The sequence below is a fragment of the Tyzzerella sp. An114 genome, assembly GCF_002161055.1.
Classification (GTDB): Bacteria; Bacillota; Clostridia; order Lachnospirales; family Anaerotignaceae; genus Fimicola; species Fimicola cottocaccae.
On record NZ_NFLT01000012.1, the window covers coordinates 1 to 57,326 of the forward strand.

The window sequence follows — 57,326 nt, forward strand, 5'->3', positions numbered from 1 at the left end:
AGATAAAATTTTCAAAACAAATTCAGCAAAAAGTCTATGTAATATTATATATTTAAATAATTAATTTAAATATTTTTATTATACATTAATTATATTATCTAAAAAATCAAAAACTTCATTTAAGTTTTCTTTAAAATCAAATTCAGATGTTCCATTACTATCACCATTAATAATTTCCAATGTGGTCCTGTTAGTATTATATTTTCAGAAAGTAGTATTTCAACAACTGTATTTAAAGGACATAAAGATAATATAATTAATGTATAATAAAAATATTTAAATTAATTATTTAAATATATAATATTACATAGACTTTTTGCTGAATTTGTTTTGAAAATTTTATCTAAAACAGTTTTTATACTGTTTTGGGAAATTTGTTCTTCATAGAAATTTACTAAAAAATCAGCTTCAACTAAAATTTGATAATCTAATCCGTCAATATTTTTATATGTATGGTGATGACCTACAATATAACATATTCTTTCTATATCATTTTTTTCAAACTCTAAATTTTCCAAAATATATTTTGCAATTTCAGGACCTTCCTGTTCTTGCAATTTACCATCACACTTACCATATTTTTTTTCTGCTGGTTTTATGCCTATATCATGGACTATTGATGAACACTCTGTTATATATTTGGTGTGTTCGTCAATATTTTCCATGTTACATATTAGTTTTGAAAAGTAATGTACTTTCATTAAATGTTGAATTCTTTTAGGGTCACCTTTAAAAAATTCAATAGTTTTTTCTAATAACATATTAATTTTATATTCATACATAATCATATTTCCTCCAATTTAAAAGAATTAAAAATATTTTTGCCTGTTTCTGTTTTAAAAATATTTTTTATTAATTTTAAAGTTTTTTCTTTATTTTCAGTTTCAAAATAATTTATTATCAAATCAGCTTCTATTAGAATTTGTAAAAGTGTTGAATTAATATTATCATAATCATGATGTTTTTTTACAAGTTCTATTATTTTAGGGATATATGAAGGAGTGTAATTTGTTTCTTTAAGAAATTTTTCTACAATATAAGGAGCTTCCATTTTTTGATTTTCTAAAGAAGCATCACCACTGTATTTTTCTTTGCAATATTTAATACAAATATCATGTAATATAGCACTAGCATTTAAAATTATCATATCTTCATTTGATATATTTTCTTGTTCTCCTATTAATTTTGTTAAAGAATATACTTTTAAAATATGCTGAGTTCTTCTTTCGTGACCTTCTTCATATTTTAAAGCATTATATAAAAGTGTAGATTCATCATTTATCATATTTTATATATCCTTTCTTAAATTAATATTTTTATATACAAATAAATATATAATAATATATTATAGTTATTATCAAATAAGAGTGCAAATAGAAAATAATTTGAATGAAATATATTCACTTACAATATTTTATTTTATAAAAAACAAGACTTAGTGTTATTTATGCAACATTAAGCCTTGTTTTTTTATGTTATCTTTAAATTAAATAAAAATATATTTTTAAAAGTAAAATACACATTTCACAATTATTTAATATTATTTTACAAAAACAGACTACTAGATTTAACAATCGAAAAATATAATAAATCCTGTCAAAATATAAATGATAAAAAGAGAGGGAAATAAAATATGAAAAAATTATTTAAAACAGCAATGGTTATTGGACTTTGCATGTCAACACTTGCAGGATGTGGAAGTTCTGATGCAAAAACAGCTGCTATTGATTTAAATTCTTTATCAGTTGAAGAAATAATTGAAAAAGCTAAAGAGGATGGAAAAATAGAGTCAGTTGGTATGCCTGATACTTGGGCAAACTGGGTAGAGACTTGGACAGAAATAGAAGATACATATGGTATAGAACATCAGGATACTGATATGTCAAGTGCTGAAGAAATATCATTATTCAAAACAGAAGGAGAAGATGCAACAAAAGACATTGGTGATGTTGGACAAGCTTTTGGACCTGTTGCTGAGGAAGAAGGCGTTACATTAAAATATAAAACAAGCAATTGGGATTCAATACCAGATTGGGCAAAAGATGATGATGGTGATTGGATTATTGGATATTATGGAACAATGACAGTTCTTGTAAACAATAAAATAGTTAAAGATGCACCAAAGAGTTTTGATGATATATTAAAAGGTGATTATATGGTAGCAGTTGGCGATGTTCAGGCTGCCACACAGGCACAGTTTGCAGTATTAGCTGCCGCTATTGCATATGGTGGAGATGAGTCAAATATAGACCCAGGTTTAGAGTATTTCCGTAAACTTGCAGAACAGGGTCGTTTGGATTTAGGTGAATTTACACAGGCTCGTATTGAAAAAGGTGAAGTTGGTGTAGCTTTCTTATGGGATTATAACGCTTTAGGCTATCGTGACCAGTTTGTTAAAAATAATGCAGATGCTGATTTTTCAGTATTTGTACCAGAGGAAGCTTCTATTCAGAGTGGTTACTGTACAATTATAAATAGTTATACAAAACGTCCATATGCTGCTGCTCTTGCTCGTGAATATATATTAAGTGATGAAGGTCAGATTAACTTAGCAAAAGGATATGCAAAACCTGTTCGTGATGTTGAACTTCCAGAAGAAGTTGAAGCAAAATTAATTCCAGATGAACAGTATAAAAATGCAAGAATGGTTGAAGACCAAGAAGCTTGGGATGAGACAGCTAAAACATTAGGTGCTCGTTGGCAGGAAGAAGTTATAGCTTATGCTAAATAATTAATAAACATTAAATTTGAGGCTGTCGAGTGATTTGACAGCCTTAATCGTATGAGAGGTTAAAATATGAATAATAAAAAAACATATTTATTTGCATTAATACCTTTTTTGGTATTATGTATTTTATTTGAACTTATTCCTATAATTTATACATCAGTAAGAAGTTTTGTTCCAGAGGGTAAGGATATAGGTTTTACATTTGAAAACTATATTAATATTTTTTCAAAAACATTGTATCAAAAAGCTATTGTAAATAGTTTGCTTATATCTATTTTATCATCAATAATAGGTTTGATTGTAGCCTTTATAGGAGCTAAGGCAGTACATGAATCAAAAGGAAAACTTAATAATATATTTATGAGTATATTAAATATGGTTTCAAATTTTTCAGGTGTACCATTAGCTTTTGCATATATTATTATGTTTGGTAATGTTGGTGTTATGACAATGATAGGAAGTAATTATGGAATAGAATTTTTAGCAAACTTTCCATTATATTCTGTTTGGGGATTATTACTTATTTATGTGTATTTTCAAATACCATTATCAACATTGTTGCTTATACCAGCCTTTGATGCAATTCGTAAAGAGTGGAAAGAATCAAATGCATTACTTGGTGGAACAAATTTTACATTTTGGACTAAAATTGGAATTCCAATTTTAATGCCAAGTATATTAAGCACATTTTCTGTATTATTTGCAAATGCTCTTGCAGCATATGCTTCAGCTTATGCTCTTTTGATGAATAATGTTTCATTATTGCCAATACGTCTTTCAGAACAGTTTGTAGGAGACCTTGTTCAGAGACCGGAATTTGGTAGTGCAATAGCTGTTGTATTAATAGTATTTATGATAATTGCTATTATGATACAGAATAAGTTAACTGTAAAGAAAGGAATATAATTGTATGGATACAAATAAAAAAAGCTCTAAGCTTGCTATAGTTGTTATTATAGCTTATCTTTTAATACCCCTTGTTATGACATTGATATATTCTTTGTTTGAAGAATGGATTGATATTTTACCAAGAAATTTTACATTAAATGCGTATATAGAAATTTTTTCTGACGCTGTATTTTGGATTTCTGTTGGAAGGACTATATTAATATCTGTTGTACCTATAATATTATGTACAATTATAGTGCTTCTTGCTATGTATGTTACATATATTTATAAACCTGAATGGGATAAATATATACAAATATTATGTACTATTCCATATGCTGTTCAGGGCGTAATATTACCAATTTGTGTATTAGCATTATATACTTCAGTACCTAAGCCTTTTAATAATCGTATATTTTTACTTATTTCTACTTATATGATAGTTATATTGCCATATATTTATCAAGGTATAAGAAATAATTTACAAGGAATTGGTGCAAAAAAAATAATAGAAGCAGCACAGATGCTTGGTGCAAGTAAATTTTATGCATTTTTTAGAGTTGTAGTACCAAATATAATGAATGGTGTAACAGTATCTATAATGCTTTCAATGGCAATTATATTTGGTGATTTCGTAATAGTAAATACTCTTGCAGGTGGTCATTTTCAAACAGCACAGATGTATTTATATGATGTAATGAAAAAATCTGGTCAACGTACATGTGCAGTAATTATTGTATTATTCTTAATAACATTACTTATTTCTGCTTGTGCATTTTTTATTCAAAGAAAAAAGAAAGAGGAAGCTTAAATGTCATATATTGAATTTAAAAATATTAATAAATTTTATGGTAGTAATCATGTTTTAAAGGGTATAAACTTAAAAATAGAAAAGGGACAGTTTGTAACATTATTAGGACCTTCTGGATGTGGTAAAAGTACACTTCTTCGTTCTCTTGCAGGACTTGAAGAAGTAACAGATGGTCAAATAATATTAGATGGAGAAGATATAACAAAAAAAGAACCTAAGGATAGAAATATAGGTATGGTTTTTCAACAGTATAGTTTGTTTCCAAATATGACTGTTGAGGAAAATCTTGCCTTTGGTTTGAAACTTAAAAAATTACCACAGGAAGAAATTAATGAACGTATTAAAAAAGCTATAAAAATTGTAGCTTTAGAGGGAAAAGAAAAATCATATCCAAATAATCTTTCAGGTGGTCAACAGCAGAGAGTAGCTTTAGCAAGGGGCATTGTAATGCAACCAAAAGTTTTATTGCTTGATGAGCCTTTAAGTGCTATTGATGCAAAACTTAGAAAGTCATTACAGTTGAGTATTCGTGAAATACATGATAAATTAGGTTTAACAACAATATTTGTAACCCATGACCAAGATGAAGCTATGGTTATGAGTGATGTGATACATTTATTCCATGATGGTATAATAGAACAGTCTGGAACACCAGTTGAGGTTTATACACGACCTGTAACATCCTTTGCTGCAAGTTTTATAGGAAATTATAATATATTTGAAGCTGATAAAATTTCAAAAATAACTGGAGTTCAATGGGAAAAACAGGTTGCTATAAGACCTGAAACTATTATGATGTCAAGAACTCCTATTGAAAATGATGACCGTTTTAAAATGGAAGGAATAATAAAAGAACATATTGCAAGAGGTAATGTATTGAGATACACAATAGATGTAAATGGTATTGAAATATATGCCGATGCTTTATTTAGAAGTGCATCAATATTCAATGACAATGAAAAAGTATATTTATCAATAGCTGAGCGTAATTGTGTTTGCATTTAAGAGGTGAAGTGTTATGAATAATATATCAATAGATGGATTTAGCAAAACAGGAAATTGGTATAAAGGAAATTTACATTGTCATTCAACAAATTCAGATGGAAAACTTTCACCACAAGAAGTAGTTGATCTTTTTAAAAACAATGGATATTCATTTTTATGTTTTTCTGACCATGATATATATACAGATTATAGAAATGAGTTTGATTGTGAAGATTTTATTATACTTCCAGGTTTGGAGGCTTCTGTAAATCTCTTTGATGAAAGTGGAAAATACAGATTAAAAGTACATCATATACATGGTATACTTGGAACTTCTGATATGGAAGCTAATGCAAAGAATAAATTTGAGCATTTACAGAGAAGAAATGTAAAAATTTATTATGGAGATTGGAACGGAAAAAAAGCGGCACAGGAATTATGCGATGAAATGAGAAGTTACGGAATGATTACAACATATAATCATCCAATATGGTCAAGAGTTTCATACAATGAATTTTGTGATATTGAAGGAATTTGGGCATTAGAAATATTTAATTATAATACTGTAAATGAGAGTAATACAGGATATGATGAAGTATATTGGGACGAAATGTTAAGACATAATAAAAAAATGTTAGCTTTTGCAAGCGATGACAATCATAATGAAGGTATATTTGATGATGCCTGCGGAGGATATATTGTTGTAAAGTCAGATAGTCTTAATAGAGAAGAAATTATAAAAAATATGCTCAAAGGTAATTACTATTCTTCAAGTGGTGTTAGTATTGAAGATTGGGGAATAAAAGATGGTGTCGCTTACGTTAAATGTGATAAAGTTTACAGAATAGATTTTATTGTAGGAAATTGTGTAAATGATGGTGTAAGTATTATGTCAAAAACATTAAACAATGAACTTACATATGGCGAATATAAACTCAAAGGACATGAAAAATATATACGTGTAAAATGTAGTGATATTTATGGAAAAACTGCATGGTCAAATCCAATATATTTAGGTGAAAACAATGATTAAACAAAATTTACATACCCATTCATTATATTGTGACGGAAAAAATAAAATAGAAGATATTGTTATTGAAGCTATTGAAAGAGGATTTAATATTTTAGGTTTTTCAGGTCATGGATATAATAGACCTATTGATGATTATTCTATGACATTAGAAAATACTGAATTGTATTATTCTGATTTAAAATATGTGAAACAAAAATATAAGGACAAAATAAAAATATATGTCGGAATAGAAGAGGACTCTTGTGGAAGATATTTTAAAGATAAGGAATGTCTTGATTATGTAATAGGAAGCGTACATTTTATAAATGTTAATGGTAAATTTGAAGAAGTTGACTTAAGTAAGGAAGTAACTGATAATATAATAAAAAATGGTTTTAATGGTAGTTTTATAGAATATGCAAAAGCCTATTATAATGAAGTCAAAAAAGTGTCTAAATGGTCTGAGGTTGATATAGTAGGTCATATTGATTTATTAATGAAATTCAATGATAATGAAGAATATATTTCTTTCAGTGATAAAGAATATCTTGATATAGCATATAATTGTATTGATGAAATAATTTTAAATGATAAAATAATAGAAGTTAATACAGGGGCAATTTCAAGAGGTTACAGAACAAAGCCATATCCATATGTAAATTTATTAAAATATATTAATGAAAAAGGCGGTAAAATATGTCTTAATAGTGATTGTCATGAAAAATCAAATATTGATTGTTATTATAATGAGTCAATGAAAATAATAAAGAATTGTGGCTTTAAAAATATGATGATGCTATCAGATAACGGCTTTTTAAAAAAGAGTATTGATGAGTTTTAATTAGTACATTTAAAAAATATTGATATATACATAGATACAAATTAAAATATAATTATAATTAATTTTAATTTGGGAGATGGTTTTATGATATATATTACAGGTGATACACATGGTCCAAAAAGTATTGGATTTAATAGTGTAGATGGGGTTTTACATAGATTTAATTCAAACAATTTCCCAGAACAAAAGAATATGACAAAAAATGATTATGTTATTATTCTTGGTGATTTTGGTTGTATTTGGAATGTTGATAATGAAAGCAGTTCGGAAAAAAATGTTTTAGACTGGCTTGATGATAAATCTTTTACAACACTATTTATTGATGGCAACCATGAAAACTTTGACCGTTTATATAATTATCCTGAAAAACAATGGCATAATGGAAAAGTTCATGAGATAAGAAATTCTGTTTTACATTTGATGAGAGGATATGTTTTCAATATTGACAATAAAAATATATTCGCTTTTGGGGGAGCCTCATCTCATGATATTAAAGATGGAATTCTTCATCCTAAAAATGATTTGAAACTGATAAAAAGGTGGAAGCATGATTACACAAAGCAATTCAGAATATTAAACTATACATATTGGGAGTTAGAATTGCCAACAAAATATGAAATGGATAGGGGAATAAATTCTTTAAAGTGTAATGATTTTGATGTAGATTTCATATTAAGTCATAGTCCTTCATCAAGTACTATTGATATTTTAGGAAATAATAATTATAAACATGATATATTGACAGACTATCTTGAGAATATAAAAAATACTACAAAATATAAATATTGGTTTTGTGGACATATGCATATAAATAAAAAAATTAGTGATAAAGAAATAATTTTATATGAACAAATAATAAGAATTAATTGAAATAAAAAATCAGGTTTTAATATAAAAACCTGATTTTTTTTATTAAAATTAAATACTATTAAAGTTTTTTAATCTATATTCAGAAGGTGTACAATCTTTTTTATTTTTAAAAAGTCTTGAAAAATAAAGAGCGTCTTCATATCCAACAGAACGAGCGATTGCAGATATAGGATAATCTGTATGAGCTAATAAGTCACAAGCTTTTTTAATACGATAATTTAAAAGATAATTTTTAAGAGATAAACCTGTTGTATTTTTAAATAATCTGTGCAAATAGGAGCGGTCTATACTTAAAAAATCTGCTATGCTGTGAACATTTATGTTGTATGAATAGTTTGACTCTATATATTTTAAGGCTTCTTCCACATATGCAACCTTTCTTTCTTTTACAGAAATATTTTTTTTAGGGAATTTATTGGCTAACATAAATAAATATTCATATAAAATACTATTCATAATCAAATCTTTATTTTCAAAACTTTGATTTGCCTCATACATTTTTTCATGACAGAGACGTATTCTGTCATCTCGTCCATAATGAAAAACAGGACAATCAAGTAGAGACGTTCTGTTTAAATACTGTTTAATCTTAATACCTTGAAATCCTATCCATGTATAAGTCCAAGGATTTTTTAAATCAGCTTCATAATATATCAATGTTCCCGGAACAATCAAAAAAGCATCTCCCGAGCTTAATCGATATATTTTATTTTTTGTTTTAAAAATTCCTTTCCCATCTATAACATAATGAATAAGATATCCACTTCTTACGGCAGGTCCATAACTATGACCAGGCACACAAGACTCATATCCACAAGTATAAACTGTTGCATCAATATTTTGAAAATATTCATTTGAAAAAATATAATCTTGCATATTAAATCCATACTCCTTTCAATGTGTCACAAAAGTCAATAAAAAAACAACATATGTCCATATATTATTTATTATATACTGATATAATAAACTTAACAAGAACAGAGAGAAACAAAAGGAGGATAAATATATGGCTATAATTTATGATGACAAAACTAAAACTTTTCATTTACAAACGAATAACACAAGTTATGTTGTGCAAATAGTAAAAGATAAATATTTGTCTCATATATATTGGGGTAGGAGACTTAATAAATATCATAAAAGTAGAGAAATCATATGGAAAGATAGAGGTTTCGCACCTAATCCATATTTAGATGATAGAACATTTTCATTAGACACACTTCCTCAAGAATATCCTCAAAATGGTAATGGGGATTATAGAAGTTGTGCTTATGGAATTAGAGACTATAAAGGAAAAAGAATAAGTAATATCACATTTAAAAATTATGAAATTATAAAGGGTAAGCCTGAAATACCAAATTTGCCTTCATCTTTTGGAGATGAAAATGATGTTATGACACTAAAAATCCATATGGAAGATGAGATTTTAAATTTTCATGTATATTTGGTATACAGTGTTTTTGATAAAAGAAATGTTATTACAAGAAGTGTAATTTTTGAAAACAAGTCAGAAAATAATATAACATTGACAAAAATGCTTAGTATGTCTGTTGATATAAGAGAAGATGACTTTGATGTTCTTACATTGTATGGTGCTCATAATAATGAACGCAACATGGATAGAAGACCTTTAACAAGTGGTACTGTACAGATTGAGAGTATAAGAGGAACAAGTTCACCACATCAAGCACCTTTTATGGCCTTAATGAGAAAAGGTGCAAATGAGGATTATGGAGATATATTTGCTTGTAATTTTGTTTATAGTGGAAATTTTGTGGCAACAGCTCAAGTTGACCCATACAGAAATATTAGATTTCAAATGGGTATGAACCCATTAAATGGAGAATGGCTTCTTGAATGTGGACAAAAATTTTATACTCCAGAAGTTGTTATGGTTTATTCAGGTGACGGACTTAATGGAATGTCTCAAACTTTCCATAATTTCTATCAAAATAATTTAATAAGAAGTAAATTTGCATTTAAACCACGTCCTATATTAATAAATAACTGGGAAGCAACATTTTTTGATTTTAATGAAGAAAAATTATTAAAACTTGCAGATAAAGCTAAAGAAGCAGGAATTGAGCTTTTTGTACTTGATGATGGTTGGTTTGGTCACAGAGATAATGACGATAGTTCTCTTGGTGATTGGTTTGAGGATAAAAGAAAGTTGCCAAAAGGTTTAAAAGATTTATCAGAAAAAATACATGAAAAGGGTATGGAGTTTGGTTTGTGGTTTGAGCCTGAAATGATTTCAGAGGATAGTGAGCTTTATAAAAATCACCCTGAATATGTTTTACATACAGAAGGTAGACCTTACACTTATGGCAGAGGACAGCTTGTTCTTGATTTATCAAAGGAAGAAGTTTGTGATTATGTTATAGAAAGCATATCTAATGTATTGAATAATGCCAAAATAGATTATCTAAAGTGGGATATGAACCGTCATTTGACAGATGTTAGTAATTTAGAATTAGGAGAAGAAAGACAGGGAGAAGTTTTCCATAGATATGTTTTAGGATTATATAGAATAATGGATACTTTAACAAAAAAATTCCCTGATATACTGTTTGAGAGTTGTTCAAGCGGTGGTGGAAGATTTGACCCGGGAATTCTTTATTATATGCCACAGACTTGGACAAGTGATAATACTGATGCTGTATGTAGAATGAAAATACAGTATGCAACATCTCTCACATATCCACCTATATGTATGGGAGCCCATGTAAGTGTTGTTCCTAATCAACAGACAGGAAGAATTACTCCTTTAAATACAAGAGGCTATGTTGCTATGAGTGCAAACTTAGGATATGAGCTTAATTTAACTGAGTGTACAGATGAGGAATTTGAAGAAATTAAAGAACAGATAAAATTATATAAAGAGATAAGAAATATTATACAGTTTGGTAAATTTTATCGTATAAAAAATCCTTTTGAGGGAAATTTAGCACAATGGAATTTTGTGTCTAATGATGGAAATGATGTTATTGCTTTTTATTTTGAAATACTCAGTCAGCCGGCTTCACCTGTAAAAATTATGAAACTGAAAGGGCTTGAAAAAGATGCTCTTTATCAGGATATAAAAAGCGGAGAAATCTATGGAGGGGACGAACTTATGTATAGCGGTATTAGTATTCCATTGAAAAAACAAGATTTCAGAAGCGAGTATTACCACTTCAAAAAAATTTAAGGAGGAGAAAGGAAATGGATGCAAAGAAAAGAGAAAGATATGAAAAAATATCAGACAGACTAACAGAACTTGTAGGCGGAAAAGATAATATTCAAGGAGTTGCTCACTGTGCAACAAGATTAAGAATTGTTTTAAAAGACAATGACATAGCAGATTTAAAACAGATTGAAGGTGTAGACCTTGTAAAAGGTGTGTTTGTTGCAGGAGACCAGCTTCAGATTATATTTGGAGCAGGTTTGGTAAATGATGTATATGAAGTATTTGCCGAGAGAAGTAATATGAAAAATATGAGCCTTAGTGATTTAAAAACAGAGGCAAACAGAAAAATGAACCCTATACAGAGAATTATAAAAGCTCTCTCTGATGTATTTATTGATATCATGCCGGGAATACTTGCTGCTGCTTTACTTACAGGATTATCAGGAGTTTTAGGTAATTTTCAGTTTATAGAAAATAGTGATACTCTTTTCGGTATTACAAAATTAATAAATATTGCTTCAGGAGCAATATTTGGATTTCTTCCTCTTGCAGTTGCTTATAGTGCTTGTAAAAGATTTGGAGGAAGACCTATATTAGGAATTGTAATGGGTTGTATAATGCTTTCTCCAAGTCTTGCTGATGCTTATGCTGCGGCACAAGGAACAGTTGATGTTGAAACATTACATATTTTTGGATTAGGTATTGACCTTGTAGGATTTCAAGGTGGAATTATAGTAGCATTGCTTATGGGTGTTTTAACTGCAAAACTTGATATATTCTTTGAAAAGAAAGTACCAGAAGTAATAAGACTTCTTGTTTCACCACTTTTAACAACACTTGTAGGAGCAATTCTTCTTTTTGTAATCGTAGGACCTATTGGTAGAGGACTTGCTTCAGGAATAACAAATGGACTTGTATTTATGACACAAAATTTTGGTGCTATTGGTTATGCAATATTCTCAGGAGTACAGCAGTTAATAGTAATTACAGGACTTCATCATATATTTGGTGCTATTGAAGCACAGTTACTCGTTGATACAGGAAGAAACTTTTTAAATCCTTTAATGTCTGTTGCAATAATTGCTCAGGGTGGAGCTGTTTTAGGTTATCTTGTATTAAACAGAAAAGACAACAAAGTAAAAGAACTTTGTATACCTAGTTTTATTTCAGTATTATTTGGTATTACAGAGCCAGCTTTATTTGGTATAAATGTAAGATTTAAGTTTCCTTTAATAGGTGGTTGTATTGGAGGAGCTATTGGTGGACTTGTTGTTTATTTTACAAACCTTGCTGCTTTAGGATTTGGAACAACAGTTGTTCCGGGAATTGCTCTTGCGGACCCTAGCAATAACGGTTATATTTGGTATATAGTTGCTCATTTAATAGCTTTAGCTTGTGGATTTATAATAACAATTCTTTTAGGTTTAAAAAATAAAGTTAATAATTAATTAATGTAGAAATCCGGATAATTTGTTATCCGGATTTCTAATTATAAAAATTATATTTTTGTCTAAAACGTATAAAAATCAATGTGTATTATATGAATATGTTACAATTGACAAAATAATATATATTATTTATAATAATTACAGCATACAGGATAGTTATTGTTTCAGAACAAGCTCGACCTGTTATATTTTAAATCAGCGATAGTCCACTTTTATTTTGGTATCGTTTTTTTAGAATATAACAGGTCTTTTTATTTTTAACGGGGGGAGAAAGTATTATGTTTTTTAAAAAACGACTTAACAATAATGCTGTAATAGCCCATGACGGAAATGGAAATGAAAAAATACTTATGGGTTGTGGTCTTGGTTTTAAAATGCAGGAAGGTGATATTGTTGATGAAAGTAAAGTTGAGAAAGTATTTTCATTAACAGACCCTAAAATGAATAGACTCCTTCAGGAACTTGCTATTAATACACCAATAGAGTTTATTGATTTTGCAGAGTAAATAATATCTTATGCAAAGAAACAAATTGATAATGATATAAATGAAAATATAATAGTATCTCTCTGTGACCATGTTTATATGGCTGTTGAAAGATTTAAACAAGGTATAGAAGTTAAAAATGTTATGCTTTGGGATATTAAAAAGTTTTATAGAGATGAATTTGAAGTTGGACTTTACGCCATTGATATTATAAAAAAGAGATTTGGTGTTCAACTAGCAGAAGATGAAGCTGGTTTTATTGCACTTCATATAGTAAATGCTCAGCTTGATTTACATAAAAAATCTGTAAAAGAAATTACAGAGGTTATGCAAGAGATAGAGACAATAGTAAGAATTACATTTGCAACAAAATTAGATACAAATTCAGTTTACTATTATAGATTTATAACACATCTAAAGTTTTTTGCTGAAAGACTTTTTAATGAAAGTATATATGAAAATCAAGATGTTGAAGGCCTTTTGGATATGATAAAAATTAAATATGTAAAGGCATATAATTGTGTATTGAAAATTTCTGATTTTATATATAATAAGTACAATTATACATTAAGCGATGAGGAGATACTTTATTTAAGTATTCATATAACACAAGTAATAAATGCATCAAAGTGAGTTTATTTAAAGTTTTATAAAACTTTAAATTTATTATAAAAATAAATAAAAGGAGGATAGTATTTAGGTATATTTCATTTTATAAAGGATAGTTACATTAAGTTGGCTTGACCTTCAGTTTTATATTAAAAAATATAAATGGAGGGAATAAAATGGGAAAATATGAAAATCTCGCAAAAGAAATAGTAAAGAATATAGGTGGAAAAGACAATGTATCAAGTCTTACCCACTGTATCACAAGACTCAGATTTAAACTTAAAGATGAGTCGAAAGCAAATGATGATGTTATAAAAAATATGGATGGCGTTGTCACTGTTATGAAAAGTGGTGGACAGTATCAGGTTGTAATTGGAAACCATGTTCCAGATGTATATGCTGATGTTATGCCTCTTTTAAATCTTGGAGATACAGATTCTCAAGAAAAAGATGATAAAAAAGGAAACTTACTTGATAGATTTGTAGATACAATATCAGGTATATTCCAGCCAATACTTGGAATTATGGCAGCTTGTGGTATGGTAAAAGGTCTTAACACACTTTTTGTTGCATTAGGACTTTATACAGCTGACTGTGGCGGATATATGGTAATAAATGCAGTTGGAGATGCAATGTTTACATTTCTTCCACTTTTCTTAGGATTTACAGCAGCAAAGAAATTTGGTTTAAAACCTATGGTTGGTTTGGCAATAGGTGCTATAATGTGTTATCCTGCAATACAGGCAAGCACAATATCAGCAGGAACAGAACCTTTATATACAATGTTTGAAGGAACAATGTTTGCTTCACCTGTATATATCGAATTTTTTGGTATTCCTGTAATATCAATGGATTATACATCAACTGTTATTCCTGTAATATTTGTAACATATTTTGCATCTATATGTGAAAGATTTTTCAGCAAATTTATACCTGACCTTGTAAAATTCTTCTTTGTGCCAATGCTTACACTCATTGTTGCACTTCCAGTAGGTTTCCTTTTAATAGGACCTGTTGCAACATTTGGTTCAACAATTATTTCTGAGACTGTACTTTCAATAAGAGATTTCTCACCTATGATTGCTGGTGCTGTTGTTGGTTTAACATGGCAGATACTTGTTATATTTGGACTTCATTGGGGATTTATTCCTGTTTATATAAACAATATAGTAACATTAGGCTATGACAATGTAATTATGCCTTTCTTTGCTTGTACTTTTGCAACATCAGCTGTTGTAGCAGCAATATTCTTTAAAACAAAAGACAAAAATTTAAAAGAAATGTGTATTCCTAACTTTATTTCAGGTATATTTGGTGTAACTGAGCCTGCTATATATGGTATACTTTTACCACTTAAAAAACCTTTCATAATAAGCTGTATCGCTGGAGGAATAGGTGGAGGATTTTATGGTCTTTTCAACTTCAGAAAATTTATGATGGGTGGAATTGGTATATTTGAATTCCCTGCTATGATTGAACCAGATGGTTCTATGGGAAACCTTATTGTTGCTGTTACAGGTGTTATTATAACAATGATAATTGCATTTGTTATGACAATGGTTATATATAAAGATGACAAAAAAGAAGAAAAAACAGAAAATGTTGAAGAACCAAAAACAGAGAATAAAAAACTTATTTCAAACACAAATCTTTATAGTCCTTTAAAAGGAAAAGTTATGGAATTAAGTCAGATAAAAGATGCAGCTTTTGCTTCTGGAGTTCTTGGAAAAGGTGTTGCAATAGTTCCATCAGAGGGTAAAGTTGTTTCATCTGTTGATGGTACAGTTACAACTATATTCCCAACACTTCATGCAATAGGTATAACATCTGATGAGGGTGTTGAAATACTTATACATATAGGTCTTGACACCGTTCAGCTTGAAGGAAAAGGATTTAAAGGTATGGTAAAAGACGGAGATAAAATAACAAAAGGACAAACTCTTATTGAATTTGACATTGATTATATAACAAAAGAAGGATATTGTCTTGAAACACCTGTACTTGTTACAAATGCCGATAATTATCTTGATGTAATAAGTGAAAATAAAGATAATGTAAATTATGGTGAAAGTATTATAAGTATTATAAAATAATATATTAAAAGGAGGTTTTATGATGGGCTTTAAAGAAGGTTTTCTTTGGGGAGGAGCAACTGCTGCAAATCAATGTGAAGGTGGATTTGATGAGGACGGACGTGGTCTTGCAAATGTTGACGTATGTCCAACAGGAGCTGACAGAAATGCTGTTATAACAGGAAAAATGAAAATGTATGAATGTGACGAAAATCATTTCTATCCTTCCCACAAAGCAATAGATATGTATCATCATTATAAAGAAGATATTAAACTTTTTGCTGAGATGGGATTTAAAGTTTATAGAATGAGCCTTGCATGGTCAAGAATATTCCCAAAGGGTGATGAAAAAGAGCCTAATGAAAAAGGTCTTGCTTTTTATGAAGATGTTTTCAAAACTTGTAAAATGTATAATATAGAGCCTCTTGTTACAATAACACATTTTGATTGTCCAATGCACCTTATAAAAGAGTATGGTGGTTGGCGAAACAGAAAAATGATAGATTTTTATTTAAATTATTGTAGAACAATATTTAAAAGATATAAGGGGCTTGTTAAATATTGGCTTACATTTAACGAAATAAATATGCTTCTTGAAGCTCCTTTTATGGGTGCTGGTATATGTTTTGAAGAGGGAGAAAACGAAAAACAGATAAAATATCAGGCCGCACATCATGAACTTATAGCAAGTGCTATGGCAACAAGAATTGCCCATGATATAAATAGTGAAAATAAAGTAGGGTGTATGTTTGCTGCCGGAAGTGTTTATCCATATACTTGTAAACCTGAAGATGTTTGGGAAGCTACAAAAAAGGACAGAGAAAGCTATTTCTTTATAGATGTTCAATCAAGAGGATATTATCCTTCTTATGCTTTAAAAGAGTTTGAGAGAATGGGAATAAATATTGAAAAAGAAGAATTTGATGATGAAATATTAAAAAATAATACAGTAGATTTCATATCTTTTTCATATTACAACAGTAGATGTGCTGCAAAAACTGTAAGCAAAGATAATATTGCAGAGGGTAATATTTTTGAGTCTGTTAAAAATCCTTATTTAAAATATAGTGAATGGGGTTGGCCTATTGACCCTCTTGGATTTAGAATTACATTAAATCATGTATATGACAGATATCAAAAACCTCTTTTTGTAGTTGAAAATGGTCTTGGTGCAGTTGATACTCTTGATGAAAATGGATATATTGAAGATGATTACAGAATAGATTATCTTCGTGAACATATAAAAGCAATGAGAGATGCGGTTACTATTGATGGTGTTGACTTAATGGGTTATACAATGTGGTCTCCTATTGACCTTGTAAGTGCTGGAACTGGAGAGATGAAAAAACGTTATGGTTTCATATATGTTGATAGAGATAATGAGGGGAATGGAACTTTTAAACGTAAAACAAAAAAATCTTTCTATTGGTATAAAAAAGTTATAGAGACAAACGGAGAAAATATTGATTAATTAATTGATAATAAATAGAGAAGGTAAAATATATAACAGGAATAGACAGTTTATTGTCTATTCCTATTTTTGTATTAAATTATAATAAAAAAGCAGAGTGTAACAACTCTACTTTTCATAATTTTGTAAAAATAATAGGTTAGATTTTCTGCTAACAAGTAATTATTCTGTTCTGACACTTTAGTACCGCTGTACTACTATTAGGTTATTACCGAAGGATAATTTTAATACCTAATAGTAGTATACTGCGGTAACGAGTTGCGCAGAACATAGTGGTGTAAATGTTACTAACATACAACCTTGAGGCTACCTCAAAGTATAAAGACCAGAAAATCTAACCTTTTAGTTTTCCATATTAAATTTTAAAAAATTATTTTTTTTACGATGGTTAGATTTTCTGCTAACAAGTAATTATTCTGTTCTGACACTTTAGCACCGCTGTTATACCGGTAGGTTATTACCGAAGGATAATTTTAATACCTTCCGGTATAATACTGCGGTAGCGAGTTGCGCAGAACATAGTGGTGTAATGTTGCGAACATACGACCTTGAGGCTACCTCAAAGCATAAGGACCAGAAAATCTAACCTGTTTTTATTAATTATAGCACATATTAATAAAAAGTCAATTTTTTTTATAAAATTTTTGAAATATATTTGCATAATCACTTGAAAATATATTAAAACACGGTATAATTTTATTATATACACTAGTAAAAACGCTTAATGATTAATATAGAAAGGAAGGAGTTTATTAACTATGGAAGTTATAAAAAGAGAACTAACTCCGGAAGAACGCGAACGTTTTTGGGGTGTAGAACAAAAGCCTGTTCGACAAATTTCACTCTGGGGAAAAGATAGTGAAAATAATCCTTGTAGAATTATTTTATATGGTGAACATCAAGCTGAATTAAAAAAAGTTAGAAAATCTTATTATTATGATGTTTTTGAAGGTTATGTTCTTGATAAAAATGTTAAATACACCCACTATGCTATATTCTATGGTGTTAATGGACATTTACCTTCTACTGTGAAAACATATTATCATGTTGACACAAATACACTTTATACTCAAAAAGGATATAAAGAGGCACAGACCTATTGGGATTGGAACAGTAATAATTACACATACACAAAGAAACTGAGATTTGATAGTAAATATAAAATTGAAGAATTTTATGAAATAGATGTAGATGTTTCATTTAATTATTATGAAAATCATAATTATAAAGACTATGTTTTATATTTAAAATCAAACAACATAAAATTTAAAGGTTGTGAAATCATTGAGCCTAGTGAAATATTTGGATTTGATGAAAACAGTATGTATTACAATTATGTTTTAGATATGTTTTCAAAAGAAAAATTATATGGCAGAAAGAAAGCTTTAAGTGATTTTATTAAAACTAATCCTTCTGTTGAGGAATATGAAAAAATACTTAAAGTGGCTAGTGTTGAGTTAGCTTGCGGTATATTCCAAGAACTTACAATCTCTCAAAATCCTATTTTGTTAAATAAGGCAAAAGAAATAAATAAAAGTAAAGATTTATGGTCAACAAGTAATGCTGTACATAAAGGATTAAAACGCTGCTTAAAAATATATATAAATGCTTTCAGTGAAAAAACAATACAGAAACAGAAAGATGCTATATATAAATCATTACCTGAAATGGACTTCCATATTAAAAGATTGAATTTGTATGGTAATGTTATAACAGGTGATGCTTTAGATGAGTATTTAAAAAATCATTCATATTTTAGTATTTTTAATGGTGGTTGGCTTTCATTAAAACAAAAATTCTTTGACAAAAATACATACACTGATGGCAAAAACTTTAAAAAGATTGCTTTTAAAAATACTATACAAACAGCAAAAGCCTATGATATGGTTGATGCTATTGGAAAAATTGCCTACTGTCTTGATGCTCCAAGAACAACTTATTATTTAAAGGGTATTGGAGAGGGTAAAGCTTATGATTATTTTGTTCGTTATATAAGAAGAACTATTGACGAGTATAAAAGAACAGAGGAGACAAAATTTATAGCAGCGGCAAAAGAAATGCTTGTAAGCTATACACCTAAAGATGGTATGGAATATTTTGACTTTGAAAATTATTTTAATAGAAATTATTTCTTTAATCGTTATTTTGCAAATAAAATAAAACTTGGAATAAGAGATAAAGAAGATGTTTGGGATAGACATATTGATGATGTAGTATATATTGCAAGAAATGCAAAAACAGATGCAGTAGGCAAATTCTGTTATATTACAATAAAGAAGGCTTATGACAATCATAAATTTGATGATTATGATTTAAAAGACCTCATATATTTAACTCAGATACCTTACACTGAAACAGCTAAATTATTTGAAAATCTTGTATTACCTAAGTTAAAAGCTCTTGAAAACTTTGATGGAGAAATTATGCTTCTTTTAATGGACACTGTTTTAGTTAATTTACAGCGTGCTGCTGAAGACTATTTTGTTAGAACAGACGGAAAATTCTTACCTGAAAATATTGCAAGTATGTTCAAATTAAATAGCTTTGAAAAATGGTTGATGATAATTAAAAAGAATATACACGACTTTACAGCAACTGAGTATATCGCTTTTATAAAGAGCTTTTTAAATCAGAATGAGTATTTTGTAAAAGACGGATTGAAATTTTCAGATAATGTTAAAGAATTCTTGAAAAATTCAATATCTAAATTGAATGATGCTACAAAAGAAGAAAAACAAGATTTATTACAGTATATTGTGTCAATGTTTATTGAGAATACAGAATTAACTGACTTTATGGCTGATTTAATAGAGGATATGTTATTTGTTTTACCTTATTATGAACTTAAGGAATTATTACAGAATGTTGAGTTTAAAAATATTGCTATGAAAGAGAAAACTCGCAATACTGTTGCATTGTTGAAATCTATAAAAAACGAAAAACTTCCTAAAGATACTGTTATAGTATCTATACTTGATATAGGTTCTCCTATGATTGTAAAAGTATTGACAGAGGTTATAGAAAAATTAAAATACAAGATTACAAATAAATCAACAATTCTTATTCTCTTTGAATGTAATGTATATGCTTTAAATAAAACTGCTGAGACAGTTTTTGAGAATATGGATACTGAAAATAGAGATAAGATACATATGATTTTAATTGACTCTCCTGTTGAGAAAGTACATAAATATGCTTTAGAAAAATTAGATGAGTGGTATGGAAATAAAACACCTAAAGAGTTTATTTATCGTATGTTAGAGCACCCTTGTATAGCTGTAAAATCATTCCTTTCAGAGAAAATGGATAATGCTTTCTCAAATTTGAAAGATGTACAGCCAGATTTATATATTTATTATGTAAAAACACTTTTATATCTTCCTAATAGGGTATCAAAAAGTAAAGATTATGTTTACAATACAATACCTACATTTATAAAATATTACCCTGAAAGAAGAAAAGAAATTGAAGATATATTAATTGATATTGGAAGTACAAATGTTAAATTTAATTCTGAAAAAGCACTTGTTACATTTGCAAGAATTCAGAAGGAGGTATGCAATCTATGAATGTAAATTATAAATACGCAAGTCCTTCTCAATGTAAACAAGCCGACAATGGAACGACTTTAGGTTTTAGTACAGACTTATCCCGTGATGAGAAAGTTTCTTTTTTAGGAAAATTAAAACATCCTTTAGTTTTTCGTGATGCTATGCTTATGCTTAGAGATATTGTTATATCTGACATGAGCCAAAAAACAAAAGAAAGACCTGAATATTTTGTTTGGCTTGAAGAAGAAATTGAAAGACGTATAAAAGAGCATAAAGAGTATGCACCTAATATAAGAAAGAAAATTAAAGAAGAAATAAATGCTTTCAGTGCTGAAGCTGATAAATATAATTCTGAAATAAGAAAATTAAACGATATTAAAAGAGAATTACAAAATAAAATTGATGAATATGACGCTTGGAAAGATTACTATAAAATAGAGAGAAAGTTTTGGGATTTTTTGAGAGAAAGAGATTATGATTTGTGGTTTGTATTAGACCCTGTTATAACAGTTCATAAAGATCAAGTTTCTTTCGAGGCATTTTCTGTTGATGAGTCAACTTATGGCTGTTTATCTGTTGATATGAAAGAGTTTGATTTATTGCAGGAGCCAAATCTTGGAACAACAAATATAGATTTCTCTGTTAAACTTGAAAAAGAGATGAAACGTTTCCGCAGCTATACAGATGTAACACTGTCTGTAAATCCTGAAGGTTTCACAGTAGATAGTGATGTTGTACCAGAGTATATTGAAAAGAAAATTGATTTACCTGAGACATGGATAAAAGGCTTTAATCAGGTTTCTTCAGCGGCAGCCCTTGATGGAATTGAAATTAAACTTGAAGTTTCTGATATGTATGATATATGTGCATTTTTGAGAAAACATAAAGAGAAAAAGAGCCCTCGTTATATGAAATGGATACTTGAACCAGGAGAGAGAATACAGATTGTATTTGAGCCTTTTGGAACAGTTCTTACATTAAATTCTATATATAATGGTAACCAGAGACGAGAAGAAAAAATCTGGGGCAGAAGACGTTGGCTTGTTGTTGAAAAATTGCTACCTCTCTCAAAGGCTTTCTATATTCGTTTATTGGGATTTGGTATGCCACAGTTCATACGTGCAGATATGGGCACAATTCAGATGACAGTTGGATTTACTTCTTGGTCATCTAATGACTGGGTAAAAGGTACAGCCTTTAATATTATGGCTGGATTTACAGGAAACGGAAACTATAAAGATGTTTATAAACTTCTTAAACAAAATCGTAGTATGACTATGGAAGAAATATTCAACAGTTTCCCAGATGTTAAGAAAGATGTAGTAAAAGCAGGAATTGGTATGTTATTCAGACATGGAGAGGGATATTTTGATATTATAACAAATCAAGTTCGTTTCCGTCGTCTTTGCAGTGAGCCTTTACCTAAAGAGCTTTATGAAATCTCTTATATAGAGAAAGAAGTTGAAAAACTTAATAAACAGACATTTAATAATATGACAGTTAAGTATACACCATCAAAAGAATTTATATTCTCTACAAAGTATAAAGGTTCTTATTGGTGGGAAAGTGATACAAATACAGAAATTATTGTTGACCAAGATGCACAGATTGTAAAAGTAAAATGTAATTGTAGCAAATTTAGAAGTGGTGATAGAAATATTTCTGACCCTTGTGCACATATTCTTGCACTTTATATTGCTTCTTTTAAATTATTGAAATTAAAAAATTTAGAGTATAACAAGGAATATAAAATCAATGATATTATGGAGATGTTGCTATGATGGACACAAGGACTGAATATAGAGAACAAGTAAATAAAATGGGCAAGAAGGAGTTTACATTCCAAAAAATGCAAGAATACGGTTTTTGGCCTAGCCATTTGCCAACTCCTTATGAACGCCAACAGAACGAAACAGAAGAAGATTTTGAAAATAGAAAAAAACTTCTTGATGAATTTAATAAACTTTCAGAACAAATATCAGAAGTATATAAAGAAAAACGTGAAATAGATATAAAACTTTCATCTCTCAAAAAAGAGTATCAAGATACATGGGACTACGAAAAAATCCGTGCTGTTGTTTGTCAGGAGATTATGAAAGAGTCTATTGCAAGAAGAGCAGAGAGAAAAGCTGAAAGAGAAAGACAGAAACAGTTAAAATCCGAGGCTTGGAATAAAAAGAAAGCTGAAAATATTATATTTATAGGTAGAGGATATTCTGGTCTTTTATCACAGAAAGAAACTAATATTGAGAAGCTCGAAAAAAATAATCTCCCTATAATAGAAAATGATAAAGATTTAGCCACTCTTTTACAAGTAGAGTATAAAACATTACGTTATTTGACATATCATAGAGATGTTGTAACATTTGACAACTATTATAGATTTGATATTCCTAAAAAAAGTGGGGGAAAACGTCATATAGCTGCTCCTAAAACAGAGCTTAAAAAAGCTCAAAGACAGATATTAGAAGAGATTTTGGAGAAAATAGAAGTTTCTGAATTTGCTCATGGATTTATTAAATCAAAATCTGTTGTAACAGGAGCTAAATTTCATAAGTCAGGACCAGATTTATTAATTAATATGGACTTGGAAAACTTTTTCCCTACAATAACATTTGAGAGAGTAAGAGGACTTTTTCAGTCATTAGGTTATTCTGGATACATTTCATCATTACTTGCAATGATTTGTACATACTGTGAAAGAATTCCTGTTGAAATAAAAGGTGAAACAAAATATATAAAAACATCAGAAAGAATACTTCCACAGGGTTCTCCTGCAAGTCCTATGATTACAAATATTATATGTAACAAAATGGATAAACGTATAAATGGACTTTGTAAAAAATTAGGGTTTACTTATACACGTTATGCTGATGATATGAGTTTTAGCTATATAGGTGATACAGAAAATTTAGCTGTTGGAAGTTTCTTAAACAGTATTAAAAAGATTATAGAAGATGAAGGTTTTAATATAAAAAAAGAAAAAACACATATTTTAAGGAAAAATAATAGACAATATATTACAGGTATTGTAATTAACAATGAAGAAATAGGTGTTCCAAGAAAATGGGTTGATATTTTAAGAGCTTCTATTCATAATGCGGAGAAATTAAAAAACTCAGGAGAAAGTATACCTAAAGAAACAAAAATGGAAATTAAGGGAAGAATTGCTTGGTTAAAGAGTGTCAATGAAGAAAGGTACAAAAAGATAATAGATAAAGGTTTAAAATTATTAGAAAACTAAAATAATATATTTTTATAATAAAAAGGCAGATAATTCTGCCTTTTTATTTATTATTTATACAATGTTTTGTAAATAGCTTTGTAAAGCTGTCCAAATCTTTACAGTTTTTTATTTCATCTATAAATTTACTGTCTGAGACAGCATCAACAAATGAAAGTGTAAACATATTTGAATATTCTCTATGCTTTTTACTGTTTGCATACATACAAACTATTTTAACTTTATGATTATCCCACAATATAGGATTTTTTAAAAAAGCTATTGCCATACCATTTTTTAATGCTGTATTTTTTATAGAATGAGGAAGGGCAACACCTGTTTCGATTTCAGTTGACACAATTTTTTCTCTTTCTATAACATAATTTTTAAAATTTTTATCTACATATCCATTTTTATTAAGAACATTACACATATAGTCAATAACTTCATATTTATCTGTCAAGTTAAGATTATACATAAATATGTTTTTATCAAAAAATATTGAGCACATTTTTTTAAATTTATATTGTTCAAAAATGTTTATTTCATAATTTATAATATTTTTTATTTTTTCACGTTCAACACTATCAAAACGTTTATTTATAATATGTATTTTATTGTTATCAATGTTTAATCTGTTAGATGTTGTTATTATTATGTCATATTCCAAAAGAGCATCAATAATCATATTTATATTTGTTGTTCCATCAATTATTATTCTGTTTTTATCAGTTAAATTTTCAATTTGATGGTGTATAAGATTAAGATTTCCTATACCTTCTGGAACATATAAAAGAATTTTTAATCTGTCAATATTTCTTTGTTTATCATATACATTGTGTATTGCTGTTGCTAAATATATTCCTATATATGATATTTCATTGAAATCAAATTTTATTTTATATTTTTCATATATCATATCAGCAATCATAACAGCTAAGTCAATAACATAAGTATATTCTTTTGTAAGTTTCTCGGCCAAAGGATTGTATAATTTTATACCTAATTCAATACGTTTTATAGCAATCTTAAGATGAAATATAAAATCAATAGATAAATTATCATCTTCTATAAACTCTATACCTTTTTCATTTTTAAGTCTGTTTAAAATGTCCACACAGAAATAATAAAAATCATCTTTTAAAATATTAGCACTTCTTATTTCTTCCTCTATAAGCTCCATTTTGCCTTTTATATAAAGTATATAAGCTATAAAATTAGTATCATGTTTTGAAATAGTTATACCAAATCTGTCTATAAGCATACTACTTAATTTTACAGACATATCCATATATTTACCTTGTATTTTGTCAATATATTTTTCAACAAGATTTTTATATTTTTTACCATAACTTTCACCATATATATAGTTTGATTCTATTATAAGGGCTATATCAAGCATAAATCTTGAAAGTGAAAGATATCTTGATTCATATTTAAAGTCGTTTAAAATATCTATTATAAAGCCCTTTAAATAGTCTAAATTTATATTAGTAAAAAATTTTTGAAATTCAGATGAGTCAAAGGCATCATTTGTATATTTAACAACATCATAAATAAGATTGTTTGATACAGAACAATAACCTTTTAAGGTTATATTGTCATCAAACCGTTTTATAGAAACATTTTCTAAAGAAAGAGTGTTAAATATTTTTTTAAGTCTTTGAATATCTGTCTCAATACTTCTTTCAGAAATCATAAGCTCTTCTGATAAATCGAAAATATCAACAGGCTCTGGACTCAATAAAAGTTTTTTTAATATGTATATAATGCGATTTCCTGAATCTGTAATATCAAGGTCATAAAAAAGATTATTATGTATATCAATTTCAGAATTATATCTATATCCCTTTGTTCTTATTGCTTCAATAATATCATCTCCGTACACATCCTTTATTGCAGCAATATCATTTCTTATAGTTCTATCTGTAACACCGAGAATTTTTGCTAATTCGTTTCCTTTTACAAAAGTACCTTTTCCTTTTAGATACCTTATTATTTTAACTTGTCTGCTAAGCAGATACATATTATTTTCACCCCGTACAACATAAAAATGTCCATTAATTCATTATATTATAGTTTAATTCAAAAATCTAAGCAAACAAATTATTTCCTAAATGTAAAAGGAAAAAGTTTGCTGGATATTTCCTAATGATTTTTATAGAATGTAGTTACAAACAAAGAAACAAACAAAAAACAAGGGGGAGTAAAAATGTCAAATGTAAAAAAAGTTGATGAGGAAACAATAGTTACAATTATCGCATCAGCAGGTGAAGCTAATGGAATGCTTCAGCAGGCGTATATGGAAGCTGTTGAAGGTAATTATGAAGCTGTTGAGGAACTTTTAAAGAAAGCGGATGAAGTACTTGTAAAAGTTCATGAAGTACAGACAGACCTTATACAGTGTGAAGCTGGTGGGGACAGAGTTGAAATGGGGCTTCTTATGGTACATGCTCAGGATCATCTTATGAATGCAATGCTTTCAAAACAGCTTATAACAAATATGATTGAAATGCAGAAAACAATTAACCAGTTAAAGAAGTAATTTAAAAACATGTTTTTTTAAAATAGGTAGGAATTTATTATGATTAAAGTAGCAGTTTTTTGTGCAGCAGGTATGTCAACAAGTTTATTAGTTAAAAAGATTAAAGATGCAGCAGCTAAAAAAGGTGTTGAACTTGATATAGCTGCTTATTCTGAAACAGATATGGTAAAACACACTGATGTAAACTGTGTTCTTCTTGGACCACAGATACAGTTTTTAACAGCAAAAGCAAAACAGATTTTCGACCCTCATAATATACCTGTTCAAGTTATAAATTCTGTTGATTATGGAATGATGAACGGTGAAAAAGTTTTAGACACAATCATCAAACTTACAAATAAATAATTTAAGTAATTAAAAAAAATGGGGGTATAATTACTATGTTACAGGAAACAATGCAAAAGATGATTCCTTTTGTAGTAAAATTTTCAAATTTTAAAGTTGTAAAAGCCTTAAAGAGTGGTTTCATAAGAACTGTTCCATTTACTCTTATAGGTTCTGTATTCCTTCTTATTGCGAATCTTCCGATATCAGGATACAACGAATTTATGGCAGGGATTTTTGGAGCAAACTGGGCTGCACCTCTCAATCAGGTAGTAGGTGGTACATTTAATATTCTTGCAATTTATGCAGCTTTTGCTCTTGCATATGAATTTTGTGTTGAAGATGGACTTGATGGTGTACCTGCTGGACTTTTCGGAGTTGCCGGACTTTTTATAATGACAGGTTCATCAATAGAAGTTAATGGAGAAATTATTGGTGGCGCTATACCTAGTGTTTGGCTTGGTGGTCAGGGACTTATAGCAGCTGTTATATCAAGTCTTCTTGCTGGAGCTATATATTCTTGGTTTATCAAAAGAGATATAAGAATTAAACTTCCAGAAAGTGTTCCACCAGCTGTTGCTAACTCTTTCTCAGCTTTAATTCCAGGTGCTGTAATACTTACTGTTTTTATGGTATTACATATTGTTATAAACAAACTTACAGGACTTTCAGTAACAGAAGCAATTTATAACTGGCTTCAGATACCATTACAGAATTTAACTGATACATTACCTGGTATTATAATTGTTTCAATACTTATTTCTGTATTCTGGTGGTGTGGAATTCATGGAGATGCTATTATATTAAATATTTTAGCACCTATTTTACAGTCAAATATGCTTGCAAATCAGCAAGTTGTTGAAGCAGGAAAAAACTTGTTGTAGGTGAAAATGCAAGAATTATAACAGACCAATTTACATTATTCCTTAAAATGGGTGGTGCAGGTTTAACAATAGGTCTTGTAATAAGTATGTTTATATTTGCAAAGTCAAAACAGATGAAACAGCTTGGTAAACTTGCTATTGGACCAGCTTTCTTTAATATAAATGAACCTATTATATTTGGTACACCAATTATATTTAACCCTATTATGCTTATTCCTTTTATAATAGTACCAACTCTTTCGGTTATAATTGGATATTTTGCAATATCAACAGGTATTGTTCCACCATTCACAGGAGTTACAGTTCCTTGGACAATGCCACCTGTTTTAAGTGGTCTTATAACAGGAGGTTGGAGACTTGCTCTTTTACAACTTGCTATTGTTGTTATGAGTGTTGTAATTTATGCACCTTTCTTTAAAATGCAAGATAAACTTATATGTGAACAGGAAAAAGAAGCAGAACTTAATGAAGATTGATTTTAATAATATGAGAGGTATGATATTATGAAAAGTATTTTATCTGAGAATTTTCTTTGGGGTGGAGCTGTTGCCTCAAATCAGCTTGAAGGAGCTTATATAGAAGACGGAAAAGGTCTTTCAGCAGTAGATATTCTTCCTGTTGGAGAATATAGAACACAGTATTTTTGTAATCCTCCAAGTCTTGAGTTTAATGATGAATTTTTCTATCCTTCACATGTAGCCATATATTTTTATCACAGATACAAAGAGGACATTGCACTTTTAGCAGAAATGGGATTTAAATGTTTTAGACTTTCAATAGCTTGGTCAAGAATATTCCCAAATGGTGATGATGCAACACCTAATGAAGCTGGACTTAAATTCTATGATGATGTTTTTGATGAGTGCAAGAAGTATGGAATAGAGCCTCTTGTGACAATCCAGCATTTTGATGTGCCTTTAGAACTTTGCAAAAAATATGGTGGTTGGAGAGACAGAAAACTTATAAAATTCTATGAAAATTATTGCAAAACAATATTTAATAGATATAAAGACAAAGTTAAATATTGGCTTACATTTAACGAGATAAACATAATACTCCATGCTCCTTTTGTTGGTGGTGGACTTACAATAAAAGAGGATGAAAATGACCTTGAGATAAAATATCAGGCAGCACACAATCAGCTTGTAGCAAGTTCTCTTGCTGTAAAGGCTTGTCATGAAATTATACCTGATGCAAAAATCGGCTGTATGTTAGCAGCAGGAACAACATATCCTTATAGTTGTAATCCAGCTGATGTTATGGCAGCTCTTGAAAAAGACAGAGAATCTTATTTCTTCTCTGATGTTCAAGCTAGAGGTTATTATCCTTCTTATGCAAAGAAATTTTTTGAGGAAAACAATATAAAACTTGAAATGGGCGAAGATGACATTGAAATACTTAAAAAATATACTGTTGACTTTGTAAGTTTCAGTTATTATTCATCAAGATGTACAACAACTGATGAAAAAATGCTTCAAAATCTTTCACAGACAAATATTTTCCATAGCATAGAAAATCCATATCTTGAGAAATCTGAATGGGGTTGGGCTATTGACCCAATAGGTCTTAGAGTAACATTAAATCAGATTTATGACCGCTATCAGAAACCATTATTTATAGTTGAAAATGGACTTGGTGCAAATGATACTCTTGAAAATGGAGAAATTAACGATGATTATCGTATAAAATATCTTCGTGACCATATAGAACAGATGATTAAAGCTGTAAATGATGGTGTAGAACTTATGGGTTATACAACATGGGGACCTATCGATCTTGTAAGTGCTGGAAGTGGAGAAATGAAAAAACGTTATGGTTTTATATATGTTGATAGAGATAACTATGGAAATGGTACTCTTGAAAGATACAGAAAAAAATCTTTTTATTGGTACAAAAAAGTGATAGAAAGTAACGGTACAGAATTATAATAAACAAAAGACCTTTAGATTTTTAAGTCTAAAGGTCTTTTGAAAATGGAGGATTTTTTATGAAAGATAAATGTCTTTGTATAGATGTAGACGGTTCATCAATAAAATATACTCTTATTGATAGTGAACTTAATTTATATGATAAGGGAAGTGTTAAAACACCTCTTGATAATATAGATAATTATATTAATTGTCTTTGTGAAATATATAATAAATTTAAAGATAATGCTTATGGTATAGCAATGTCTGTTCCTGGAGTTATAGATAGTGAAAATGGTATATGTATTACAGGAGGACATCTTAAATATATAGATAAATTTAATATTGTAAAAACTTTAAGTGAAAAATGTGGTGTTAGTGTGTCTATAATGAATGATGCAAAATGTGCTGCATTAGCAGAGGCAAAATGGGGTTCATTGTCAGACTGTAATGATGGTGTAGTTATGGTTTTCGGAACAGGAATAGGCGGAGCTATTATAAAAGATAAAAAAATCCATATGGGAAAACATTTTGCTGCTGGAGAGTTTAGTTCAATTGTACTTAATAATGAATTTGATGAATATGAAAATCAATGGTTTAATATAAATGGAAATCCTAAATTATTAAAACTTGTAGCTAAGGCAAAAGGTCTTGATGAAAACAGTATAAATGGATATGATGTTTTCAAAATGGCTGAAGAATGCGATGAAATAGTTTTAAAAGTTTTAGATAAATTCACACGTTCAATAGCTAATATGATTATGAATCTTCAAGTTATATATGACCCTGACAAATTTGCCATAGGTGGAGGAATAAGCCAACAACCTATTTTTTTAGAATATATAAATAAAAATATTGAATTTTATATATCAATATCAGATTTCATAATACCTGAAATTAAAGTTGTACCTTGTAAATTTTATAATGATGCAAATCTTATAGGTGCTATGCTAATTATTTAAACACTGTAAAATAAAAATTTTATAATATCTATTGTTTATAAAAACCTTCTTATTTTTTATGTTATCATAATAAATATATCATGTATAAAAAATACTTATTTTGAATATTTATGTATAAATGTTATAATACATAAAAAACAAAATTATACCTAAAAATGGTAATATGTAATTATTTTTAGGTGTAATAGAAAGAGGGGAAAAATGAAGACATTACAAAAAATCAGTAAGTTTTTATCTGGCTATACATCTATGGTGGTGATTGTTATTGCAGCAATTACATTTGTTTTTCCACAGATAATGAGCTGGGTTAATTTAACATTATTTGTAGACCCAGTAGCAAATAAGTTTACTTGGCAATCAATTATAATTGGTATTATAATGTTTAGTATGGGATTGACACTTACAAAAGAGGATTTTTATATTCTTGGACAAAGACCTTTTGACATTGTTATTGGAGCAGCTGCACAATATCTTATAATGCCTTTTTTAGCATTTGCAATAACAAAAATTTTGAATTTACCTTCAGCCATAGGATTAGGACTTATACTTGTAGGATGTTGTCCTGGGGGTGTTTCTTCAAATATCATGTCTTATCTTTGTGGAGGAGATGTAGCTTTTTCTGTTGGTATGACAACAGTTTCAACACTGCTTTCACCTATTGCCACACCTTTAATGGTTTCTTTATTGGCTAGCGGGACAGAAATTGAAATAAGTGCTATTCCTATGTTTATTTCAATTGTTGAGACAGTAATTATTCCTGTTGCAGCAGGATTTATTTTAAACTATATATTTGGTAAAAATAAAGTTTTTCAGGATATACAAAAAATTATGCCAGGAGTTGCTGTAATAGGTCTTGCCTGTGTTGTAGGTGGTGTTATTGCTTCTCAGGGTTCAAATTTCTTTAAATCAGGCATTGTTATTTTTATAGCAGTTCTTTTACATAATGGACTTGGATATGCTTTAGGATATTTTGCTGGATTTATAACAGGTATGAATTATTCAAAGAGAAAAACTATTGCTATTGAAGTTGGTATGCAGAATGCAGGTCTTGCAACAAATCTTGCTACAACAACAGCACAGTTTGCCAGTGCACCACAAGCAGCTGTAATATGTGCTGTTTCTTGTGTATGGCATTCAATTTCTGGAACATTATTGGCAGGTTTTTTCTCTTGGAAAGATAAAATATAAATAAATTTAAACTCCTATATTTAATATAGGAGTTTTTTATTTGTTTTGTTTTTAATATAGGTTATAATTAATTATAAATAATTTTTAAATTATTATATTAATCTAAAATATTAAACCAATTTGGAAGTGGAGGATAACATTATGAAAAAATGTTTAATAATGCCTGATTCTTTTAAGGGAACTCTTAGTGCAGTTCAAATATGTGAAATTATGAAAAAACAAATAAATAAACATTTTCCAGATTGTAATGTTATAGCAATACCTGTTGCTGATGGTGGAGAAGGAACTGTTGATAGTTTTCTTTATGCTTCAAATGCAAAAAAGATAGAGATTATAACTTCAGGTCCTTATGGAGAATGTATAAAAACATATTATGCAAAAATAGAAGATACTGCTATTATAGAAATGGCATCAGCTGCCGGTTTGCCAATGGTGGAGAATAACAAAAATCCAATAAAAACAACAACATATGGAGTTGGAACTATAATAAAAGAAGTTGTGAAAAATGGTTGTAAAAATATTATAGTAGGTTTAGGTGGAAGCTGTACAAATGATGGTGGTGTTGGTATGGCTAGAGCTTTAGGTACAATTTTTTATGATGAAAGAGGTCAAGAGATAGTACCATACAGTAATGAATTTTATAAAATAGCGTATATTGATAACAGTGCTACGGAAAAATTTTTGAAAGATTGCAAAATAACAGCTATGTGTGATATAGATAATCCTCTTTGTGGAAAAAAAGGTGCTTCATATATATTCGGGCCTCAAAAAGGTGCAAATAGTGAAATGGTTTTTGAACTTGATAAAAATTTAAAACATCTTTCAAATATAATTTTAAAAAGTTTAAGAAAAGATGTATGTAACATGCCTGGAGCTGGGGCAGCAGGAGGAATGGGAGCTGGAATTGTAGCTTTTCTTAATGGAAATCTTAAATCTGGGATAGACACTGTACTTGATTTTATAGAATTTGAAAAACTTAGTAAAAATGCTGATATAATATTTACAGGAGAAGGAAAAATTGACAGTCAAAGCCTTAGAGGAAAGGTTGTAATAGGAATTGCTCAAAGGGCTAAAAAACAGAATATACCAGTAATAGCTGTTGTAGGAACAATAGGAGAGGGTGCTGATGGAGCTTATGATATGGGTGTTTCATCTATATTTAGTATAAATAGACAGGCTGTTGATTTTGAAAAATCAAAATATTGTAGTGCAGAAAACTTAGAAAAAACAATGGACTCTATTTTAAGATTTTATAAAATTATAAAATAATTTATTAAAAATAAAAAAGACTGTTTGATTAAAATAGTCTTTTTTATTTTACTATTTAATATTATTTAAGAGAAAATTTTTAATTTTTAAAATGTTTTCATTATATTCATAATCCGATAATTCAATAGGTTTTATACTGTCTTTAAAGGCCATTCCCCATTCAGGTCCATTTATATATTTAGGTGTCAAATGCATATGAAGATGAGAAACTATATCACCATATATAGCATAATTAATTTTATCTGGATTATAAATATTATATATTGCCTCTGCTGCATCAGATATATCACTCATAAAGTTTTGTTTCTCTAATTCTGTAAGCTGAAAAATCTCTGTTTTATGTTGGTTAAATACAAGTATACATTTTCCTTTATGTTTTTGGTCTTTAAATAAATAGAGGGTAGATGTTCTTAAATCACATATTTTTAACATTAAGCTGTCTAATTTTTCTTTATCATTACAATAATAACAATTCATAAAATCACCTTATTATATTATAAATATCCAAACATTCTTGGTAATGTCTCTGAAATAGCAGGAATGTATGTAACTAATAAAAGTACTATTATAATTGCTGCAAAATATGGCAGTAATGATTTTATAACACCTTCAATTGTTGTATTGGCTATTTTACAACCTGTAAACAATATTGTTCCAACAGGTGGAGTAATAGCTCCTATACAGAGATTGAAACAAATCATAATACCAAAGTGTATTGGAGTCATTCCAAAACCTGTACATATTGGCATGAAAATAGGTGTAAATATTAATATAGCAGGAGTAGGGTCCATAAATGTTCCTACAAATAAAAGTACTATATTTATTATTAATAATGTTATTATTGAATTATCTGTTATTGAGAGCATAGCATTTGCAACTATACCAGGAATATTTGTAAATGCCATTACCCAAGACATTATTGATGATACACCTACTAAGAGAACTATTATAGCTGTTGTTTTTGCTGACTCAAAAACTATTTCAGGTATATCTTTTACTTTTATACTCTTATATATAAATGATAGTATTAATGAATAAGCAACAGCAACACCAGAAGCCTCAGTAGCTGTAAATATACCTGATAATATACCACCAATTATAATAATAACTAACAATAAACTTGGTATAGCTTCAAGAAAATATTTCAAAGTTGTTAAAAGTGGAATTTTTGTATTGTTGATATATCCACGTCTTTTAGCACTTACACCAGCAACTATCATAACACTTATGCCCCATAATATACCAGGAATATATCCCGCCATAAATATAGCTGCTACTGAAACAGATGTTGCAACTGTTGTAAATACAATAAGTGCATTACTTGGAGGAATAAGCATTCCTGTTGGTGCTGATGCAATATTTACAGCTGCACTATATTGAACATCATAACCTCTTTCTTTTTCGACAGGACCTAAAGTTCCACCCATAGCCGCTGCTGCAGCATTGCCACTACCACTTATAGCTCCAAAAAACATATTAGCAACAATATTACTTTGAGCTAAAGAACCAGGCATTTTTCCACATAAAGCTTCAGCAAAATTAATCATTCGTATGGCAATACCACCGTTATTCATTATATTACCTGCTAATACAAAGAATGGTATTGCAAGTAATGGAAATGAATTTAATCCTGTAAATATTTTTTGTGCACCAATTGTAGCTGCTGATTTAAAAGGTAATATCATTAATATAGCCATTGTTGATGAAGCACCTATTGCAACACCAATAGGTGCACCTAATAATAGTAATATAATTACAGCTATAACCATAACTAATGCAGCACTGACTGCCATTTCCATACGTACGCCCCCTTATTTATATATTTTTTTGATTTTTTAATTCTTTGATAAGCATGTATTGATTATATATGCAATAAAATAACATACATACACCAGAGATAGGAACTACGGCATATATTATGCCTACAGGTATTTTTAATGATGGGTCTATCTGCATCATCTGACTTACTGACATATTATATCCACCAATAATAAATGCAACTATTGCTAAAAATTCAATAAATATTTCACATATAAATTCAATTATTATTTGAACTTTTTTGCTAAATTTATCTCTTATGAAAGACATATTCATATGTTCTCTCTGACCAAAAACATATGCACTACATAATAATACAAACCATATAAAACCATATGTTATAGCTGACTCACTCCAAGAACTTGGTGAATGAAGAGCATATCTTGTAAAAACCTGATATATAACTAATATTGTGGCTAATGAAAATATAATAATTGTTAACCATTTCAATATAATGTCAATTATATTTTTTATTGTATCCATTTCAATACTCCTTTCTTATTGCTATGAAGTATTATTGTTGTGCCTTAAGACTTTCACCTATTGCATTAACTTCTTCATAAATAGCTTTTGTTATATCGCTCTTATTTGCAATTGACTCTTGAAATTCAATGAAATTTTCTTTGAAAGCATCAATATCAACATCATCAATAAATGTTACATCTAAACCTTCAGCACTAGCAATCATTTCATCTGTCATTCTTACCCAAGAATCAAATTCTACATCTACACACTCATCCATAACTTCGTAGAATATAGCTTGGTCCTCCTCGGATAATTTAGCAACGGAATCAGGGCTTGTGATAACAAAATCTGTACTAAAACAATGAGCTGTTCTTGAAAAATATGGTGCAACCTCATAATATTTTTTACCTATATAGTCAATTTCATTTGTTTCAGCACCATCAACAACTCCCTGGCTTATAGCGGAATACTGTTCAGAAGCTGACATAGGAACACCTACACCGCCCATTAATTTAAGCATCTGAACCATTGTATCAGACTGCATAACTCTTATTTTCATACCGCTTAGGTCCTCAGGACTTCTTACAGGTTTACTTGCAAATATATTTCTTGAACCAGAGCCGAATGCAGATACAATTTCAAAGCCATAATCTTTTACTGTCTCAAATAAGTCATCAAGTATATCACTTGTATAAATCTGTCTTTGGTGTTCAACACTATTAAAGAAATATGGCATACTTAATATAGAAAAATCACTATTATAGCTTTCTATAATAGAGGCATTAACTACTGCCAAATCAATAGCACCAGCTTGAACCATTTCCATACTTGATTTTTGGTCTCCAAGAGTACCATTTGGATAAATTTCCATTTTTACTCGACCTTCAGTTCTATTTTCAATTTCTTCAGCAGCCCAAGCCAATCCTTCATAATGTGGGTATTCTTCATTAGCATTGTAAGACACTCTTAATGTTACAGTGTCTCCATCTTCATTTGCTCCACAGCCTACAAAGGTAAATGCAAGAATAGAGGACATAGCTAAAGCAGCAACTCTCATTAACTTCTTCATAAAAACATACCTCCATATATGACTTATAATTAAAAATTTAGATTATCTTCTATATTCCAAAAAGCACCGTCAAAGACTGATGAGTCACTGCAATATGTATTTCCGTTCTCCATTGAATTAATTATATCTATATCTTCTTTTGAGAGTTCAAAGTCAAATACATTAAAGTTAGATTTTATTCTGTGAGGTTTTGATGATTTAGGTATTACACAATTTCCTCTCTGTAAATTCCAGCGCAATATTACTTGCCCAACATCTTTTCCATATTTTTTACCAATTTCGATTAATTTCTCATCAGATAATATATTACCTTTAGCAAAAGGTACAGAAGCACTCATTACAATGCCTTTTTCTTTACAATAAGCATAATCTTCTCTTTTTTGTAACCATGGTGATATTTCTATTTCATTTAGTGAAGGAATTATACCGAATTTTTCAATTAAATCTTCCAGATGTTCTTTTTTGAAATTTGATACACCTATTGATTTGAAATATCCTTTATCTCTATATTTTAATAAACATTCCCAAGCTTTATATCTTGCATCTTTATCTAATCCTGGCCAATGTAATAAATAAGCATCTATGTAATCAATATTTAAAGACTTTAAGCTATATTCAATGGCTCTTTCAGGATTTTGAAAACTTGTAGGCCAAATTTTGCTTACAACAAAAACATCTTCTCTTTTTACAACTGAATTTCTTATTGAACTTCTTATTCCTTTTCCAACATAAGTTTCATTTTCATAAAAGTTAGCTGTATCAATATGTCTATAACCAACAGAGAGGGCTGTCTCAACAGCCATAGCTGTATCTTCTGATTTAAAACATCCAAGTCCTAACATAGGTATTTCAAAACCATCATTCATTTTTAACTTCATAAATCATTCCTCCAAAATGTTATATTTATTGTTATGTTATTTTGCTGAGGTGTCATACTGAATATATACAACATGAGTTTGTAAGAATTCTTCTAATCCATATTTTCCATCGTCTCCACCAATTCCTGATTTTTTAAATCCAGAATGGAAAGCTTGCATAGCTTCAAAATGTTCTCTATTTACATAAGTTTCGCCGAATTTAAGTTCATTAGCAGCTCTCATTATGTAATTAATATTTTTTGTAAATATAGCAGAAGTAAGACCGAATTCACAATCGTTTGCATATTCTAAAACTTGGTCAAAATCTTTAAATGTTACAATAGGCATAACAGGTCCAAATATCTCATTATGAATTATTTTCATATCTTGTTTACAATTTATAAGAACAGTAGGTTCATAGAAAAATCCTTTTTCTCTGTTTCCAAAAGTTCCACCTAAAGCTATTTCAGCACCTTCAGCAACTGCTTCTTTTACCATTGTGTCTACATCTGTCTGCTGTTGTTTGCTTACAAGAGGCCCCATTGTTATATTTGTGTCTGTTAATGGGTCTCCATAAGTTACTTTTTTCATCTCCTCAATTACTTTTGCTGTAAATTCATCAGCAATACTTTCCTGTACATATATTCTTTCGGCACTGCTACAAGCCTGACCTGTATTTGTAACTCTTGATGTAGTTATAAGTTTTGCTGCTTCATCTAAATCAGCATCTTCCATAACTATAACAGGAGCCTTTCCTCCAAGTTCAAGAGATACTTTTGTAATATTATCTGCTGCTGCTTTCATAATTGCTGTTCCGGCTGGAACACTTCCTGTCATTGTTATAAATCCTACTTTTGGATTAGATGACATTGCATTTCCAACTACTGAGCCACTTCCTGTAACAAGATTAAATACACCCTTTGGTAATTTAGCTTCATCAACAAGTTTGGCAAACTCAAAAGCATTATTAGGTGTTTCGCTGCTTGGTTTTATTACTATTGTGTTTCCTGTCAATAAAGCAGGACCAACTTTTCTTACAATAGAAAATACAGGAAAATTCCAAGGTAAAATTCCTGCAACAACACCTATTGGTTGTTTATATATAAGAATGTTTTCATTAGGTCTGTCACTTTGCAATATTTCTCCTTCATATCTTCTTGCAAATTCTGCCATAAAATCTAAATAGTCTGCTGAAAGATTAACTTCTGTTATTGAAAGGTCCATTGTTTTTCCCTGTTCTTCAGCCATAACAGTGGCTAATGTATCAATATTTTCTCTCATAAGAGAAGCAATTTTATGAAGATATTTTCCTCTTTCTATTGCAGGAAGTTTTGCCCAAGATTTTTGAGCTTCATAAGCACAGTCAATAGCCTTATCAACATCTTCCTTTGTAGCAAAAGGAACTTTTGATATAATAGTCTCTCTTGCAGGATTTATAATATCCAACATTTTTCTGTTTCCGTTTTCAATAAATTCACCATTAATGTACATTTCGTATTGTTTCAAAATAAGCACCTCCATAATTAATAAATGTATTTGAATTAATACAATTATAAACATTGGTAAAAGAAGGCGTCAATTTGTGTGCACATCAGATAAAATACTATTATTTTATACAAATTTAAAATCATTTTTGTTTTTTTGATACTAATTTTGTTTTATAATTGAAACAAATTTGATTTGTTATATATTTATAATAAATTGGTTTGAAATATATTTTTTAGAAGCATTTTTAATCTATATAGTATGGATTTTAACATTATTTGTGAAATTTACCACAAAAATAATTTAATAAATTAAACTTAGTTTAACATTATATTTAAACTTATAAAAATCAAAAAACTAACAAAATTAATAAAATTATGATAAAATACTATCTATAAATGGCAAAAAAATAATAAATATATATTAAAACTATTCAATAAAAAAAACAACTAATTCTATAAAATTACAATAATTTTACAGTAAGGAGGAATTATTATGGCGGAATATGAATTTAGTAACGAGCTTAAAGAAAAAATGCTTAAGGAAAAGGAAACAAATCCTTTTGCTGTATTAAGTAAGCTTATATATGATGGATTGTATAATGAAATAATAACAGGTAAATTATTATTAGATGATAAAATAATAGAATCTCAGATAGCCAAAAATTTAAATGTTTCAAGAACACCTGTAAAAATGGCTTTAAATAAATTAGTTGAAGATGGAATTCTGGAAAAGGGGAAGGGAAAAGAGCTTAGAGTTAAAAAAATAAGATATGAAGAATGTTTGTGGTTATATGAAGCCAGATTATCAATAGAATCCAAAGCGGCCTATTTAGCAGCAAAAAGAATTAAAAAAAATGAGCTTTCTACATTACACCACATAATTCAAGACTTTAAAGATATTGATAAAAGTTATGATTATGAAAAATATATTATATGTGACAAATTATTCCATGAAACTATTGTAAATGCATCAAGAAATAAATATATTATAGATATGTATAAAACATTAGAATTTGCATTACAAAGTTATAGATACCAAACAATGCAATTGGTATATGAAGATTTATTTGAAAAAAATGGACTTGAGAGAGGTTCAGACTATCATAATTCAATATATAGAGCATTATATAATCGTATGCCTTTAGTTGCACAAGATGAAATGATAGCAGATATAAGTAGAATGTATGGTACAATGCATATGATTAAATTTTTATAATTATAAATAGAAATAGGTCTTTTATGATTTTGACATAAAAGACCTATTTATGTTTTTTATAGAGAGATTTTGGATTTTATAAATAATTATCTATTTACTTTTGAAACCATTTCGTTGAGAGCATTTACATATATATTTACATCTTGACCAATTGTAGCACTATCAAAACCTTGAGCAAATCTTTCAGAAGCCAATTCAGGTGTAGCACAGTAGATTACAACAAATTTTCCTGCGTCTTTTACAGCTTTTAAAATTCTTTCTAATGCAGCTTTAAATTCCGGTTTATCAAATTGAGTAGGAATACCCATAGCAACTGATAAATCATAAGGTCCTACAAATATACCATCAACACCATCAACTTTGGCTATTTCCTCGATTTCTTCAAGACAACCTAAGGTTTCACACTGAGGTATAAGGAGTGTATTTTTATTACAGTAATCAAAATAATCGTTTATATCTCCCATAGCATGGTCAGCATACCCAAAGTTTGCACCTCTTGAGAATGCAACACCTCTACTACCAACAGGGAAATACTTTCCGTATTCTACTATTTTTTTAATTTCTTCCAATGATTGAACTTGAGGTATAACAAGGCCATCTGCACCTATATCTAACATTTTTAATATAGAAGGTCTTGATGAGTCTTTAACTCTTACAAGAGTGGATGTTCCATGTAACTGTATACCTCTCATTATATCCATTGTACTTTCAACATCAAAAGGGCCATGTTCTGTGTCGATTAAAACATAGTCTAAATTTGACATAGATATAGCTTCTCCAACTAGTGCATTTCCCATTTCAAAAAAAGTTCCTATTGTTTTAATACCTGCGTCTGTTTTTTCCTTAAAGAAATTTTTCATATAAGTCCTCTCCTTTAAAGTCCTAATGCTTTTGAATTTACAATATTTTTAGGATTTTCACCATTTAATACTTTTATAGCTGTTGTTGCAAGAATTTCCATCATCTGCTCCTCAGCTTCCACTGAGTTGTAGGCAGCATGAGGAGAAATTATAATATTTCCAATATCATAAAGAGGGTGGTTTTTGATTGTTATAGGTTCACTTTCAATAACATCTAAAGCAGCAGCTTTGACCTTTCTACTTTTAACTGCTTCTAATATATCTTTTTCACATATAATAGGGCCTCTTGATGTGTTTACAATCATAACACCATCTTTCATTTTTGATATACTATCTTTATTAATAAGATGATATGTACTATCAAGTAAAGGAGTATGTATTGATATCACATCTGCTGTTTTATATAACTCATCTAAATCAACTTTTTTAACATTCATACTATCAAAAATATCATCTTTTAAATATGGGTCATATGCAATAATATTAAATCCAAACCCTTTTGCAAATTCTGCTGTTCTTCTTGCTATATTTCCAAAACCTATAAGACCTAATGTCTGAGATGAAAGTCTGTGAGGTTTATATCCAGCATTAGCAAGCCATTCTCCATTTTTTACATTCTCATGATACATTATAAGTTTTCTTTCTATGGCAAGTATCATTGCAATAGTATGTGTTGCAACTTCGTCTAAACAATGTGTAGGGCTGTTACACACTTTAATTCCTCTTTCAGTTGCAGCATCAACATCAATGACATCATAACCTATACCATAGCGGAGTATAACTTTACAGTTTTTGAGATTATCCATAATTCTTGGAGTTATTTTTTTATAAATAACAAGTAAAGCATCTGCATCACTACATTTTTCGATAATCTCATCTTCTGTTTGGCAATCATATAATATAAATTCAATTCCATTTTCCTCAAAAATTCGTTTCTGAATATCATAGTTTAATCCATCTGCCGAATTTTTATCTACCAAAATCGCTTTCATAAATTCAACTCCTTATATTTAGTTTTTGTATGGTTATATTGTAATATGATGTTTTTTAAATATCAAAATTAGTACTTTTTAAAAAATACTGTTAAATTTTGTCTCTTATTAAATTCAAAATTAATAAATTTTTATTTATATGCATAAAAAAAAGTACAGTTTTATTTTATAAAATAAATAATAATAAAATTTAAAAAATTCTAATAGTAGAAAATATTAAACATTTGTATCAAATAAAAAATATAAGGTTTAACTATTATTGACTAATTATGTTATAAAAAGTACATAAATTTTATATATTAAAATTTTATAAATATTATTCCCTTTCCATATATTTAAGGAAAAATACAATTTGACCTAAATGTCTTTTAAGAGTTAAATTATAATTGCAATAATTAATAAAAAGAATGCATTCGTAATTTAGAAATTGTAAATATTATATTAAGTAATGAAAGTAGGTATAATATGGATAATGAGAAAATAACTATTAAAAACAGTTTTAATCTTGGAAAAGGCTGGTATCTTATGATTTTTGCTATACTAGCTATGATGGTTACAAATGCAGGTGTAAATGATGGGTTAAATATTGCACTACCTGAAATTTCTAAAGGGGCAGGACTTGATTATGAACTGTGTTTAAGTATGGGAACACTAGCAGGTTTTGTTGGTGTTGCTATGATGTTTGTTATTGCTAAAATTAGAGATAAATTTGGTGGACGAAAAGTTAGTGCGGTATTATTTATTATTTTCGGTTTAACATTTTATTTTCTTTTTTTACGTGCAACAAATATATTTATGTATGGTCTTTCACAATGTATAATGGTAAGTTGTGGACAAGGTTGCTTTTATCTTTGTACAGGACCTATGCAATCTGATTGGTTTCCTAAAAAAAGAGGTGTTGTAAATGGTATAAGTACAATAGGTGCAAATATAGGAACAGCTATACTTGCTCCGTTTATGACAATGCTTCTTTCTTTTGCTGAATACAAAATAAGTCTTGCATTTTTCTCTATTGCAGCTATTATTCTTGCTATTTTTGAATATATAACATTAAGAGATAACCCATTAGATGCAGGAATGTATCCTGATAATGTTACAAAAGAGATATATGAAAAAGAATATAAAGATTTAGAAAAACATAATAATTATGTAAGTGACTGGACTGTTCCTAAAATGCTAAAATGTAAAGAAGTTTGGTTAACTGCTTTAGTTCCTGGGTTTATAACATTAGGTCTTTTAGGTATTATAACACAGTTTGTTCAGAGAAATACTGCTCTTGGTATTTCTGAAAATATGGCAGTATCGGCTATGGTTGTTGCAGGACTTGTTGGTATTGTTGGAAGTTATGCTATTGGATATATTGACACTAAAATAGGTACAAAAAAAGCTTGTATGATATATTGTGGAATTTTTGCATTAGGAATAGCTTTTAATTTACTTGCAGAAATATGGCTTCCATTTATATATGTTTCAATATTGATAGTCGGTTTCTCTCTTGGAGGAAGTACAAATATGTCACTTTCATTTCCAGCATCAATATTTGGTGTTCTTGATTATCCAAAAGTAAATGGTGTAATATTTCCAATAAATTATTGTATAGGGTGTTTAAATTTTGCTGTTAATGCTATTGTAATGAAAATAACAGGAGGACTTACAGGAGCATATGTAGTATATTTATGTTTGTTCATAATAAATATTTTTATTGTTTCAAAAGTTGAAGAAGGAAAATGGGATAAGCTTAAACATCCTGAACTTATGAATAAATAATGAAAAACTGATAGACTTTAGTCTATCAGTTTTTTTAATTAAAACTTTGGAGTGTGTTTTATAAAGAAATTTGTTAATCCTTTTTTTGTTCGCTCAAATGAAAGGTCATCAATGCTGAAATTATTGAAATAAATATCACTTAAAAGTCTAAATAATAAAGGAAAATCATTTTCTGTAAATGTTGCCATTATAACTGTATGTATTTTATATGAATTCCAACGTAAGCGATGCTTAAGTGTAGCTACTGAAAGTTTTGTTTTTGTACTTGGTTGTAATGAATATGTAAGAACAAATCCAGGTTGAAATACAAAGGATAATACAGCTTCCCTTCTTAAAATATCATTTAAATATTTGTATGAAACTATTCCGTCGTTTATAAAGTCATAGGCTAATAGTTCTAAGACATCAATATAATCATCCATTTCAATTTTTTCATGCCAATAGGCATTTTCAAAAAGTTCATAAAGGAATGGAGCGGAGCCATGAAATAATCTATTAATTTGCATTCTTTTTATGTATGTATCAATTTCAGCTTGATTTTCAATATCAAGGAAAGGAGAAACAATTATTGTATGACAACGAGGTTCATTTGTAATCTTTTTGTTGGCTGTACATATAATAAGGTCTGTATTTGAAAAGTCATAATTATCCTTACAGTATAACGGCAAGAGGGCTGTTATATTTATAGTGTTACTGTACATATTTAATATTTTATGTTTTAAATTCCAACTAGCTGGAAGATTTAAATGACACATAACAACTGTATTTAATTTAGGTGAATATATGGTTGTTGAAGAAAGTGCACCTGATATACATAAGGCTAAATAAAAAAGCTCTGTATAATCAAGAAATTGACCAAAATATTCATATGCAATAGGTTGAAAAGCATATGCAACCTCATATTCTATTATTAAATTTGAGCGAGGTATAGACCAATGAGTTTGTAATGTATTAAGATTATGTACTGGTAATGATAGATAACGGAAATATTGTAATATTGTAATATTGTAATATAAAAATCTTCATTATTTGTAAAATCAAATATAAATTTTGATTTTATATCATCTATATACCTATCAACTAAATTAATAATTTTACTATCAAAAAATGTAGATACAGTTTCAAATGACAATTTTTTTGGATCATACATACGACTACAAGATATTAAAATATAAATATCACTTCTTTCAGCAGAAGATATTTTAAAATTTAATCTTGTTTCCATTTCATCCATAAGTTTGTCTGCAACTATTATTGATAAAGGGTCATTATATGAAAGAGGTATGGCTTCTTCAAGGTTATGACCATCAAGTATTCTATAATACATAATTGTCAAAGAAAGATTTAATATAACCATATTAATATCTTCGATAATTATATTATTTTCAGTAATATACTTATTTGTAAGAGACATAATAAGATTTACTGTATCTTCTTCCATATATTGATAGTTGTAATATGAATTTCCTCTACTATTATAATTCCAGTTTTCACTATATAAATGATTTAAAAGAGCACGTTTTTTTCTTTCATCATTCTCAAGGCTAATTGAATTTTTATGACGTATAAGTTTAATATGAGGGTAAGGTAATATATATTTTTTTCTCATATCTATAAGGTCATGTTCTAAAGTAGTACGACTTATATACATTTCTTCCTCTAAATCCAATAAATTTAAAGGTTTATTCGAATAACAAAGACTAATTGCAATATGTCTTATACGCTCATCTCTTGATAAAAAAGAACTACTTATTTTAGTAAGTTTTTTTAATTTTTCTTTATTTTCTGGTTCAATTATATATCCCGAACTTCTTTTTGATGAAATTTGTATACCTGTATTACTTAAAATAGAATTAATTTCAGTAATATCATTTCTTATTGTTCTTGCAGATACATGAAAATATGTTCCAAGAACCTCACCTGTAACATATGTGTTTTGATTTTGAAGAAAATAAATCAATTTACGATGTCTTAGTGAAAGAGATAAATCTTCCATAATAATATAATAATCTCCTCTCATATATACTTTATAATATGATAGATTTTCATTATATAAATGTCAATAAGTGTTGATTATAAGTTTTTTCCTAAATAAAACGGAAAAAGGTCGTTTGATATCAAAATATATATCAATTAAAATTACAGTATAAATTCAAGGAGGTAATAAAATATGAAATATGAAAACATTAGAAAACAAGTATTAGACGCAATTCTTGAAGCAGTAGAACAGGGACTTATAAAAGGTACATCTGGAAATATTGCTCTTAGAGATGATGTAGATGATGTAGTTGCAATTACACCAAGTGGTATACCTTATAAAGGAATGAAACCAGAAGATATAGCAATTGTTGACCTTGATGGAAATTGGCTTGATGGACCATACAAACCATCATCAGAAGTTCCAATGCATACAGCAGTTCTTCGTGCAAGACCAGATATTAAAGCAACAGTACATACACATGCAATGTATGCAACAATAATGGCTATGGGTGAGGGAACAGAATTAAAACCTATTACACCACCACAGTGTGAGTTTGTTCCAGTAGGAGTTGTTCCATTTACAATGCCTGGTTCAAATGATGTTGCTGATAAAGTTGTAGAGGCTCTTGGAAAAGATGGTAGAGCAGTTCTTATTAAAAATCATGGAATGTTCTGCTGTGGTAAAAATATGAAAGCTGCTATGGCTGCAACAGAATATACTGAAGAAATGGCTGTTACAACAATGTATGCAAAAATGCTTGGTGTATATGAGCCAATGCCAGAAGAAGCTGTTCGTAAAATGAAAGAATTAATCGCAGCTGACCAAGCAGTTTAATATAAATAATATTTTTTGAAGGGAGAATAAAAAATGGCAAGTCAATTTTTTGTAAAAAGTGATGTAACATTTGGAGTTGATGCAGTAAAAGAACTTCCTAAAATGCTTGAAGAATATAAAGCAAAAAATGTAATGATAGTTTATGATAACGGAGTTAAAATGGCTGGTATTGCAGAAAAAGTCATTGAAGAAGTAAAAAAAGCAAATGTAGATATTACAATTTTTGACGGTGTTATCCCAAATCCAACAAATGAAGTTGTTGAGGAAGCAGCAGAAATTGCTAAAAAAGCAAATACTGATGTATTTGTTGCTGTTGGTGGCGGAAGTAGTATCGACCTTACAAAAGCAGTTAATATATTAATGACAAACCCAGGAAAAATTGGTGAATATGGTGGAATGAACCTTGTAAAAGAAAATGTACTTCCATTAATCGCTATTCCTACAACAGCAGGAACATCAAGTGAAATTACAAACGTTGTTGCTCTTACAGATACACAGGCTGTATGTAAATACGTTATTATTGATAATAAAATTGTAGCTGATAAAGTTATTGCAGACCCAGAGTTTACAAAAACAATGCCACCTTCAGTTACAGCAGCAACAGGTATGGATGCTATAACACACGCAGTTGAAAGTTATATTTCAAATATGGCAACACCTCTTACAAAATATCATTCAATAAGAGGACTTCAGATATTCTATGAAAACCTTCCAAAAGCTGTTGAAAATGGTTCTGATATGAAAGCTAGAGAGCAGATGATGCTTGGTTGTATAGTAGCTGGTTTTGGTTTCTCAAATGCAAATCTTGGATTAGTACATGGTATTGCTCATACATTAAGTGCTCATTTCCATTTAGCACATGGTGTAGCAAATGCCACAGTTTTACCATATGTAATGGAATTCAATGCAGAAAGTTGTCCTGAAGAAATGGTTGAACTTGCAAAAGCAATTAATTTATCATTAACAGGAAATATTGAAGAAGATAAATATGTTCTCTCAAAAGAATTACTTAACATGACAAAGAAAGTTGGAATTAAAACTCTTTCAGAGCTTGGAATTAAAGAAGATGATTTTGATATGATAGCAGAAGATGTATTAAAAGAGCCTGTTTTAGGTTTCAATCCAAGACAGAATATTACTAAAGAAGAAGTAATAGGAATTCTTAAAAAAGCATTATAATAAAAATTTTATCTGAATTAATTATAGGAGGGCAATTTTATGGGAAACTGCAATTGTAAAGGTAGAATGTATCCAAATCTTTTTAAGCCACTTAGAATTGGTAATATAAAAATGAAAAACAGAATTATATGTGCCCCAACAAGTCCTAGTATGATTGACTTAAACGGACATTTTACACCTGAGATGATAGCATATCTTGAAGAAAAAGCAAAAGGTGGAGCAGGTGTAGTTACATATGGTGAAGCAATAGTTCATTCAGAAACAGGAAAATCACACAATAAACAGCTTCAACTTGATGCTTTTGGTGTTAGACAGGGTATGTCAGAAGCGGCAAGAGCAATACATAATGCAGGTGCATATGCAAACATACAATTGTCACATGGTGGTATGTATGGTGGACTTGCTAGTGTTGGAGGCGATGTTGACACATGTTCTGTTGCTTATGGTCCAAGTGATATGACTATGGCAGCAGGAGAAGTTAAAGAAATGCCAGGAGAACTTATATATGAAATAATAGAGTCTTATGGTAAAGCAGCAAAACTTTGTAAAGAAACAGGTTTTGATATGGTTCAGGTTCATGCGGCACATGGTTGGTTATTTTCACAATTCCTTTCACCTGTATGGAACAAAAGAACAGATGAATTTGGTGGTTCATTAGAAAATCGTGCAAGATTTTTCCTTTTAGCATTAGATGCAGTAAGAAAAGCTGTTGGACCACAGTTTCCTATTGAAGCTCGAATTTCTGGCGATGATATGACAGATAAAGGTCTTGGACTTGATGATTGTATAAAAGTTGCACAGATGATTGATGATAAAGTAGACCTTATAAATGTTTCTTGTGGTAATCATGAAGACACAGATATGTTTTGTAGAACACATCCATCTGCATTTTATCCAAGAGGGGTAAATGTATATCTTGCAGCAGAAATCAAAAAACATGTAAAAACACCTGTTGCTTGTGTAGGCTCACTAAATGACCCAGCACAGATGGAAGAAATAATTGCATCTGGTCAGGCTGATGTTGTTGAAATTGCTCGTGCAACTCTTGCAGACCCATATCTTCCTAAAAAAGCTTATGACGGAAATACAGATGACATTACTCCATGTTTAAGATGTTATGAATGTTTTGGTGCTACTGGAGAACTTGAAATGGTTAAGTGTGCTGTAAATCCAACTATGGGAGAACAGCTTTATGCTAAAAAAATTGAACCTGCTCAAGTAAAGAAAAAAGTTCTTGTAGTTGGCGGTGGTCCAGCTGGAATGGAAGCAGCAATAACATTAGCTAAAAGAGGTCATAATGTAACGCTTGCAGAAAAGACAGAAAAATTAGGTGGTTCATTACATCCGGCAGGAGCAGCATATTTTAAAGAGGATATAAGAAAATTAATAAAAGTTCTTTCTTCAAGAGTTGAAAAAGCAGGAGTTAATGTTCTTCTTAATAAAGTGGTTACACCTGAGTTTGTAAAGGAATTTAATCCTGATACATTGTTTGTGGCTATCGGAGCTAGGGAGCTTCGCCCTCCTATTAAGGGTATGGATTCAGATAAAGTTATTATGGCTATTGATGCAGAGTTAAACCCAGAAAAATTAGGTGAAAATGTTGTAATTATGGGTGGTGGACTTGTAGGTGCGGAAGCATCAATAGGTTTTGAGCATGAAGGTAAAAAATGCACTATTGTTGAAATGAAATCTTCTATTGCAGAAGAAGTAAATTCATTCTATAGAGGTGGACTTATGCCTGAAGTTAAAAGATCAGCAAAATGCCTTGTTAATACAAAAGTAAAAGAAATTACTTCTGAGGGTGTTATATGTGAAGCAGAAGGAAATGAATTTACAGTTAAGGCAGATAGCGTTGTATGTGCTTTAGGTTTTAAATCTCCATATGATGAAGTAGATAAATTAACAGATGTTGTTGATGAATATTATATAATCGGCGACTGTAAAAAAGTTGGAAAAATATATGATGCAATGAATACAGGATACTATTCAGCACTTCTTGTATAAAAAATATGTATAAAAGGAGTTATTAAAAATGAAGAAAAAAATGGTTTTATGTACACAGCTTCCAGCAAAAAGAATGGAAGAACTTGAAAAAGAATGTGATATTACTATAGCTGGTGAATTAAAACATGGCAAAGGTAATGTTACAGAAGAAATGGTTTGTGAAGAATGTAAAGGTTATGAACTAGTTGTACTTGGTGATGAAAATGCAGGGGCAGACACACTTAATAAATGGATAGAATCAGGAATGAAATTTATTGGTGTTGCAAAAGGAACACCAGTAACTGTTGATAATGAGGTGTTAAAAGCAGCAGGTATTCCTCTTTCATATACACCTGGTAGAAACAGAGTTGCTGTTGCAGAATTTAATATTGGACTTATGATTGCAGTTGCAAGAAAACTTACTTTATCAGCAACAGGTTTACAGAAAGGTGAACATCTTGGAGAACCTATGGCAGATATATATAATGTGCCAGATGTAAAGAATGTTATTTGGGGACCATTAGATGAAAATCATCCATATACAGATTATGGTATTGGGTTTGAATTATATGGTAAAAAATTAGGTATTGCAGGATATGGTGCAATAGGTAGAGAAGTTGCAGTTAGAGCGAAAGCTTTTGGTATGGAAATACTTGCATATGACCCATTTGTTGCAAAAGAAAAAATCGAAGCTGATGGTGCAATAGCTGTTGATTTAGATACAATGCTTAAAGAAAGTGATATGATAAGCATACATCTTCCTGTAATTGAAGCTACAAAAAATAGTGTAAATAAAGATTGGTTCTCAAAAATGAAACCAACTGCAATATTAATTAATACAGCAAGAGCTGCTGTTATTGACCAGAAAGATTTTGTTGAAGCTCTTCAAAGTGGTCAGATTGCAGGTGCTGCAATAGATGTTTATTGGAAAGAGCCAGTTCCAGCAAATCACCCACTTCTTTCAATGAGAAATGTTGTATGTACACCACATATGGCTGGTCTTACAACAGATGTGGACAATTGGTCAGGTGAAATGATGGCACAGGAAGTATTAGCATATCTTAATGGAGATGAAAGAAAATATATTTGGAAAAGATAATATAAAAATAAAATAAGGAGTGTTAGCATGAGCGGTTCTAAAAGTAAGAAAGTAATAGCTATAGGTATTCTTATTATGTCAATGACTATGGCATGTAATAGTGCATTGTCACCAATACTTGCTGAAATAGGTAAATTTTTCCCAAATGCAAGTGATACATCTATACAGACAGTATTACAGTTAATTAACTTAATCTGTTTACCAGGTATGTTCTTTGAACCATATTTAGAAAAAATGTTTACAAAAAGAGATATCGCAATTATAGGTACAATATTTATGCTTATTGGTGGACTTGTACCACAGGTATTAAATTCACAGTTATGGATGCTTTATGTAGCAAGTGCTATAATTGGTATTGGTCTTTCATTTGTAGTTGTTGTTAGTTCATCATTAATTTCAGACTACTTCACAGGTATTGATAAATCAAGAGTTATGGGCTTCCAGTCAATATTTGTAAGTGTTGGTGGTGCTATTATAGCAAAAGGTTCTGGTCTTTTTACAGCTATGGCAGGATGGAAAAGTGGATACCTTGTATTCTTAATCTGTATTCCTATTGTAATTATTATATTATTAACAGTTCCAAAAGGGGAAATTCCTTCAGCTGTTGAAGGAGCAAAAGAAAAATCAGGTATTTCTGGCAAAATGGTTTATTTTGGTGTACTTTGTTTAATAACAGGTATATTTGTTGCAACATTTAATACAAATATAGCTATGTATATTGATAGAAAAGCTATCGGTGATGCTAGTACAGCTGGTACAGTTGCTTCAATAATGCAGATAGTTGGTATTGTTGGAGGACTTCTTCTTGGTACAACAGTTAAAGTATTTAAAAGATTTACAATTGGTGCAGCTATAATAATGATGGCAGCTGGTACAGCTTTAGTAGGATTTTCAACAAGTCTTCCAGTTATATGTGTAGGAGCACTTATAGTAGGATTTGGTTTTGCTGTAAGAAATCCAGGTGCAGTTACTTTTGCAGCTAATATGGTTTCAGCAAAACAGGCATCTTTAGCCATTGCTATTGTATCTGCTTCATATAACTTAGGTAATTTCGTTTCAGCATATATTGTAAATCCTCTTGCAAATATGATGGGAGAAGATATTGCTAATAGATTTATATTATCAGCAGTTGCACTTCTTGTAATAGGTATTATTGCATTAGTTAAAGCACCTACAACAGATGCAGAAGCTCTTGACTCTCAGGGTTGATTTTTAATACATAAATAATAAGTAAGCTTGCAAAAGTCCTATAAATAAAGACTTAAGGTTGTATATAACATATGTTATATACAACCTTTTTTATTGAAAATTTATAATAGATAGGAAGTCATATAAAAAGAAAAGCTATATTTAAGTACATATTTTAATCTAAATATAAATCCTTTCTATTTTCTACAAACAATTAGTTTACATATGAAAGTCACAAATGTTTACACATATAATTAGAAATAAAGATGTTTATTATATTAATCTAATAATCAACCGTTTTAAATATTTAGATATAAAAACACCCCTTAAGTAGATTTTAGTTATTATCTATTTAAGGGGTATTATATCAATTAGTTATTAATAAAAATTAAATTTTTTTAGTCCCAAGGATGAAGTACAACTTTTATTGCTTCTCCAGTTCTTGTTAATTGGATACCTTCATTAATTTTATCTAATGGAAGTACATGTGTTACAAATTTTTCTGTTGGAAAGCTTGGTGAAATAGCAAGCTGGAAAGCACGTTTAGACTGGCTATATGATGCACCAAAGTGACCTTTAATCCAAATGTTGTTATAGTGAATAAGGTTACAGTCAAGCTCTGTCATTGAACCTTTTGGAACACCACCAAAGAATACAACAAGACCGCCTTTTCTTACCATATGTATACTTTGTGTTTGTGTTGCATTTACAGGCGTTGCAGAAATAACTTTGTCAGCACCTTTGTTATTTGTGTATTTTTTAACTGCTTCGATAGGGTCTTCTTTTGAGCTATCTACTATAATATCAACACCAAATTCTAAAGCCATTTTAAGTCGTTTTTCATTTATATCAATCATAATAACTTTTTGAGCACCACGTATTTTAGCAAGTTGAGCCATAAAACAACCAATAGGACCAGCACCAATTATAACAAGTGTATCTGGGTATTCAACTTTTACATTTTCAAGGCAAGCAAATACTGATGTAAGAGGTTCTCCAAGACTTGCTGCATCAAAAGATACATCATCTGGAATGATATAAATACCTCCTTTTCTTATTTTCTCGCCAGATACTGCTATATATTGAGCAAATCCACCTGTACCAGCAAGATGTGCAACTTCTTCATTTGAACAATTTTCACTATGTCCACTTATACATTCATCACACTCCATACAATATGTACCAGGAAATAAGAAAAGTTTATCTCCAACTTTATATTTTGTTTCATCTTTACCAACTTCATCAACATAACCTACAATTTCATGACCATATATAAAAGGATAATTTCCTTTTCGTGAATCTGTTGTGAGATTACGTATATCAGAACCACAAAGTCCTACTGACATAATTTTAAGTATAAGACCATCAGAAGGACAGATTGGTTTATCTGTTTCTTCTACACGTATATCATTTGGTCCATACATTAATGCTGCTTTCATTTTCATATTTATTATCTCCTTTCAGTTTTTATGAGTTAAGTATAATATTTTGTAATTTTAAAAACAAACCAAATATTGCCGTAATATAACGGAAGAAACAATTAATTTCCCTTTTGTTGAGGAAATTATAAAGTTGAGACTATATTAATTTTAATTTAAAATTTTATTATATTAAACAAGAACAGAATATACATTTTAGGAAATGGAGGAAATTTGTATGTCAGATAGCGTAAAATATTTATTAGGAATGGACTGTGGAACAACAAATATTAAAGCTATAATTTTAAGAGAGGATGGTAAAGTTGTAGCGGAAGCAAGTCGTCCAAGTAAGGTCATAAATCCTGGCCCTAATATGCAAGAACAAGATGCAAATGAATGGTGGGCAAATACAGTTGATATTTTTAAAGCTCTAACATCAAAAATTGGACATGAAGCTGTTAAAAACATAAAAGGTATATGTATAAGTTCTCATACAGTAACAATGCTTCCTGTTGATTGTAATGGAAATCCTTTAAGAAATGCAATTACATATCAGGATAATCGTTCAGCTGAGGAACTTCACTATATAGTTGAAAAATTGGGATTTGATAAATTTGTAAAAACAGTTGGAGGACAACCAGCTGTTGCTTTTCTTCCAAATAAGATTTTATGGTTTAAGAAAAACGAACCAGAACTTTTCTCAAAAACATCGTATTTTCTTCAGGCAAGTTCTTATATAAATTTTAAACTTACAGGTATTATGAGTTCAGATATTGACCAAGCTACTCGTACCCAATGCTTAGATATAAAAACTCTTACATGGTCAAAAGATATAGGTGATGTAATAGAAGTAGATCTTAATAAAATGTTGCCACAGTTAAAACTTGTAGATGAAATTATAGGTTATGTTACAGATGAAGCAGCAAAAGAAACAGGTCTTGTAGCTGGTATTCCAGTTGTAGCAGGTTGTAGTGATGCTATGGCTGCTATGCATGCCACAGGTATGAGTTGCCTTGGAGAAGCTGGTGAATCTTCTGGAACAACATCACTTGTGTTTGTGGGAAGTAATATTAAAAGTGCACCTGATATTCCAGTTGTAACAAGACCTTGTTCAATAGATGGTATGCCATGGATATTTGATGCACCAATACAAACAAGCGGAGCAGCGCTTAAATGGTTTATTGAGAAATTTGCAAAAGAAGAACAATTATATGCAGAAGAGCATGGTAAAAAAATATATACATATCTTAATGAATTAGCTCTTGAAGCAGAAGCAGGTTCAGGCGGAATTATTTTCTTTCCATATTTACTTGGAGAAAGAGCCCCGTTATGGAATGAGTATGCAAGAGGTATGTTTATAGGAATGGAAATGGGAATGAAGCGTAGCGAGCTTGTACGTTCTGTTTTTGAAGGAACAGATTTTGCTCTTCGTCATGTAATGGAAACAGTTAAAGAATCAGGTGCTAAAGCGGATTTATTAAGAATATGTGGTGGTGGAGCAAAGAGTCGTACATGGTGTCAAATTAAAGCTTCGATGCTTAACATGCCTGTATATGTTCTTGATGATGAATCAGGTGATGTACCAGTTGGAGATGCCTTAATTGTAGGACATAAAGTTGGAGTTTTTCCAAATCTTAAAGAAGCAACTGATAAAGTTATAAAGATTAAAGAAATTATTGAACCTATTAAAGAATGGACAGAAGTATATGATAAGATGTATCCATATTATGTAGATATGTATAATAACTTAGATAAAAATTTAAAAGATTTTAGAAAAGTGATGGAAACTATTATTTCCAAATAAATAATTGAAAAGGAGAATAATTTTATGGAAAAAACAATTTGTTTAAAAACTGTTTCAGATGTAAAAAAATTTGTAAATATTGTTTCTAAATGTGATTATGATATTGATCTTATAAAAGATAGATATGTAATAGATGCTAAATCAATTATTGGGATATTTAGTCTTGACCTTACTCAGCCAATAAAAATGGTTGTAAATAGTAAAGACTGTTCCGATTTAATAGATAAATTAAAAGATTTTTTATATGAATAAAAATATCTCCTAAAATTTTAAAATACCTTAACTCTATATTATAAAAAAGCTTTTTATATTTAATATAAAAAGCTTTTTTATTTTTGTATTTTTAGTCATTATATATTATATCTTTGACTGATTTAATAAATCTAAGTACATCAGGTGGTGCATTAAGACTGTAAAGTAAACCATAAGGAATTTTATAATTCCAATTTACTGGAATAGATATTAAGCCTGGATGAACATCTTTCCAACACTCAATTGTAAGAAGAACGTTACCTGTTTCTGCACAACGATTAAATACTGATAAATCATAAAACTGAGGTGTATCTTCTATTTTGATTTGTGGATGATTTTTTTCTAAATCATTTCTAAGAAAATCATTAACACCAGAATCGCCACGACTTACCATCATTAATGTTTCACCATATAAATCTTCTATATTAATATATCTTTTAGAGGCAAGACGATGTTCTCTTGATACAGCTATCATTTTTTTATATCTACCTAATGGTAAAAATTGACATAATGAAAGCCAAGCCTTTGAGTCACAAACACCTATCAAAAAATCAAATTTCTCTCCTAATTTTTCAATTTCAGATAAAATACCTTCATGATTATCTTCGAAAGGAACAAGATGTAATTTATAATCAGTAAAACTTTCATTTAAACGATACCATAAATCCATAAAAGGTTTTGCAGGGTTTAATAAAGATGTTCCGACACAAAATGTAGTATCATATTTATGAGTAACAGCAGTTGAACTAGTAATTGATTTATTTGAATAATTTATAATAAATTTTGCATCATTATAAATTATTTTTCCAGCAGGGGTTAAATATACTCCTGATGGTGTTCTTTCAATCAATTTTATATTAAGATGTTTTTCGAGTGAATTCATTTGTTTCATAATAGCAGTTGGGGAAATATAAAGGTATTCTGCTGCTTTGGTAAAACTACCATAGTCAACAACAGCTATAAAAGTATCAAGTATACGATTATACATTTTTAAGCCTCCTTAAGCAAGTGTTAACTTATAGTTTATACAATAATAACATACTGATTATTCTGAGTCAATTTAATTAATGCTATAATATAAACAAAAAATGAAACGGAGGTTTAGAAATGTCTAATAAACTTATAGCATTTTATTCAAGAGCTGATGAAAATTATGTTAATGGCATGCTTAAAACATTAAAAATTGGCAACACAGAAATAGCGGCAAACATTATAAAAGAATTAACGGATGCTGATTTATTTAAAATTGAACAATTAAAACCATATTCAAAAAAATATAATGAATGTATTTTGGAAGCACAAAAAGACCAAAGAGAAAATATTCGTCCTGAACTAAAAATTTATCCTGAAAATATTGATAAATATGATGTAATTTATATTGGTTATCCAAACTATTGGAATACAATGCCTATGGCTGTGTTTACATTTTTGGAACATTTTGACTTTAGCAATAAAATAATTAAGCCTTTTTGTACTCATGAAGGAAGTGGTATGGGAAGTAGTATTAATGATATTAAAAAATTATGTCCTAATACAAAAGTTGAAGAAGGCCTTTCCATTTATGGAAGTAATGTAAAAAAATCGGTAAATGTTATTAAAAAATGGGTTTAAATAAATTTTGATTAAAAAATAATAATTAAATGGAGAAATTAAATATGGAAAAGATAACAGCAGGAAGATATGAGCTTGGCAAATTGGAGAAATAAAAAAATACACATGCTTATAATGAAGCTTATGAAATAGGTAAGGATATATAAATGTTAAAAAATAAGAGTAGATACCATAAATGGTTCTACTCTTATTTTCATTAAAATAT

General features: G+C 29.4%; 50 protein-coding genes. 34 read left to right on the top strand and 16 right to left on the bottom strand.

Going from position 1 to position 57,326, the window contains the following annotated elements; genetic code table 11:
- Nucleotides 1-281: 281 nt before the first annotated feature.
- Entirely contained in the window at nucleotides 282-782 is a 501-nt protein-coding gene (locus B5E58_RS10085) for an HD domain-containing protein (protein ID WP_088109544.1), read from the bottom strand.
- 2 nt (nucleotides 783-784) lie between these two features.
- Nucleotides 785-1,285 (bottom strand): HD domain-containing protein, encoded by a 501-nt coding sequence (locus B5E58_RS10090; RefSeq protein WP_088109545.1) that lies wholly within the window; start codon nucleotides 1,283-1,285, stop codon nucleotides 785-787.
- Nucleotides 1,286-1,633: 348 nt separating this feature from the next.
- On the opposite strand from B5E58_RS10090, the gene B5E58_RS10095 reads away from it, so the two are divergent.
- The 7 genes from B5E58_RS10095 to B5E58_RS10125 all read left to right on the top strand — a co-directional run bounded on the left by B5E58_RS10095 (nucleotide 1,634) and on the right by B5E58_RS10125 (nucleotide 8,134).
- Entirely contained in the window at nucleotides 1,634-2,731 is a 1,098-nt protein-coding gene (locus tag B5E58_RS10095) for an ABC transporter substrate-binding protein (protein ID WP_088109546.1), read from the top strand.
- A gap of 66 nt (nucleotides 2,732-2,797) precedes the next feature.
- Nucleotides 2,798-3,634, top strand: coding sequence for an ABC transporter permease (locus B5E58_RS10100; RefSeq protein WP_088109547.1), 837 nt, complete (start codon nucleotides 2,798-2,800; stop codon nucleotides 3,632-3,634).
- Between the two features lie 4 nt (nucleotides 3,635-3,638).
- Nucleotides 3,639-4,427 carry an ABC transporter permease gene (locus B5E58_RS10105; protein ID WP_088109548.1) on the top strand — a complete coding sequence of 263 codons (789 nt, stop codon included), beginning with the start codon at nucleotides 3,639-3,641 and terminating at the stop codon, nucleotides 4,425-4,427.
- Nucleotides 4,428-5,432, top strand: coding sequence for an ABC transporter ATP-binding protein (locus tag B5E58_RS10110; protein WP_088109549.1), 1,005 nt, complete (start codon nucleotides 4,428-4,430; stop codon nucleotides 5,430-5,432).
- Nucleotides 5,433-5,445: 13 nt separating this feature from the next.
- Nucleotides 5,446-6,444: a PHP domain-containing protein gene (locus B5E58_RS10115; protein WP_088109550.1), complete on the top strand. Its 999-nt coding sequence runs from the start codon at nucleotides 5,446-5,448 to the stop codon at nucleotides 6,442-6,444.
- Nucleotides 6,437-7,264, top strand: a complete 828-nt coding sequence (locus B5E58_RS10120; protein WP_088109551.1) for a histidinol-phosphatase — start codon at nucleotides 6,437-6,439, stop codon at nucleotides 7,262-7,264. Before B5E58_RS10115 ends, B5E58_RS10120 begins: the two co-directional genes overlap by 8 nt.
- Nucleotides 7,265-7,348: 84 nt before the next feature.
- Complete coding sequence (locus tag B5E58_RS10125; RefSeq protein ID WP_088109552.1) at nucleotides 7,349-8,134, top strand: metallophosphoesterase; 786 nt, start codon at nucleotides 7,349-7,351, stop codon at nucleotides 8,132-8,134.
- Between the two features lie 48 nt (nucleotides 8,135-8,182).
- On the opposite strand, the gene B5E58_RS10130 is transcribed toward B5E58_RS10125, so the two are convergent.
- Entirely contained in the window at nucleotides 8,183-9,010 is an 828-nt protein-coding gene (locus B5E58_RS10130) for an AraC family transcriptional regulator (protein WP_088109553.1), read from the bottom strand.
- Between the two features lie 130 nt (nucleotides 9,011-9,140).
- Between B5E58_RS10130 and B5E58_RS10135 the strand changes: the two genes are divergently transcribed.
- The 9 genes from B5E58_RS10135 to B5E58_RS10170 all read left to right on the top strand — a co-directional run bounded on the left by B5E58_RS10135 (nucleotide 9,141) and on the right by B5E58_RS10170 (nucleotide 24,183).
- Nucleotides 9,141-11,324 carry an alpha-galactosidase gene (locus B5E58_RS10135; RefSeq protein WP_088109554.1) on the top strand — a complete coding sequence of 728 codons (2,184 nt, stop codon included), beginning with the start codon at nucleotides 9,141-9,143 and terminating at the stop codon, nucleotides 11,322-11,324.
- A 14-nt stretch (nucleotides 11,325-11,338) separates the two neighbouring features.
- Nucleotides 11,339-12,751: a PTS transporter subunit EIIC gene (locus B5E58_RS10140; protein WP_088109555.1), complete on the top strand. Its 1,413-nt coding sequence runs from the start codon at nucleotides 11,339-11,341 to the stop codon at nucleotides 12,749-12,751.
- Nucleotides 12,752-13,029: 278 nt separating this feature from the next.
- Nucleotides 13,030-13,257, top strand: a complete 228-nt coding sequence (locus tag B5E58_RS13780) for a CAT RNA binding domain-containing protein (RefSeq protein WP_242956651.1) — start codon at nucleotides 13,030-13,032, stop codon at nucleotides 13,255-13,257.
- A gap of 3 nt (nucleotides 13,258-13,260) precedes the next feature.
- A complete protein-coding gene (locus B5E58_RS10145; RefSeq protein WP_275532726.1) occupies nucleotides 13,261-13,869 on the top strand; it encodes a PRD domain-containing protein in 609 nt (202 codons plus the stop codon).
- A gap of 152 nt (nucleotides 13,870-14,021) precedes the next feature.
- Nucleotides 14,022-15,938, top strand: a complete 1,917-nt coding sequence (locus tag B5E58_RS10150; RefSeq protein WP_088109556.1) for a beta-glucoside-specific PTS transporter subunit IIABC — start codon at nucleotides 14,022-14,024, stop codon at nucleotides 15,936-15,938.
- A 19-nt stretch (nucleotides 15,939-15,957) separates the two neighbouring features.
- On the top strand, nucleotides 15,958-17,388 hold the full coding sequence (locus B5E58_RS10155) for a 6-phospho-beta-glucosidase (RefSeq protein WP_206608577.1): 1,431 nt from the start codon (nucleotides 15,958-15,960) through the stop codon (nucleotides 17,386-17,388).
- A gap of 758 nt (nucleotides 17,389-18,146) precedes the next feature.
- Entirely contained in the window at nucleotides 18,147-20,957 is a 2,811-nt protein-coding gene (locus tag B5E58_RS10160; RefSeq protein ID WP_088109558.1) for a hypothetical protein, read from the top strand.
- Nucleotides 20,954-22,720 carry a hypothetical protein gene (locus tag B5E58_RS10165; protein ID WP_088109559.1) on the top strand — a complete coding sequence of 589 codons (1,767 nt, stop codon included), beginning with the start codon at nucleotides 20,954-20,956 and terminating at the stop codon, nucleotides 22,718-22,720. Before B5E58_RS10160 ends, B5E58_RS10165 begins: the two co-directional genes overlap by 4 nt.
- Nucleotides 22,717-24,183 (top strand): reverse transcriptase family protein, encoded by a 1,467-nt coding sequence (locus B5E58_RS10170; RefSeq protein WP_242956652.1) that lies wholly within the window; start codon nucleotides 22,717-22,719, stop codon nucleotides 24,181-24,183. The genes B5E58_RS10165 and B5E58_RS10170 overlap by 4 nt, the downstream gene beginning before the upstream one ends.
- A gap of 43 nt (nucleotides 24,184-24,226) precedes the next feature.
- On the opposite strand, the gene B5E58_RS10175 is transcribed toward B5E58_RS10170, so the two are convergent.
- Complete coding sequence (locus B5E58_RS10175; protein ID WP_088109560.1) at nucleotides 24,227-26,188, bottom strand: BglG family transcription antiterminator; 1,962 nt, start codon at nucleotides 26,186-26,188, stop codon at nucleotides 24,227-24,229.
- A gap of 186 nt (nucleotides 26,189-26,374) precedes the next feature.
- Here B5E58_RS10175 and B5E58_RS10180 point away from each other — a divergent pair, with 186 nt between their 5' ends.
- The 8 genes from B5E58_RS10180 to B5E58_RS10210 all read left to right on the top strand — a co-directional run bounded on the left by B5E58_RS10180 (nucleotide 26,375) and on the right by B5E58_RS10210 (nucleotide 33,241).
- Entirely contained in the window at nucleotides 26,375-26,707 is a 333-nt protein-coding gene (locus B5E58_RS10180) for a PTS lactose/cellobiose transporter subunit IIA (RefSeq protein ID WP_088109561.1), read from the top strand.
- Between the two features lie 39 nt (nucleotides 26,708-26,746).
- On the top strand, nucleotides 26,747-27,052 hold the full coding sequence (locus B5E58_RS10185; RefSeq protein WP_088109562.1) for a PTS sugar transporter subunit IIB: 306 nt from the start codon (nucleotides 26,747-26,749) through the stop codon (nucleotides 27,050-27,052).
- Nucleotides 27,053-27,087: 35 nt separating this feature from the next.
- Nucleotides 27,088-27,915 carry a PTS transporter subunit EIIC gene (locus B5E58_RS13895; protein WP_275532724.1) on the top strand — a complete coding sequence of 276 codons (828 nt, stop codon included), beginning with the start codon at nucleotides 27,088-27,090 and terminating at the stop codon, nucleotides 27,913-27,915.
- Between the two features lie 14 nt (nucleotides 27,916-27,929).
- Entirely contained in the window at nucleotides 27,930-28,391 is a 462-nt protein-coding gene (locus B5E58_RS13900) for a PTS transporter subunit EIIC (protein ID WP_330395643.1), read from the top strand.
- A 27-nt stretch (nucleotides 28,392-28,418) separates the two neighbouring features.
- Nucleotides 28,419-29,843, top strand: coding sequence for a 6-phospho-beta-glucosidase (locus B5E58_RS10195; RefSeq protein WP_088109563.1), 1,425 nt, complete (start codon nucleotides 28,419-28,421; stop codon nucleotides 29,841-29,843).
- Nucleotides 29,844-29,902: 59 nt separating this feature from the next.
- Nucleotides 29,903-30,784 carry an ROK family protein gene (locus B5E58_RS10200; protein ID WP_088109564.1) on the top strand — a complete coding sequence of 294 codons (882 nt, stop codon included), beginning with the start codon at nucleotides 29,903-29,905 and terminating at the stop codon, nucleotides 30,782-30,784.
- Between the two features lie 201 nt (nucleotides 30,785-30,985).
- Entirely contained in the window at nucleotides 30,986-31,972 is a 987-nt protein-coding gene (locus B5E58_RS10205) for a bile acid:sodium symporter family protein (protein WP_088109565.1), read from the top strand.
- A 141-nt stretch (nucleotides 31,973-32,113) separates the two neighbouring features.
- Nucleotides 32,114-33,241, top strand: a complete 1,128-nt coding sequence (locus B5E58_RS10210; RefSeq protein ID WP_088109566.1) for a glycerate kinase family protein — start codon at nucleotides 32,114-32,116, stop codon at nucleotides 33,239-33,241.
- 51 nt (nucleotides 33,242-33,292) lie between these two features.
- On the opposite strand, the gene B5E58_RS10215 is transcribed toward B5E58_RS10210, so the two are convergent.
- Genes B5E58_RS10215 through aldA form a run of 6 tightly spaced genes read right to left on the bottom strand, consistent with a single transcriptional unit; the run spans nucleotide 33,293 to nucleotide 38,956 of the window.
- Nucleotides 33,293-33,718, bottom strand: a complete 426-nt coding sequence (locus B5E58_RS10215; RefSeq protein ID WP_088109567.1) for an HIT family protein — start codon at nucleotides 33,716-33,718, stop codon at nucleotides 33,293-33,295.
- A gap of 17 nt (nucleotides 33,719-33,735) precedes the next feature.
- Entirely contained in the window at nucleotides 33,736-35,040 is a 1,305-nt protein-coding gene (locus B5E58_RS10220) for a TRAP transporter large permease (RefSeq protein ID WP_088109568.1), read from the bottom strand.
- 16 nt (nucleotides 35,041-35,056) lie between these two features.
- Nucleotides 35,057-35,542: a TRAP transporter small permease gene (locus B5E58_RS10225; RefSeq protein WP_088109569.1), complete on the bottom strand. Its 486-nt coding sequence runs from the start codon at nucleotides 35,540-35,542 to the stop codon at nucleotides 35,057-35,059.
- A gap of 31 nt (nucleotides 35,543-35,573) precedes the next feature.
- Nucleotides 35,574-36,593 (bottom strand): TRAP transporter substrate-binding protein DctP, encoded by a 1,020-nt coding sequence (gene dctP, locus B5E58_RS10230; protein WP_088109570.1) that lies wholly within the window; start codon nucleotides 36,591-36,593, stop codon nucleotides 35,574-35,576.
- A 29-nt stretch (nucleotides 36,594-36,622) separates the two neighbouring features.
- Complete coding sequence (locus B5E58_RS10235; RefSeq protein ID WP_088109571.1) at nucleotides 36,623-37,471, bottom strand: aldo/keto reductase family protein; 849 nt, start codon at nucleotides 37,469-37,471, stop codon at nucleotides 36,623-36,625.
- A 36-nt stretch (nucleotides 37,472-37,507) separates the two neighbouring features.
- Entirely contained in the window at nucleotides 37,508-38,956 is a 1,449-nt protein-coding gene (gene aldA / locus B5E58_RS10240) for an aldehyde dehydrogenase (protein WP_088109572.1), read from the bottom strand.
- A gap of 474 nt (nucleotides 38,957-39,430) precedes the next feature.
- Between aldA and B5E58_RS10245 the strand changes: the two genes are divergently transcribed.
- Nucleotides 39,431-40,153, top strand: a complete 723-nt coding sequence (locus B5E58_RS10245; RefSeq protein WP_088109573.1) for a GntR family transcriptional regulator — start codon at nucleotides 39,431-39,433, stop codon at nucleotides 40,151-40,153.
- A gap of 86 nt (nucleotides 40,154-40,239) precedes the next feature.
- On the opposite strand, the gene B5E58_RS10250 is transcribed toward B5E58_RS10245, so the two are convergent.
- Both B5E58_RS10250 and B5E58_RS10255 read right to left on the bottom strand, forming a co-directional pair.
- Complete coding sequence (locus B5E58_RS10250) at nucleotides 40,240-41,013, bottom strand: HpcH/HpaI aldolase family protein (RefSeq protein WP_088109574.1); 774 nt, start codon at nucleotides 41,011-41,013, stop codon at nucleotides 40,240-40,242.
- A 14-nt stretch (nucleotides 41,014-41,027) separates the two neighbouring features.
- Nucleotides 41,028-42,005: a C-terminal binding protein gene (locus B5E58_RS10255; protein WP_088109575.1), complete on the bottom strand. Its 978-nt coding sequence runs from the start codon at nucleotides 42,003-42,005 to the stop codon at nucleotides 41,028-41,030.
- 465 nt (nucleotides 42,006-42,470) lie between these two features.
- Here B5E58_RS10255 and B5E58_RS10260 point away from each other — a divergent pair, with 465 nt between their 5' ends.
- Nucleotides 42,471-43,772 (top strand): MFS transporter, encoded by a 1,302-nt coding sequence (locus B5E58_RS10260; protein ID WP_088109576.1) that lies wholly within the window; start codon nucleotides 42,471-42,473, stop codon nucleotides 43,770-43,772.
- Nucleotides 43,773-43,810: 38 nt separating this feature from the next.
- Here B5E58_RS10260 and B5E58_RS13785 read toward each other — a convergent pair whose 3' ends face one another.
- Both B5E58_RS13785 and B5E58_RS13790 read right to left on the bottom strand, forming a co-directional pair.
- The gene (locus B5E58_RS13785) at nucleotides 43,811-44,527 is read right to left on the bottom strand and encodes a PTS sugar transporter subunit IIA (protein WP_242956653.1); all 717 of its coding nucleotides are present in this window, start codon (nucleotides 44,525-44,527) and stop codon (nucleotides 43,811-43,813) included.
- 155 nt (nucleotides 44,528-44,682) lie between these two features.
- On the bottom strand, nucleotides 44,683-45,768 hold the full coding sequence (locus B5E58_RS13790; RefSeq protein WP_242956654.1) for a BglG family transcription antiterminator: 1,086 nt from the start codon (nucleotides 45,766-45,768) through the stop codon (nucleotides 44,683-44,685).
- A gap of 174 nt (nucleotides 45,769-45,942) precedes the next feature.
- Here B5E58_RS13790 and B5E58_RS10270 point away from each other — a divergent pair, with 174 nt between their 5' ends.
- The 5 genes from B5E58_RS10270 to B5E58_RS10290 are packed head-to-tail and all read left to right on the top strand — an operon-like array spanning nucleotide 45,943 to nucleotide 52,057.
- Nucleotides 45,943-46,587 (top strand): class II aldolase/adducin family protein, encoded by a 645-nt coding sequence (locus tag B5E58_RS10270; protein ID WP_088109577.1) that lies wholly within the window; start codon nucleotides 45,943-45,945, stop codon nucleotides 46,585-46,587.
- A 33-nt stretch (nucleotides 46,588-46,620) separates the two neighbouring features.
- Nucleotides 46,621-47,766 (top strand): iron-containing alcohol dehydrogenase, encoded by a 1,146-nt coding sequence (locus B5E58_RS10275; RefSeq protein ID WP_088109578.1) that lies wholly within the window; start codon nucleotides 46,621-46,623, stop codon nucleotides 47,764-47,766.
- Between the two features lie 39 nt (nucleotides 47,767-47,805).
- The gene (locus B5E58_RS10280; RefSeq protein WP_088109579.1) at nucleotides 47,806-49,770 is read left to right on the top strand and encodes an oxidoreductase; all 1,965 of its coding nucleotides are present in this window, start codon (nucleotides 47,806-47,808) and stop codon (nucleotides 49,768-49,770) included.
- Nucleotides 49,771-49,798: 28 nt separating this feature from the next.
- The gene (locus B5E58_RS10285) at nucleotides 49,799-50,848 is read left to right on the top strand and encodes a 2-hydroxyacid dehydrogenase (protein WP_088109580.1); all 1,050 of its coding nucleotides are present in this window, start codon (nucleotides 49,799-49,801) and stop codon (nucleotides 50,846-50,848) included.
- Between the two features lie 27 nt (nucleotides 50,849-50,875).
- Nucleotides 50,876-52,057, top strand: coding sequence for an MFS transporter (locus B5E58_RS10290; RefSeq protein WP_088109581.1), 1,182 nt, complete (start codon nucleotides 50,876-50,878; stop codon nucleotides 52,055-52,057).
- A gap of 377 nt (nucleotides 52,058-52,434) precedes the next feature.
- Here the strand turns inward: B5E58_RS10290 and B5E58_RS10295 are convergent, their stop codons facing one another.
- A complete protein-coding gene (locus B5E58_RS10295; protein ID WP_206608578.1) occupies nucleotides 52,435-53,481 on the bottom strand; it encodes a zinc-binding dehydrogenase in 1,047 nt (348 codons plus the stop codon).
- Between the two features lie 211 nt (nucleotides 53,482-53,692).
- Between B5E58_RS10295 and B5E58_RS10300 the strand changes: the two genes are divergently transcribed.
- Both B5E58_RS10300 and B5E58_RS10305 read left to right on the top strand, forming a co-directional pair.
- The gene (locus B5E58_RS10300) at nucleotides 53,693-55,258 is read left to right on the top strand and encodes a xylulokinase (RefSeq protein WP_088109582.1); all 1,566 of its coding nucleotides are present in this window, start codon (nucleotides 53,693-53,695) and stop codon (nucleotides 55,256-55,258) included.
- A 24-nt stretch (nucleotides 55,259-55,282) separates the two neighbouring features.
- Nucleotides 55,283-55,510, top strand: coding sequence for an HPr family phosphocarrier protein (locus B5E58_RS10305; RefSeq protein ID WP_088109583.1), 228 nt, complete (start codon nucleotides 55,283-55,285; stop codon nucleotides 55,508-55,510).
- Nucleotides 55,511-55,601: 91 nt separating this feature from the next.
- Here B5E58_RS10305 and B5E58_RS10310 read toward each other — a convergent pair whose 3' ends face one another.
- Nucleotides 55,602-56,498 (bottom strand): LysR family transcriptional regulator, encoded by an 897-nt coding sequence (locus B5E58_RS10310; RefSeq protein WP_088109584.1) that lies wholly within the window; start codon nucleotides 56,496-56,498, stop codon nucleotides 55,602-55,604.
- 119 nt (nucleotides 56,499-56,617) lie between these two features.
- Here B5E58_RS10310 and B5E58_RS10315 point away from each other — a divergent pair, with 119 nt between their 5' ends.
- Nucleotides 56,618-57,121, top strand: a complete 504-nt coding sequence (locus B5E58_RS10315) for a flavodoxin (protein WP_088109585.1) — start codon at nucleotides 56,618-56,620, stop codon at nucleotides 57,119-57,121.
- Nucleotides 57,122-57,326: the final 205 nt, after the last annotated feature.

What these genes read in the sequence shown, in the direction of transcription:
- B5E58_RS10095 (WP_088109546.1), top strand. Translation starts at nt 1,634, where the DNA reads ATGAAAAAATTATTTAAAACAGCAATGGTTATTGGACTTTGCATGTCA.
- B5E58_RS10305 (WP_088109583.1), top strand. Translation starts at nt 55,283, where the DNA reads ATGGAAAAAACAATTTGTTTAAAAACTGTTTCAGATGTAAAAAAATTT.
- B5E58_RS10170 (WP_242956652.1), top strand. Translation starts at nt 22,717, where the DNA reads ATGATGGACACAAGGACTGAATATAGAGAACAAGTAAATAAAATGGGC.
- B5E58_RS10160 (WP_088109558.1), top strand. Translation starts at nt 18,147, where the DNA reads ATGGAAGTTATAAAAAGAGAACTAACTCCGGAAGAACGCGAACGTTTT.
- B5E58_RS10315 (WP_088109585.1), top strand. Translation starts at nt 56,618, where the DNA reads ATGTCTAATAAACTTATAGCATTTTATTCAAGAGCTGATGAAAATTAT.
- B5E58_RS10310 (WP_088109584.1), bottom strand. Translation starts at nt 56,498, where the DNA reads ATGTATAATCGTATACTTGATACTTTTATAGCTGTTGTTGACTATGGT.
- B5E58_RS10185 (WP_088109562.1), top strand. Translation starts at nt 26,747, where the DNA reads ATGATTAAAGTAGCAGTTTTTTGTGCAGCAGGTATGTCAACAAGTTTA.
- B5E58_RS10090 (WP_088109545.1), bottom strand. Translation starts at nt 1,285, where the DNA reads ATGATAAATGATGAATCTACACTTTTATATAATGCTTTAAAATATGAA.
- B5E58_RS10200 (WP_088109564.1), top strand. Translation starts at nt 29,903, where the DNA reads ATGAAAGATAAATGTCTTTGTATAGATGTAGACGGTTCATCAATAAAA.
- B5E58_RS10205 (WP_088109565.1), top strand. Translation starts at nt 30,986, where the DNA reads ATGAAGACATTACAAAAAATCAGTAAGTTTTTATCTGGCTATACATCT.
- B5E58_RS10155 (WP_206608577.1), top strand. Translation starts at nt 15,958, where the DNA reads ATGATGGGCTTTAAAGAAGGTTTTCTTTGGGGAGGAGCAACTGCTGCA.
- B5E58_RS10255 (WP_088109575.1), bottom strand. Translation starts at nt 42,005, where the DNA reads ATGAAAGCGATTTTGGTAGATAAAAATTCGGCAGATGGATTAAACTAT.
- B5E58_RS10235 (WP_088109571.1), bottom strand. Translation starts at nt 37,471, where the DNA reads ATGAAGTTAAAAATGAATGATGGTTTTGAAATACCTATGTTAGGACTT.
- B5E58_RS10125 (WP_088109552.1), top strand. Translation starts at nt 7,349, where the DNA reads ATGATATATATTACAGGTGATACACATGGTCCAAAAAGTATTGGATTT.
- B5E58_RS10295 (WP_206608578.1), bottom strand. Translation starts at nt 53,481, where the DNA reads ATGAAAATGAAAGCAGCATTAATGTATGGACCAAATGATATACGTGTA.
- B5E58_RS10150 (WP_088109556.1), top strand. Translation starts at nt 14,022, where the DNA reads ATGGGAAAATATGAAAATCTCGCAAAAGAAATAGTAAAGAATATAGGT.
- B5E58_RS13895 (WP_275532724.1), top strand. Translation starts at nt 27,088, where the DNA reads ATGTTACAGGAAACAATGCAAAAGATGATTCCTTTTGTAGTAAAATTT.
- B5E58_RS10085 (WP_088109544.1), bottom strand. Translation starts at nt 782, where the DNA reads ATGTATGAATATAAAATTAATATGTTATTAGAAAAAACTATTGAATTT.
- B5E58_RS13790 (WP_242956654.1), bottom strand. Translation starts at nt 45,768, where the DNA reads ATGGAAGATTTATCTCTTTCACTAAGACATCGTAAATTGATTTATTTT.
- dctP (WP_088109570.1), bottom strand. Translation starts at nt 36,593, where the DNA reads ATGAAGAAGTTAATGAGAGTTGCTGCTTTAGCTATGTCCTCTATTCTT.
- B5E58_RS10225 (WP_088109569.1), bottom strand. Translation starts at nt 35,542, where the DNA reads ATGGATACAATAAAAAATATAATTGACATTATATTGAAATGGTTAACA.
- B5E58_RS10110 (WP_088109549.1), top strand. Translation starts at nt 4,428, where the DNA reads ATGTCATATATTGAATTTAAAAATATTAATAAATTTTATGGTAGTAAT.
- B5E58_RS10100 (WP_088109547.1), top strand. Translation starts at nt 2,798, where the DNA reads ATGAATAATAAAAAAACATATTTATTTGCATTAATACCTTTTTTGGTA.
- B5E58_RS10300 (WP_088109582.1), top strand. Translation starts at nt 53,693, where the DNA reads ATGTCAGATAGCGTAAAATATTTATTAGGAATGGACTGTGGAACAACA.
- B5E58_RS10275 (WP_088109578.1), top strand. Translation starts at nt 46,621, where the DNA reads ATGGCAAGTCAATTTTTTGTAAAAAGTGATGTAACATTTGGAGTTGAT.
- B5E58_RS10210 (WP_088109566.1), top strand. Translation starts at nt 32,114, where the DNA reads ATGAAAAAATGTTTAATAATGCCTGATTCTTTTAAGGGAACTCTTAGT.
- B5E58_RS10215 (WP_088109567.1), bottom strand. Translation starts at nt 33,718, where the DNA reads ATGAATTGTTATTATTGTAATGATAAAGAAAAATTAGACAGCTTAATG.
- B5E58_RS10285 (WP_088109580.1), top strand. Translation starts at nt 49,799, where the DNA reads ATGAAGAAAAAAATGGTTTTATGTACACAGCTTCCAGCAAAAAGAATG.
- B5E58_RS10260 (WP_088109576.1), top strand. Translation starts at nt 42,471, where the DNA reads ATGGATAATGAGAAAATAACTATTAAAAACAGTTTTAATCTTGGAAAA.
- B5E58_RS10105 (WP_088109548.1), top strand. Translation starts at nt 3,639, where the DNA reads ATGGATACAAATAAAAAAAGCTCTAAGCTTGCTATAGTTGTTATTATA.
- B5E58_RS10220 (WP_088109568.1), bottom strand. Translation starts at nt 35,040, where the DNA reads ATGGAAATGGCAGTCAGTGCTGCATTAGTTATGGTTATAGCTGTAATT.
- B5E58_RS10290 (WP_088109581.1), top strand. Translation starts at nt 50,876, where the DNA reads ATGAGCGGTTCTAAAAGTAAGAAAGTAATAGCTATAGGTATTCTTATT.
- B5E58_RS10245 (WP_088109573.1), top strand. Translation starts at nt 39,431, where the DNA reads ATGGCGGAATATGAATTTAGTAACGAGCTTAAAGAAAAAATGCTTAAG.
- B5E58_RS13785 (WP_242956653.1), bottom strand. Translation starts at nt 44,527, where the DNA reads ATGTGTCATTTAAATCTTCCAGCTAGTTGGAATTTAAAACATAAAATA.
- B5E58_RS10130 (WP_088109553.1), bottom strand. Translation starts at nt 9,010, where the DNA reads ATGCAAGATTATATTTTTTCAAATGAATATTTTCAAAATATTGATGCA.
- B5E58_RS10135 (WP_088109554.1), top strand. Translation starts at nt 9,141, where the DNA reads ATGGCTATAATTTATGATGACAAAACTAAAACTTTTCATTTACAAACG.
- B5E58_RS10250 (WP_088109574.1), bottom strand. Translation starts at nt 41,013, where the DNA reads ATGAAAAATTTCTTTAAGGAAAAAACAGACGCAGGTATTAAAACAATA.
- B5E58_RS10195 (WP_088109563.1), top strand. Translation starts at nt 28,419, where the DNA reads ATGAAAAGTATTTTATCTGAGAATTTTCTTTGGGGTGGAGCTGTTGCC.
- B5E58_RS10280 (WP_088109579.1), top strand. Translation starts at nt 47,806, where the DNA reads ATGGGAAACTGCAATTGTAAAGGTAGAATGTATCCAAATCTTTTTAAG.
- B5E58_RS13780 (WP_242956651.1), top strand. Translation starts at nt 13,030, where the DNA reads ATGTTTTTTAAAAAACGACTTAACAATAATGCTGTAATAGCCCATGAC.
- B5E58_RS10120 (WP_088109551.1), top strand. Translation starts at nt 6,437, where the DNA reads ATGATTAAACAAAATTTACATACCCATTCATTATATTGTGACGGAAAA.
- B5E58_RS10140 (WP_088109555.1), top strand. Translation starts at nt 11,339, where the DNA reads ATGGATGCAAAGAAAAGAGAAAGATATGAAAAAATATCAGACAGACTA.
- B5E58_RS10165 (WP_088109559.1), top strand. Translation starts at nt 20,954, where the DNA reads ATGAATGTAAATTATAAATACGCAAGTCCTTCTCAATGTAAACAAGCC.
- B5E58_RS10270 (WP_088109577.1), top strand. Translation starts at nt 45,943, where the DNA reads ATGAAATATGAAAACATTAGAAAACAAGTATTAGACGCAATTCTTGAA.
- B5E58_RS10115 (WP_088109550.1), top strand. Translation starts at nt 5,446, where the DNA reads ATGAATAATATATCAATAGATGGATTTAGCAAAACAGGAAATTGGTAT.
- B5E58_RS10180 (WP_088109561.1), top strand. Translation starts at nt 26,375, where the DNA reads ATGTCAAATGTAAAAAAAGTTGATGAGGAAACAATAGTTACAATTATC.
- B5E58_RS10175 (WP_088109560.1), bottom strand. Translation starts at nt 26,188, where the DNA reads ATGTATCTGCTTAGCAGACAAGTTAAAATAATAAGGTATCTAAAAGGA.